This is a genomic window from Ornithinibacillus contaminans (genome assembly GCF_001038425.2).
Lineage (GTDB): Bacteria > Bacillota > Bacilli > Bacillales > Amphibacillaceae > Ornithinibacillus > Ornithinibacillus contaminans.
In genome coordinates, this window is the sequence record NZ_LDPV02000038.1 from 1 (window position 1) to 56,870 (window position 56,870).

A 56,870-nucleotide genomic window follows, 5' to 3' on the forward strand; every position below is an offset into this window, starting at 1 on the left:
CGAGGACTTAACTAACATCTCTTGATTCGTTGTTTTGCTTATTTAGTTTTCAGGGTATAAGTTTTAAAAAACCCTTGCATTTCAGAGAAGAAATGCATATAATATATCTTGTCTCGATTTTACGAGATTGTCTGGTAGCGATGGCGAGAAGGTCACACCTGTTCCCATACCGAACACAGAAGTTAAGCTTCTCAGCGCCGATGGTAGTTGGGGCATTGCCCCTGTGAGAGTAGGACGCCGCCAGGCGAAAATTAAAAGTCAAGTTGCGAAAAATCGCATCTTGGCTTTTTTTGTGGTCTAGGGAAAAACTGTATAAAGACATGAACTAATCTCTCATTGAATAACCATAAAAAATAATCCAATACTCATATTTACATCCAAAAATACTAAACTGATAATAGAGTAAAAGAAGGAGGTTTTTTGAATGGCTGCATTTATGGAAAATTTTATTGGTGAAAACTTTCTTCTAATTGTTGTCCGCGTGTTGATTGCGCTAGTTTTATCTGGGCTAATTGGATTTGAACGTGAATTGAAAAATCACTCAGCAGGATTCCGTACTCATATCTTAGTTGGTGTGGGATCGTGCTTAATGATGGTGCTATCCTTATTTGGTTTTGAAGCATTTATAGCTGCCTATGATAATGTTCAATTTGATCCCGCTCGAATTCCTTCATATGTAATTAGTGGGATTGGTTTCTTGGGTGCGGGGACGATTATGGTATATGGTGGAACCATTAGAGGATTAACAACGGCAGCATCGATATGGACAGTTGCTGGACTTGGTTTAGTGGTAGGTGCTGGAATGTATGCTGTTGCGGTTTTTACAACGTTCGTTATTCTTTTAAGTCTAGTCTTCTTGAATAACTTTGAAAAACTTTTTCAAAAAGGAAAACGTTCTATTGTGATTGAAATTGTTGCACATGCACAGGTTGCGATAGCAGAGGTTGTTTCCGTTATTGAAGCAGAACAGTTGAAAATTAAGCAAGTAGAAGTAATCAAGGTGGAAAATGGCTTGCGAAGTATTTTTATTAAGTTTGAGCCAAATAAAGAACTGAATCGAATAAAGCTAATGGAAAAGCTATCCCATATTGATACCATTAAAGGGGTATCAGAACGATAGGAAAATTACCAAAAAACCGCACTTCAGTAACGTGCGGTTTTTTGTTTGCTCGAGGGTTCGAAGGTTTTGATTCCAAGTATTTTGTCTAAAATAGAAAGGGTAAGATAGTTGCATCTGTTAAAAATTGAAGTATAATAAAAATATAGTCAAAGATAGTCAAAGTCAAAAGGATGAATAGCATGAATTGGATCGCTCTTGAACAAGGGGAGGTTATCATATGAGCAATATTTCAGACATCATTGAACAATATTTGAAAACAGTGCTACAGACAAAGGGACAGGATGCGATTGAAATTAAACGCAGTGAGATTGCTGATCGGTTTCAATGTGTTCCATCACAGATTAATTATGTGATTAATACGCGGTTTACGATGGAAAAGGGTTATATTGTGGAAAGTAAACGTGGTGGTGGCGGCTATATTCGGATTATTCGTATTCAGCATCAGGATAAATCAGAGTTATTGGATGATATTATCCGTCTTATTAACCCGACTGTCACACAGCAGGCTGCGATTGATGTGCTAGAAAGATTGGTTGAGGAAGAGATTATTACCGAAAGAGAAGCAAAGATTATGGCGAGTGGAATCGGGCGTAATACATTAGCCTTTCAATTGCCATTACGTGATGAGGTTAGAGCACGAATTCTAACAGCCATGCTGACAACATTAAAGTATTTATAAGAAATTTTTTGGTTTTAGTATGGAAATAAGGGGGAACAACAATGGAGTGTCAAGAATGTCATCAACGGCCAGCGACCCTGCATTATACCCAAGTTATTAATGGCCATAAAACAGAAATACAGCTTTGTGAAGTGTGTGCAAAGGAAAAGGGATATTTAACATATCCTGAAGAGGGCTATTCGCTCCATAATTTATTAACTGGCTTATTTAATTTTGATTCGAATCAAATGACGAATCAGCATGGAACACAGGCTAAAACGGAAAAAGAGCTTAGATGTGCGAAATGTGGATTAACTTTTTCCGAGTTTAAGCGAATTGGAAAGTTTGGTTGTGGAGAGTGTTACCATACCTTCTCTTCTAGCTTAAATCCAATTTTTCGGAGGGTTCATAGTGGAAATACGGAGCATCTTGGCAAGATTCCGAAGCGAAAAGGTGGATCCTTGCATTTGAAAAAGCAGCTTGGATCATATAAGGCTGATTTACTGGAATTAATTGCGAACGAGGAGTTTGAACAAGCTGCTATTGTCAGGGATAAAATTAAGGAGCTAGAGAATACAATTAATCGTACAAAAGCAGGTGATGAGGGATGACACTGCAGAATTTCATGAATGAGGCAATCAGCCCGTGGATGCGTGAAGACGGTCCAGATAATGATATTGTCCTTAGCAGTCGAATTCGCTTAGCGCGAAATTTTGCGGATATGCCATTTCCTATTATTGCTGACGGTTCAGATTTAGAACAAATCCGAAAATTTTTCGAGAAGGAATATGAGCATCGTTCATTTCAGGATTATAAAAATTTTGAATTTGTTTCCATCCGAGATTTGTCACCGATTGAGAAAAGTGTTTTAGTCGAAAAGCATTTAATCAGTCCGCTATTAGCGAAGAAAGAGGATGCTGCTGCGGCGATGATTTCTTCGAATGAACAGGTGTCTGTCATGATAAACGAAGAGGATCATATACGGATTCAGTTGTATTTTCCTGGCCTGCAGTTGACAAGAGCGTTAAACAAGGCGTTAGAGTTTGATGATTGGTTAGAGGAAAAGGTTAATTATGCATTTGATGAAACGAGAGGTTTTTTAACGAGTTGTCCGACCAATGTTGGAACTGGTATGCGCGCCTCGGTAATGATGCATCTGCCGGCATTAGCGATGACCAAGCAAATTAACCGGATGATGCCTGCGATCAATCAATTAGGACTTGTTGTACGGGGGATTTATGGAGAAGGCAGTGAAGCATTAGGAAATCTATTTCAAATTTCCAATCAAATCACCCTTGGCAAGACAGAAGAGCATATCATTGAGGATTTGGAGAGTGTGGTCCAACAGCTAATTGAACACGAGCGAAAAGCAAGAACACGCATTCAGGAGCAAAAGGGCATTGAACTAGAGGATCGGATTTTTCGTTCCTTAGGTGTACTCGAAAATAGTAGAATCATCGAGACAAAGGAAGCAGCAAGATGCATATCGAATGTCCGGTTAGGGATTGATTTAGGAATCATTAAAAATGTATCTCGTAATATACTTAATGAACTAATGGTTTTAACACAGCCCGGCTTTTTACAGCATTACGCAAAAAAGACGCTATCAGCGGGTGAACGGGACGTCCTAAGAGCGTCCTTAATCCGAGAACGATTACAATTTCAGGAATAGGTAGGAGGAAATGCCACATGATGTTTGGACGGTTTACTGAGAGAGCACAAAAGGTATTAGCGTTATCCCAAGAGGAAGCTGTGCGTCTTGGCCATAATAATATTGGAACGGAGCATATACTACTTGGATTAGTCCGAGAAGGGGAAGGAATCGCTGCAAAAGCATTAGAATCACTTGGGCTTGAAGTGGCGAAGATTCAAGATGAAGTGGAGAAGCTAATTGGTACTGGAAAACAACCAATGCAAACGATCCACTATACACCACGAGCGAAGAAGGTTGTCGAACTTTCCCAGGATGAGGCGAGAAAATTAGGCCATTCGTATGTCGGAACAGAGCATATTTTATTGGGTCTCATTCGAGAAGGGGAAGGTGTTGCGGCACGAGTATTAAACAACCTCGGTGTGAGTTTAAATAAAGCGAGACAGCAGGTTTTACAGCTATTAGGAAGCAATGAGTCACAAGCTGGCAGACAAGGCCGTGGTCAGGCTTCTAGTGCCAATACACCAACATTGGATTCATTGGCGCGTGATTTAACAGCGAGTGCAAAGGAAGGCAATATTGACCCGGTTATTGGTAGAAGTAAGGAAATTGAGCGTGTGATTCAAGTGCTTAGTCGCCGCACGAAAAATAACCCTGTATTAATCGGAGAACCTGGTGTCGGGAAAACGGCAGTAGCTGAAGGACTAGCACAACAAATTATACAAAACGAGGTTCCAGAAACATTACGTGACAAGCGTGTCATGACACTGGATATGGGAACTGTTGTTGCGGGTACGAAATATCGCGGAGAATTCGAAGACCGTCTGAAGAAAGTAATGGAAGAAATTCGCCAAGCGGGTAATATCATCTTATTTATTGATGAATTGCATACGTTAATTGGTGCAGGTGGTGCGGAAGGCGCGATAGATGCATCGAATATTTTAAAACCATCGTTAGCACGTGGCGAGCTGCAATGTATTGGTGCAACGACCTTAGAGGAGTATCGGAAATATATTGAAAAGGATGCAGCGCTAGAGCGACGCTTCCAGCCGATTCAAGTTGATGAGCCGACATTAGACGAAACGATTCAAATTTTAAAAGGGCTACGTGATCGTTATGAAGCACATCACCGTGTGACAATCACTGATGAAGCGATTGAAGCGGCTGCCAAATTATCAGATCGTTATATAACCGATCGATTTTTACCAGATAAAGCCATTGATTTAATAGATGAGGCGGGTTCGAAGGTTCGCTTACGCTCGTATACGGTTCCACCAAATCTTAAAGATTTAGAGCAGAAATTAGAAGAAGTTCGGAAGGAAAAGGATGCTGCTGTGCAGAGCCAGGAATTCGAAAAGGCTGCTTCCTTACGTGATACCGAACAACGCTTGCGTGAACAGCTCGAAACCACGAAGGATGAGTGGAAGGAAAAGCAAGGCCAAGAGGATTCACAAGTAACCGTAGAGGATATCGCAAGTATTGTCTCTACTTGGACTGGTGTTCCAGTTTCGAAATTGACAAAGGATGAGAGTGATCGCCTGCTAAATCTAGAAGAAGTCCTACACAGTCGCGTTATTGGCCAAGAAGAAGCTGTAAAAGCTATTGCCAAAGCAATTCGCCGGGCACGTGCTGGTTTAAAAGATCCGAAGCGTCCGATTGGTTCGTTTATTTTCTTAGGACCTACAGGTGTTGGTAAAACGGAACTTGCACGTGCGCTTGCAGAGGCGATGTTCGCGGATGAGGATGCAATGATTCGTATAGATATGTCAGAGTATATGGAGAAGCACTCGACCTCTCGTTTAGTTGGATCGCCTCCAGGGTATGTAGGCTATGAAGAAGGCGGTCAATTAACAGAGAAGGTGCGTCGTAAACCATATTCGGTAGTTCTACTAGATGAAGTAGAGAAAGCCCATCCAGAAGTATTCAATATTTTATTACAAGTATTAGAAGACGGGCGCCTAACCGATTCCAAAGGTCGCGTTGTTGATTTTCGAAATACTGTGCTCATCATGACTTCAAATGTTGGTGCAAGCGAGTTGAAGCGTAATAAATTCGTTGGCTTCAATTTAGAAGAGGAAAACAAAGATTATAACGATATGAAATCGAAAGTAATGGATGAATTGAAAAAAGCATTCCGTCCTGAGTTTTTAAATCGTATCGATGAAACGATTGTCTTCCACTCATTAGAGAAGAAACATATGAAGAGCATCGTAACCTTAATGATTAAAGATGTTCAGAAACGTTTACTAGAGCAGAACATTGATTTCACACTTACGGATAAAGCGGTTGAAAAGATTGCGAACGAGGGATTTGATCCAGAATATGGTGCCCGTCCATTACGTCGATCGATTCAAAAAAATATAGAAGATCTATTATCCGAGGAATTATTAAAAGGCACCATCAATATTGGGCAAAAAGTTAAAATCGGCTTAAACAACAAAGGTGAATTTATCATTTTGCCATAACTAAAAACCAATTATAGTCTATTAAAACTAGAAGGAAATCCTCCTTCTAGTTTTTTTAACATAAACAAAACTATGATACGATGCTACAATGAAAGAGAACTATAAATGTGGCAAAACAAAGGGATATTATCATCAAATTGATAGATATCTGTAACCTTTAATAACCATGAACCGTATATAATAGAAGTAAGCGAAAGGGTTGAAGTAAGCGTGGCGAAACGAAAGACAAAATTCGTCTGTGGCGATTGTGGCTATGAATCAGCAAAATGGATGGGAAAATGTCCTGGCTGTAATAAATGGAATACATTAGTAGAAGAATTAGAAATCGTAGGGAAACCAAACAGACATACGACATTTAGTGGTGTTGCTAAAACAGGTAGTAAGCCTGAAAAGATAACTGCGATTCAATCCCAGCAAGAACCACGAATCACGACGAAATTAACAGAGTTAAACCGTGTGTTAGGTGGCGGGATAGTAGCTGGATCACTCGTGTTAATCGGTGGGGATCCTGGTATTGGGAAATCAACCCTACTACTACAAGTATCTGCGCAACTAGCAGAAAAGGAACTACCAGTTTTGTATATCTCCGGTGAGGAATCGACGAGACAAACAAAGCTCAGAGCTGATCGTCTCGGAATTAATTCGGAATTACTTTATGTTCTATCCGAAACGAATCTGTTGGACATTGCCAACCATATTGAACAAGTATCTCCTTCGCTTGTGGTAATTGATTCGATACAAACGATCTACCGAGAAGAGGTTACAAGCGCACCAGGGAGTGTCTCGCAAGTGCGAGAATGTACGAGTGAATTAATGCGGATTGCCAAAACAACCGGTATTCCAATATTCATTGTTGGCCACGTGACAAAAGAAGGCGCCATCGCTGGACCTAGGCTACTCGAGCATATGGTAGATGCCGTCCTGTATTTTGAAGGAGAGCGACATCATACATACCGGATTTTACGAGGTGTGAAAAACCGGTTTGGAAGTACGAATGAAATGGGTATATTTGAAATGAAGGAAGAAGGCCTGCGTGAGGTACTGAACCCTTCCGAAATATTTTTAGAGGAACGCTCTCAAGGGACAGCTGGATCTACAGTAGTTGCTTCCATGGAAGGAACAAGACCAGTACTCGTGGAAATTCAAGCGCTTATTTCTCCGTCGAGCTTTGGAAACCCACGAAGAATGGCAACTGGTATTGACCATAACCGTGTCCCATTATTGATGGCTGTATTGGAAAAACGAGTAGGGTTAATGTTGCAAAACCAAGATGCCTATATTAAGGTAGCTGGCGGTGTAAAGCTGGACGAGCCAGCAATTGATTTAGCGATTGCTGTTAGTATCACTTCTAGTTTTCGAGATATTCCAACGAGGCCAGATGATATTTTCATTGGAGAGGTTGGTTTAACGGGTGAAATTAGACGTGTCTCACGGATTGAGCAGCGGGTGCAGGAAGCGGCTAAACTAGGCTTCAAACGGGTAATCTGTCCACAAAACAATCTGGATGGCTGGACGGTTCCAAAAGATATTCAAGTGATTGGGGTCAAAACAGTTCAAGAAGCACTACAACTAAGTGTGACGAGATAGTAGAAACGAAAAAATGATAGAAATTTGTCGAAATTTGATTGACATTGAAATTTCTCTATGATAAAATTTAATATTTTACCAATTTGATTGTTTGGTGAAGCTATGCTATGATGGTGGGGTACTATCCTTATTTTGCAGACGATTCTGCATTAGGTCATTACATGTGTTCACCCGTCATATTGGGGAACAATAGATTTCAAAATAAAATGGTTATTTTTTCAAGTTAATAGGCAATAATAATGGGTAGGAGGTGACGGTGGTGCTGAAAAAGATAGTACATTTATTTTTTATCATTTCAGGTGGAACCATTGGGTATTTATATATACCATACATTATTAGGCTTTTAGATTTTACGGATATTGCTTGGGTAGATTCACCATTTTTAGGAGCAGCATTAGGTGCAATTATATTTTTTGTTCTTTCCTATTGGGTTGCTGGTTATATTGTTGATTTCTTAAGATGGATTGAAGAAGGACTTGTTAAAATTCCGATTGGTGATTTACTGTTCGGTAGCTTGGGATTAATTATTGGTCTTGTATTAGCTTATTTAATGAATATCCCACTACAGGAAATCAATATTGAATTCGTCTCAAAAGTAATCCCGTTATTTGTCACTATTTTACTAGGATATTTTGGTTTTCAGGTTGGTTTCAGAAGACGTGATGAGTTATTAAACCTTTTCACGATCAATCGTAAGGATAAAAAACGTGGACCAGCGGATGCTGAGAACCTAGAGACAAATCAACCAAGAGCTAAGATACTAGATACTAGTGTTATTATTGATGGTCGAGTGGCAGATATTTGTCAAACCAACTTCTTAGAGGGCACAATTATTATCCCGCAATTCGTGTTAGGTGAGCTGCAGCATATTGCTGATTCCTCTGATGTGTTAAAACGTAATCGTGGCCGCAGAGGTCTGGATGTTTTGAATCGCATCCAAAAGGAATTGCCTATTAAAGTAGAAATCTATGAAGGTGACTTCGAGGATATTCAAGAAGTAGATAGCAAATTGATTAAATTGGCAAAAGTAATTGATGGTATCGTGGTAACGAACGATTTTAATTTAAATAAAGTATGTGATTTACAAGGTGTGCGGGTCTTAAATATAAATGACCTTGCTAATGCCGTGAAGCCAGTTGTGTTACCTGGTGAAGAATTAATGGTGCAAGTAATCAAGGATGGTAAAGAGCAAAATCAAGGAATCGCCTATCTTGATGATGGTACGATGATTGTTGTGGAAGAAGGCAGAAATTATATCGGTAAAACAATTGAAGTGCTTATCACAAGTGTCTTACAAACATCCGCAGGCCGCATGATTTTCGCCAAACCAAAATTACTTGAAAAAGCACTGTAAAAAGAGTATAACTTAAAGTGGTATATAAAAAGTGATAACATATGATGTTATCACTTTTTATTAGCAGAAGAAACAGTAATTGTTTCACCTGATTTAAAAACATAATATGGTATTGAATGAAGGATAGACTAGGCAGGACATAACGAAGACAAATAACTAAAAGTAATTAAAGCGCTGATTCAGCGTAGGAAATATACGTAGACTCCTGCGGGAGGAGGCTCACCAGCCCCCCCGCGGAAAGCGAAGTATATTTCCGGAGCGGGTTAAGTGCACTAATTGTATATTTAGGATAATTCGTTTTTTAGCCAAAATGTTCCAGCTATATTAAGTTCAATACGATACATAAATTACACGAGAGTTTGTACGAAAGGAAGAGGTCAGATTATGACAAACGAAGTACGAGTACGTTATGCACCAAGCCCAACAGGACACCTGCACATCGGGAATGCACGTACAGCTTTATTTAACTATTTATATGCAAAACACTTTGATGGAAAGTTCATCATTCGTATTGAAGATACAGATGATAAACGAAATGTTGAAGGTGGCGAAGAAAGCCAGCTTAAATTCCTAAAATGGCTAGGCGTAGAATGGGATGAGGGTGCTGATGTTGGTGGCAACTATGGCCCGTATCGTCAAATGGAGCGCTTAGATATTTACAACAAATACGTAAATGAGTTGCTTGAAAAGGGACTAGCTTACAAATGTTATATGACAGAAGAAGAATTAGAACAAGAACGCGAAGAGCAAATCGCCAACAATCAAGCACCTAAATACGGTGGGAAGCATCGTGACCTTACACCGGAGCAGATGGCTGCATTTGAAGCGGAAGGACGTAAGCCAAGTATCCGTTTCCGTGTGCCAGACAATGTGACCTATACATTTACTGACATCGTACGTGATGAAATTAAATTTGAATCCAGTGATATTGGTGACTGGGTAATGGTGAAGAAGAATGGTGTTCCAACCTATAACTTTGCCGTAGCAATTGATGATCATTTAATGCGTATTACGCATGTGCTACGCGGGGAAGAGCATATTTCCAACACACCGAAGCAGCTAATGGTATACCAAGCGTTCGGATGGGAAGCTCCAGCATTTGGTCATATGACGTTAATTTTAAACGAGAATCGTAAAAAGCTAAGTAAACGTGACCAGCATATCCTGCAATTTATTGAGCAATATCATGACCTTGGGTATTTACCAGAAGCATTATTTAACTTTATTGCCTTGCTTGGATGGTCTCCAGTTGGCGAGGAAGAGATCTTTGATCAAGAGACACTCATTAAGATCTTTGACCCAGCGCGTTTGTCTACGTCGGCGGCAATATTTGATGTGCAAAAGCTTAAGTGGATGAACAATGAATACATTAAAGCATCTAGCTTAGAGAAGGTTATTGAGCTTGCAATGCCACATTTAATTGAAGCGGGACGTCTACCGGCGGATATGGATGCTGCAACAAGAGCATGGGCAGAAAGAGTTATTGGGCTATACCATGAGCAGTTACGATATGGCCAAGAAATTGTTGAGGTTTCTGAAATGTTCTTCCAAAAGGAAGTCAATTATGATGAAGCAGCGAATGAAGTATTAGCGGAAGAACAAGTACCAGAAGTGTTACAAGTATTTACCGATAAATTAATTCATTTAGATGACTTTACGCAAGATGCGATTAAAGATCAAATCAAAGCAACCCAAAAAGAAACGGGACATCGCGGTAAGAAGTTATTCATGCCAATTCGTGTAGCGACTACTGGTCAAACACACGGTCCAGAGCTTCCATTATCGATTGAGCTACTTGGGAAAGAAGTAATTTTGGCTCGCTTAGATGACTTATTAAGAAAACTCGGTGCATAAAGTTTGTGTAAAAGCTAATCTAGTTCACATTTGAACGGAAATATAATATAGTATTAGTACAGTAAATAAAGAACGTTGAAAAGGGAAAGTAGTAGTCTCGTTGGTTACACAGAGAAAATCACCTTGGCTGGGAGTGATTTTAATCATGGACTATGAAGTGCCCCTTGGAGTCCGTTATGGAAACCTTAGTACATAACGGCGGCACTCTGCCGTTATTAGAGCATAAGTTGGGGTATGATGATGAAAATCATCATGCTCAAACAGAGTGGAACCGCGCAAGAAGCGTCTCTGTGTATCATGCACAGGGGCGTTTTTTATTATGGTGGAAACATGGGAGTGCATCTTTTTTTAGAATGGGGGATGTTTATGGGGCTATTTAAGCGAATGAAGGAAGATATGGATGTGGTGTTTGAGCAGGATCCAGCCGCTAGAACCTATCTGGAAGTATTTTTAACCTATTCTGGCTTACATGCATTGTGGTCACATCGGGTAGCACATGCTTTATATAAACGAAAGTTATTTTTCATTGCACGTTGCATTTCACAAATCAGTCGGTTCTTCACGGGCATCGAGATTCATCCTGGTGCAACCATCGGTAGACGATTATTCATTGACCATGGCATGGGAGTAGTCATTGGCGAGACATGTGAAATTGGTAATAATGTTACCATCTTCCAAGGTGTTACGCTAGGTGGTACAGGAAAAGAAAAAGGAAAGCGCCATCCGACAGTAAAGGATAATGCTTTAATTGCTTCTGGTGCCAAAGTGCTTGGCTCAATTACGATTGGAGAAGGTGCTAAGATTGGTGCGGGCTCAGTTGTCTTAAAGGATGTGCCAGACTGTTCTACAGTGGTAGGTATCCCGGGAAGAGTTGTGGTACAAAATGGTGAAAAGGTACACAAGGATTTAGATCATCATAAACTGCCAGATCCAGTAGCAGACCGTTGTGCTGAATTACAGGCGGAGATTGATCGGTTAGCAGCAGAAATCGTTAAGTTGAAGGAAGGGATGTAGCAAATGGCCATCACAATTTATAATACACTGACTAGGGATAAACAAGAATTTACACCAATAGAAGCTGGAAAGGTTCGTATGTATGTATGTGGACCAACCGTTTATAACTATATTCATATTGGTAATGCCAGACCAGCTATCGTGTTTGATACGGTGCGCAGGTACCTCGAATATAAGGGATATCAGGTCGATTACGTGCTAAACTTTACCGATGTGGATGACAAGATTATTAAGACGGCCAATGAGCTAGGGGAAGATGTCTTTGCGGTATCCAATCGGTTTATCGATGCTTATTTAGAAGACGTAAAGACACTTGGTGTAAAAAAGGCAACCTATAATCCAAGGGTTACGGACACGATGGAGGATATTATTGCCTTTATAGAAAGCTTAGTCGAAAAAGACTACGCCTACGCAGCAGATGGCGATGTTTATTTTAAACCGAGAGCTTTTGCAGAATATGGCAAGTTGTCCCATCAGTCAATCGACGAATTGCGCTCTGGAGCCCGTATCCAAATTGGTGAGAAAAAAGATGATCCGTTAGATTTTGCTTTGTGGAAAGGTGCTAAAGAAGGAGAGATTGCATGGGATTCTCCGTGGGGCAAGGGACGCCCAGGCTGGCATATTGAGTGCTCAGCCATGGCGAAGAAGTACCTTGGCGAGACAATTGATATTCATGCGGGAGGACAGGATCTAACCTTCCCACATCACGAAAACGAAATAGCCCAATCAGAAGCAAATAATGGCAAGACATTTGCAAACTATTGGATGCATAATGGGTATATTAATATTAATAATGAAAAAATGTCAAAATCACTTGGTAATTTTGTGTTAACGCGGGATTTGCTAAAGGAACATGACCCCAATATCATTCGTTTCTTCATGCTGAGTGTGCATTATCGTCATCCGATTAATTTTTCCGAGGCATTATTGGAAGCGGCTAAAAATGGCTTCGAGCGTGTTAAAACAGCGTATCAGAATCTTGAGCATCGTAAGGCATCTAGTACAAACCTGGCGCAAAATACGGACGAATGGCTGAAAAAAGTGGCAGCCTTTAACGCGAGTTTTGAAGCGGAAATGGATGATGATTTTAATACAGCAAACGCTATTTCCGTTTTATTTGATGTAACAAAGGAAGCGAATGTGTACTTGAATTCGAATCAAACGTCGGCAGTGGTTATTCAAGCCTTCCAAGAAATGATTGCAACGTTTTTAGATGTGCTTGGTATTACGCTTCTTACCGAAGAAACCTTACTAGATGAAGAGATCGAAGCGCTGATTGCAGAGCGAAATGAAGCACGCAAGAATCGGGACTTCAGCCGAGCAGATGAGATTCGTGATCTTTTAAAAGAAAAACAGATTATATTAGAGGATACACCACAAGGAGTACGTTGGAAGAGGGGCTAGTTGATGGAGACAGATATGAAACAAATGAAGAGTCTAGCCCTCGCCTATATGGGCGATGCGATTTATGAGGTTTATGTCCGGGAGCATTTGCTTCAAACAGGGGCCGTGAAGCCGAATCAATTACATAATGAGGCGATTACCTTTGTTTCGGCAAAAGCGCAAGCGACAGTATTGTTGAAGTGGTTAGAGGACGGTTATTTGTCAGCGGAGGAAGAGCGTATAGTTGCCCGCGGGAGGAATGCCAAGTCTGGTTCCGTCCCGAAGAATACAAGTGTACAAACCTATCGCTATAGTACGGCATTAGAAGCGTTAATTGGCTACCATTATTTGTCCAAAAATGAAGCGCGATTACAGCAATTATTAAAAGCGGCTATCCAATTTTTAGAAGGGAGGAAGCAATGAAAATGGATCAAGAATTAATTATTGGAAAAAATCCCGTCATGGAAGCGTTGCGCTCAGGACGGTCTGTCAATAAGGTATTTGTTTCCGAGCAATTAAATGGAACAGTACAAGCAAAAATCATGCAGCTTGGAAAAGCGGCCGGTACGATTGTGCAAAAGGTCCCGAAGACAAAGCTAGATCATTTAACAGATGGTAACCATCAGGGAGTTGTTGCCTATGTTGCCTCTTATCAATATGCGGAGTTGGATGATTTATTTGCACGGGCAAGAGAAAGAGATGAGGACCCATTTTTTATAATATTAGACGAGCTGGAGGATCCGCATAATTTAGGCTCCATTTTACGAACAGCTGACGCTACGGGTGCCCATGGGGTTATCATTCCGAAGCGACGCTCAGTTGGGCTAACAGCAACAGTGGCAAAAACAGCCGCGGGTGCATTGGAGCATATTCCGGTCGTCCGTGTGACCAATATTGCGGCAACCATTGATGAACTAAAACAGCGAAATGTATGGGTAGTCGGGACAGAAGCAGAAGCAACGGAGGATTACCGAAAACTAGACGGAACACTACCGATAGCGGTCGTCATTGGTAATGAAGGGAAAGGCATGAGCCGCCTAGTCCGAGACAAATGTGATTGGACTGTAAGCCTTCCGATGAAGGGGGAAGTCTCCTCCTTAAATGCCTCTGTAGCTTGTAGCTTATTGCTGTATGAGGTATTTCGAAAAAGGTATCCAATTGGTGAATAACGTATGATTGTTGTAGTAGTAGATGGCTATAATATTATCGGTGATTGGGAAGAACTAAAGCAGCTCAAGAAACGCGATATGGGACAGGCGCGTGACCGGTTGATTGAATTGATGGCAGAATACCAAGCGTATTCTGGCTATCGCGTCATCATCGTATTCGACGCCTATTATGTACGGGGAATCGAAAACAAGCTGAAGCAATATAAAGTGGAGATCATTTACACAAAAGAAAAAGAAACTGCTGATGAGTGTATTGAACGGCTTATTAAAAAGTTGAAGAACGTCCAAACACAAGTCTATGTTGCCACGTCAGACTACGAAGAGCAACGAATTATTTTTGGCCAAGGTGCACTACGAAAATCCGCCAGAGAACTAGCGATTGAACTAGAGAATCTCCAGCGAGAAATTGAACACCGGGTTATAGAACACGAAATAGCAAAACCGAAATCCAAAATTCCACTGGATAAAGATGTACTCGAAACGTTTGAAAAATGGAGAAGAGGGGATATATAGTCTATCAAATATATTCCACCTTCTCTTTTTGTTGCAAAGGAAAATACAAACTCCAACATCAAGGTTGAGGTGACATATAATGAATATGCTAACGAACCAAATCAGCGAAGTCTATTCCCGAAGCGGATAAGATAATCATTACGAGTATTTTGTATAGAATTTTTACGCTATTGAGTTATCGAAGCGCTTACTGTATAATGTTTTTAATATTGACTATAAATGTCAAGGGGGCTTTCCGGGTGGACATCAAGCAATTAATCGAAAACAAAGACAAATTACTGACGCTTGATGATGACGAAATAATACGACTGATCCATCAAGAAGATGGCCAAGCATTGGATTACCTTATCCACAAATATAAGAATTTTGTCCGTGCAAAAGCTAGAACCTATTTTCTAATCGGTGCTGACAAAGAGGATATTATTCAAGAAGGAATGATTGGCCTATATAAAGCAATCCGAGATTATGATGGTGAGAAGCAAACATCCTTTAAGGCATTTGCTGAACTATGTATTACTAGGCAAATTATCACAGCGATAAAAACCGCCACAAGGCAAAAGCATATTCCGTTAAATTCTTATGTATCATTGGACAAGCCTATCTATGACGAAGAATCAGACCGAACTTTACTAGATGTCATTGCAGGATCAAAAGCAATTGATCCGCAGGAATTGCTTGTAAACCAGGAAAAATTCGGGGACATGGAAGTAAAATTATCGGAATTATTAAGTGAGTTTGAAAAAGGTGTCCTTCATTTGTACTTAGAAGGAAGGACGTATCAAGAGATTTCAGTAGACCTAGGAAGACATGTGAAATCGGTTGATAATGCACTACAGCGTGTAAAACGTAAATTGGAACAATTGATGGAAACGAATGAAGTGAATTTGTAGGTACGTTGACACAGTTGGACAAGCGTGCTACATTATTAAGAGAATTACCCTAAAAATAGGTGGAAAAATGACGAAAAAAATTACATTAGCGTGTGCAATTTGTTCTAGTAGAAATTATACCACTAGTAAAAATGTATCCACACAAACGGAGCGCATGGAAGTGCGTAAATACTGCAAGACATGTGGTCAGCATACATTGCATCGCGAAACAAAATAAATCTATACGCGTGGAATACGCATCTTCAGTTGAGTTTGGGGAGGGTACAAGCATGTTCAAGTTTCTAAAAAATGTATCTCGAGAAATGAAAAAAGTTAGCTGGCCAAAAGGTAAAGAATTGACAAGCTATACAGTGGTCGTTATTTCAACGGTTGTGTTTATGGCTGTGTTCTTTGGACTCATTGATTTTGGATTATCAGAAGTCTTAAATTTATTTTTTTGAATAAATTTCCTGTAAGTATGCTATAATGAAAATGAATAGAGACATGTTTTAAAAACCCGCCAATTTTACGGGTTTTTTTAATACGATTTTTTTAGCGATAGGAAAGAATACTATCTTTTCTCGGCAGGTTTGAGAAAAACAACGCAAATTCTTTAGAACTAGCAAATGTGAGTTTTTCTAAGCTTGTTCACAAATGAAATTACCGACAAAGGGAGGGAAGGGCAGCGTTATTGTCCTGTAGAAATGGAGAAAAATTGGTTTGTTGTTCATACGTATTCTGGGTATGAAAATAAAGTAAAAGCAAATTTAGAAAAGCGTGTAGAAACAATGGGAATGGAAGATAAAATCTTTCGTGTCATTGTTCCAGAGGAAGAAGAAACAGAAATTAAGAACGGTAAAAAGAAAGTCTTAAAGAAAAAGGTATTCCCGGGCTACGTATTAGCTGAAATGATTATGACAGATGATTCTTGGTATGTGGTGCGAAACACACCAGGTGTTACAGGATTTATCGGATCAAGTGGTGGTGGAACGAAACCAACACCATTATTACCAGACGAAGTGGATACAATCTTAAAACGTATGGGAATGGCAGAGACTGTTATTCAAATAGATTTCGAACTAAAAGAAAATGTTCGCGTTACCGATGGACCGTTCTCAAACTTTACTGGATCAATCGAGCATATTGATATCGATAAACAGAAGGTAAAAGTACATGTAAATATGTTCGGAAGAGAAACACCAGTAGAATTAGATTTCTCGCAGATTCAAAAATTATAAGAATTTTTCAGCGTAAAATCAGATATGCCCCTTGCATTTTTTGTTAATACATGCTAAAATTCTTTTGTTATTCATGCCCTCAAGTAGGGTAATGAGGAAATATGAGTGGGAGGGGAACATGAGACCCCAATTACCACATCACGGACTTTAAGGAGGTGTGTCTCGTGGCTAAAAAAGTAATCAAATTAGTAAAATTGCAAATTCCAGCTGGTAAAGCTAACCCAGCACCACCAGTAGGACCAGCACTTGGTCAAGCAGGTGTTAATATCATGGGATTCTGTAAAGAATTTAATGCTCGTACGCAAGATCAAGCTGGTTTAATTATTCCGGTTGAAATCACTGTATTTGAAGACCGTTCATTTACATTTATTACGAAAACTCCGCCTGCGGCTGTATTACTTAAGAAAGCAGCTGGCTTAGAATCAGGTTCTGGAGAGCCTAATAAAACCAAAGTTGCGACTTTGAAGCGTGATAAAGTAAGAGAAATTGCAGAAACTAAAATGCCAGATTTAAACGCCGCTGACGTAGAAGCAGCGATGCGCATGGTTGAAGGAACTGCACGTAGCATGGGAATCGTTATTGAAGACTAATAACCTTTCTAAATGTTACTAAAATATAAGGTTGCGGTGATGGTCTTCCGTTTCGCGCAACCTTTTTCATGGCAGAGAAGTAAGTGTTCGCTTTCTTCATTTGCATGTGGGTAATGAAGGCGTCGTTTACGTAACGAAGCCTTTATTACCTTCACTAATTTGCTGGGTTGGCAAATTAGTATCGCAAGCTTTATAAAAGCCAAGTGTGCTTTTATAAGTGGGAGGTACTACCGTTATTACCACAATAGAGGAGGAAATTTATAATGGCTAAAAGAGGTAAAAGATATCAAGAAGCAGCTAAGCTTGTTGATCGTTCTAAAACTTATGAAATAAATGAAGCTGTAGCTTTATTAAAAGAAACAGCAAAAGCTAAGTTCGACGAAACTGTTGAAGTTGCTTTCCGTTTAGGAGTTGACCCTAAGAAAGCTGACCAACAAATCCGTGGTGCTTTTGTATTACCACATGGTACTGGTAAAACACAACGTGTTCTAGTATTTGCTAAAGGTGAAAAAGTAAAAGAAGCTGAAGCTGCTGGAGCAGATTATGTTGGCGATCAAGATTTAATCAACAAGATCAACCAAGGTTGGTTCGAGTTTGATGTAATCGTAGCGACTCCTGACATGATGGCTGAAGTTGGTAAACTAGGACGTGTTCTAGGACCTAAAGGCTTAATGCCAAACCCTAAAACAGGTACAGTAACATTTGAAGTAGAAAAAGCAATTAAAGAAATTAAAGCTGGTAAGGTTGAATATCGTGTCGATAAACAATCTAACATCCATGTTCCAATTGGTAAGATCTCATTTGATAACCAAAAACTTGCGGAAAACTTTGTAGCGCTTGTTGAAACAATCGTGAAAGCCAAACCACAAGCAGCAAAAGGGATCTACATGCGTAACGTGGCGCTTACTTCCACAATGGGACCTGGCATTAGAATCGACGTTTCAAACTACCGTTAATTGGTAATTGACTTTTCCTGGCCGATTCGATATACTGAATTGTGCCTGACTTAAAGTCATGGCTTCATAAAATGAATTAAATACGTTGTACCGTAGACAGTGGGTGCTGATAAAGCTTAATATCCCGCCGAGGTGTCCTATAAAACAAATCATTTAAATTTGTTATATGAGCCTCCATGTCACATGGGGGCTTTCTTAATGACTAAAGCCTTAAGCGGTATAATGGACGATACTAACGGGAGGTGGAACAATGTCAAAAGTAATGGAAAAGAAACAACAACTAGTACAAGAAATCGCTGATAAATTCCGCGAAAGCCAATCAACAGTTTTAGTTGACTACCGTGGTCTTGATGTAGCTGAAGTTACAGATCTTCGTAAACAACTTCGCGATGCAGGTGTTGAATTCAAAGTGTACAAAAACACAATGTCACGCCGTGCTGCTGAAGATGCTAACCTAGCTGAACTTAGCGCATCATTAGTTGGTCCTACTGCTATTGCATTCAGTAAAGAGGATGTAATCGCTCCGGCTAAAATCCTTAGCAAATTTGCTAAAGAGCACGAAGCATTAGAAATTAAAGGTGGCGTACTAGAAGGTAAAATCGTTAGCCTTGATCAAATCAAGGAACTTGCAGATCTACCAAGCTACGAAGGTATGCTTTCTATGCTACTCAGCGTACTACAAGCACCAATTCGCAACTTTGCTTATGTTACAAAAGCAGTTGCAGAACAAAAAGAAGAACAAGGCGCATAAGTTGATACTGAATCAACTAGCGGTCACATTATAAAAAACTATTAGGAGGAAATAAAAATGACTAAAGAGCAAATTATCGATGCTATCAAAGAAATGTCTGTACTAGATTTAAACGATCTTGTTAAAGCTATTGAAGAAGAATTTGGAGTAACTGCTGCAGCACCTGTTGCTGTTGCTGGTGGGGCTGCTGGTGGAGACGCTGGTGCTGAGAAAACTGAATTTGATGTTATCCTTGCTGATGCAGGTGCTTCTAAGATTAAAGTTGTTAAAGCGGTTCGCGAAATCACTGGTCTTGGCTTAAAAGATGCTAAAGACTTAGTAGATAACGCTCCTAAAGCAATCAAAGAAGGCGTTGCTAAAGAAGAAGCTGAAGAAATCAAAGGTAAGCTTGAAGAAGCTGGCGCATCTGTAGAAGTAAAATAATTAATGGATTAATTCTATTAAAACTTAGGGCTCGTCGTGTTTATCGGCGGGCTCTACATTTAGCTTCGGTTAAGTATAGCTTAGCTTACTGGTAGATGACTGGTTAGAACAGTACTATCCGCCAGAAAAATCTTCTCATTACATAATAATGCAAAGTAGGTGCCCAAATGTCTGAGCATTACTTTTCACAAAAACCCCAATCAAAAAGCTTACCCAAAACATGGAATTATGAACTACGCGGAAAGAATTTTGCGTTTACGAGTGATGTTGGTGTATTTTCCAAAAACGAAGTAGATTTTGGAACGAGATTATTAATTGAATCATTTAACCCACCGGAGATTCCAGGAGATATCTTGGATTTAGGGTGTGGTTATGGACCGATTGGTATGGCGATCGCGAATCTGTTGCCCGACCGTCAAGTGGTGATGGTAGATGTTAATGAACGTGCTTTAGCCTTAGCGGAATCGAACGCAGCGCATAATCATATACAGAATGTTGAATTGATCCAGAGTGATCAATTTACCAATCTAGCTAATCGAAAATTCGCTGCAATCCTAACCAATCCACCAATACGGGCTGGGAAAAAGGTTGTTCATGGAATGTTTGAGGGTAGTAAAAGCAGCTTGCATCAGGGTGGGGAACTTTGGGTTGTGATTCAAAAGAAACAAGGTGCTCCGTCGGCAATCGAAAAATTGGAAGCATTATTTGGGAATTGTGAGACCGTAACAAAAAGCAAAGGTTATTATATATTACGCGCCAAAAGTATTTGACTTCTATAGTTAGAGTGTGATAATATAATAAAATGCTAATATGGGACTTCCTTGTCAAGAGGAATATTTATGAAATAAAGAAAAGTGTATAATTCAGTGGGTTTAGGAAACAATGATAGAATCGAACTTGTGGGCGTTCTATCTATTTTTCTCATTTATTTGAAGTGGTTTCACATGAGTGGATGAGAGGGGATTGTTGCTTTTCTATTCTAAAATGATACCCCATTATTTTAGGTATGGCAAGTAATTATTTAATCAGCAATTTGATATGACGTGCAAAAACGTTGTTCTGATTGGTGATTCTTTGCTTGGATAAACCTATTAGTATTTTGGTTTAAGAAAACACTAGTTTCTATGAATGAATGTTTTACTTAGAAACGGTTGTTTTTCTTACAATATAGTTTAGTTATTTTCAAATGCAAGCCTATGCTTGCAAATAAAATATGCATGATTTGAGAGGTGAAGCAGTTGACAGGTCAACTAGTTCAGTATGGACGGCACCGCCAACGCAGAAGTTATGCGCGCATCAGTGAAGTATTAGAATTGCCGAATCTTATCGAAATCCAAACCGCTTCATACGAATGGTTTATGGAAGAAGGTTTGCGAGAAATGTTCCAGGACATTTCTCCAATCGAGGATTTTACGGGTAATCTGTCACTTGAGTTTGTTGATTACAGCTTAGGTGAGCCAAAGTATCCTGTAGATGAATCAAAAGAAAGAGACGTTACGTACAACGCTCCACTTCGTGTAAAGGTTCGTTTAATTAACAACGAAACTGGCGAAGTGAAGGAGCAAGAAGTCTTTATGGGAGACTTCCCTCTCATGACAGACACTGGGACATTTGTTATTAACGGGGCTGAACGTGTTATCGTATCACAGCTCGTTCGTTCACCGAGTGTCTATTTCAATGAAAAAATTGATAAAAACGGAAAACGAGGAGTTGCTGCAACTGTTATTCCGAACCGAGGAGCTTGGTTGGAATTTGAAACAGATGCGAAAGACGTCGCGTATGTCCGTATTGATCGTACACGTAAATTGCCAATAACAGTGCTGTTACGTGCACTTGGTTTTGGTTCTAATCAAGAAATTATTGATTTGATTGGTGAGAATGAATACCTAATCAATACGCTTGAAAAGGACAATACCGAAACCACTGAAAAAGCGCTACTGGAAATCTATGAGCGTTTGCGTCCAGGTGAACCACCTACTGTAGAAAATGCGAAAAGCTTATTGATTTCACGTTTCTTTGATCCGAAGCGTTATGACCTAGCACATGTTGGTCGTTATAAAATCAACAAAAAACTTCATCTCAAAAATCGCTTGTTTAACCAAGTGCTAGCTGAGCCAATTGTAGACTCGGAAACTGGTGAAGTTTTAGCCCAAAAGGGAGATAAAGTAGAACGTAGACTATTAGATAAAATCATCCCGTATCTTGAGCAAAATGATGACATGCTTGGAGAAAGCATTCTAGAACCCCATGATGGTGTTTTAGAGGATCCAATTCGTATCCAATCAATTAAGATTGTTGACCCGACAGATCCAAGTGGTGAGAAGGTACTTAATGTTTTGGGGAATGCAAACATTGATACTTCTGTTAAACATATTACACCAGCTGATATCCTAGCATCGATTAGTTACTTCTTTAACCTACTTCATCAGGTTGGAGATACAGATGATATTGATCATCTAGGTAACCGTAGACTTCGTTCTGTTGGTGAATTATTACAAAATCAATTCCGTATTGGATTATCTCGTATGGAGCGTGTTGTTCGTGAGCGTATGTCTATTCAAGACACATCAAGCGTGACACCACAGCAATTGATTAATATTCGCCCGGTTATCGCATCTATTAAAGAGTTCTTTGGTAGCTCGCAATTATCGCAGTTCATGGATCAAACGAATCCATTAGCTGAATTAACACATAAGCGTCGTCTATCCGCATTAGGACCTGGTGGTTTAACGCGTGAACGTGCTGGTTTCGAAGTGCGTGACGTTCACTATTCTCACTATGGTCGTATGTGTCCGATTGAAACGCCAGAGGGACCGAATATCGGGTTGATTAACTCGTTGTCTTCTTACGCAAAAGTAAATAAATTTGGCTTTATTGAAACACCGTACCGTCGTGTTGATCCAGACACAGGTCGTGTAACAGCGCAAATTGATTATCTAACTGCTGATGAGGAAGATAACTATGTGGTTGCACAGGCAAATGCCCGTTTAAACGATGACGGAACATTTGTCGATGCGGAAGTTATTTCTCGTTTCCGCGGGGAAAACACAGTCGTTGCTCGTGAAAAGATTGATTACATGGACGTATCACCGAAGCAGGTTGTTTCGGCTGCGACTGCATGTATCCCGTTCTTAGAAAACGATGACTCCAACCGTGCGTTGATGGGTGCAAACATGCAACGTCAAGCAGTTCCGTTGTTAAACCCAGAAGCACCGATTGTTGGTACTGGTATGGAATATGTATCTGGTAAAGATTCCGGTGCAGCAATCATTTGTAAATATGATGGTATTGTAGAACGCGTAGAAGCAAAAGAAGTATTAGTTCGTCGCGTTTCAGAAGTGGACGGAAAAGAAGTAAAAGGTGATTTAGATCGCTATAAGCTTCAGAAGTTCATCCGTTCGAACCAAGGTACATGCTACAACCAACGCCCAATCGTGAGCGAAGGTGATCGTGTAACGAAGGGTGAGGTACTTGCAGATGGTCCTTCTATGGAAAAAGGTGAACTTGCCTTAGGACGTAACGTATTAGTTGCGTTCATGACATGGGAAGGTTACAACTACGAGGATGCCATCATCATGAGTGAGCGACTAGTGAAGGACGATGTGTATACATCTATTCACATTGAAGAATATGAATCAGAAGCACGTGATACGAAGCTTGGACCAGAAGAAATCACAAGAGACATTCCAAACGTTGGGGAAGAAGCGTTGAAGAACCTGAACGAACAAGGAATCATTCGTATTGGTGCAGAAGTAACAGATGGCGACATCTTAGTTGGTAAGGTAACACCTAAAGGAGTAACAGAGCTTTCAGCAGAGGAACGTTTATTACATGCGATCTTCGGTGAAAAAGCGCGTGAAGTTCGTGATACATCCCTACGTGTACCGCATGGTGCTGGCGGAATTGTACTTGATGTTAAAGTATTCAACCGTGAAGATGGCGATGAATTACCACCAGGTGTTAACGAGCTAGTTCGTGTATACATCGTTCAAAAACGTAAGATACACGAAGGAGATAAAATGGCTGGTCGTCACGGTAACAAAGGTGTAATCTCCAGAATTTTACCGGAAGAAGATATGCCTTACTTACCAGACGGAACGCCAGTTGATATCATGCTTAACCCACTAGGGGTACCATCTCGTATGAACATCGGACAGGTGTTTGAATTACACCTAGGTATGGCTGCTAGACAGCTAGGTATCCACGTTGCGACGCCAGTATTTGATGGAGCAAACGAACAAGATGTATGGGATACATTAGAAGAAGCAGGAATGCCAAGAGATGCGAAAACGATTTTATATGATGGAAGAACCGGTGTACCGTTTGATAACCGAGTGTCAGTTGGGGTCATGTACATGATCAAACTTGCGCACATGGTTGATGATAAGCTGCACGCACGTTCAACTGGACCATATTCACTAGTTACGCAGCAACCACTTGGTGGTAAAGCACAATTTGGTGGACAGCGTTTCGGTGAGATGGAGGTTTGGGCATTAGAAGCTTACGGTGCTGCATATACACTTCAAGAAATCTTGACAGTGAAGTCAGATGACGTTGTAGGACGTGTGAAGACGTACGAAGCAATCGTAAAAGGTGATAATGTACCAGAACCAGGTGTACCAGAATCATTCAAGGTACTAATCAAAGAATTACAAAGTCTTGGTTTAGATGTAAAAATTCTAGCTGGTGACGAATCCGAAATTGAAATGCGCGACTTAGAGGAAGAAGAAACCCAAGCCGCAAGCAAATTAAACCTAGAAGTCGAAGAAAATTAATAACACAGGACTGGGACACAACTGAAAACCTTCTGTGAAGAAGGACGATGCTGAATGAAGTTTCAAATCGTAAGTTTTAGTTTGTCCCTTCCTTCAATATCTAATCCAATCGGTATCCATAGAAAACGGACATTATAAAGGGAGGTATACCCTTGTTAGATGTAAATAACTTTGAATTTATGAAAATTGGTTTGGCTTCACCCGAAAAGATCCGTTCTTGGTCATACGGCGAAGTAAAAAAACCAGAAACAATTAACTATCGTACACTTAAACCAGAAAAAGACGGCTTATTCTGTGAACGTATATTTGGTCCGCAGAAAGACTGGGAATGTCATTGTGGAAAATATAAACGTGTGCGCTATAAAGGTGTCGTTTGTGACCGATGTGGCGTTGAAGTAACAAAATCGAAGGTACGTCGTGAGCGCATGGGTCATATTGAATTAGCAGCTCCTGTATCTCATATTTGGTACTTCAAAGGAATTCCAAGCCGTATGGGACTTGTGTTAGACATGTCTCCACGTGCCTTGGAAGAAGTAATCTATTTTGCGGCATATATCGTAACAGAGCCAGGTAGTACACCACTTGAAAAGAAACAATTACTTTCTGAAAAAGAATACCGTGCTTATTACGAAAAATATGGCAATACGTTTAAAGCGCAAATGGGTGCAGAAGCAATCCGTAAGCTTTTACAAGATATCGATCTTGATAAAGAAGTAGATGCGCTAAAAGAAGAATTAAAAACCGCTCAAGGTCAACGTCGAACAAGAGCAATTAAACGTCTAGAAGTGTTAGAAGCATTCCGTAACTCTGGAAATGAAACATCTTGGATGATCTTAGATGTTCTTCCGGTTATTCCGCCAGAAATTCGTCCAATGGTTCAGTTGGATGGTGGCCGATTTGCTACTTCTGACCTTAATGATCTATATCGTCGTGTTATTAACCGTAATAACCGTCTGAAAAGATTATTAGATCTTGGTGCGCCTAGCATTATCGTGCAAAATGAAAAACGTATGCTACAAGAAGCGGTCGATGCATTAATTGATAATGGTCGTCGTGGTCGTCCAGTAACTGGACCAGGTAACCGTCCATTGAAATCTCTTTCTCATATGTTGAAAGGGAAGCAAGGTCGTTTCCGTCAAAACCTATTAGGTAAACGTGTTGACTATTCTGGTCGTTCCGTTATCGTAGTAGGACCAAACTTAAAAATGTATCAATGTGGACTACCGAAAGAAATGGCACTTGAATTATTCAAGCCGTTTATTATGAAAGAACTAGTAGAACGTGGTATTGCACACAATATTAAGTCTGCTAAACGCAAAATCGAACGTGTTCATTCTGATGTATGGGACGTATTAGAAGACGTTATTAAGGAGCATCCGGTATTACTTAACCGTGCCCCTACGCTTCACAGATTAGGTATCCAAGCATTTGAACCAACATTAGTAGAAGGTCGTGCGATTCGTCTGCATCCATTAGTGTGTACAGCATATAACGCTGACTTTGATGGAGACCAAATGGCGGTTCACGTTCCATTGTCTGCAGAAGCACAAGCAGAAGCACGTCTATTAATGCTTGCAGCACAAAACATTTTAAATCCAAAAGATGGTAAGCCAGTTGTTACACCATCACAGGATATGGTATTAGGTAACTACTACCTAACCTTAGAACGTGCAGATGCTGTTGGGGAAGGTACTGTCTTCACTAATGTGGATGAAGCGAGAATTGCATATCAAAACGGTTATGTACATTTGCATACACGTATTGCCGTGCAAGCATCTAGCTTGAAAAATAAAACCTTCACAGCAGAACAAAATGATCAATTACTACTAACTACTGTTGGTAAGTTGATTTTCAACGAAATCTTACCAGATTCGTTCCCTTATATTAATGAGCCTACTAGGAGCAATCTTGAGGAACGTACGCCAGTACATTATTTCGTGGAAAAGGGTACGGATATTAAAGAAACCATCAAGGGTCGCGAAATCATTAAACCGTTTAAGAAAGGCTTCTTAGGTGACATTATCGCTGAGGTCTTCAAACGCTTTAAGATTACCGAGACTTCTAAAATGCTTGACCGCATGAAGGATCTAGGTTTCACGATGTCAACCACTGCAGGTATGACGGTTGGTATTTCCGATATCGTTGTATTACCGGAGAAACAAGAAATCCTGAACGAGGGTCAAACAAAAGTTGACAACGTTATGAAGCAATTCCGTCGTGGTTTAATCACGGAAGAAGAGCGTTATGACAGAGTTATTGCGATTTGGACTCAAGTTAAAGATACGATTCAAGATAAGCTGATGCAGTCATTAGATAATCGTAACCCGATCTTCATGATGAGTGACTCTGGAGCGCGTGGTAACGCATCTAACTTCACACAGCTTGCCGGTATGCGTGGTCTAATGGCCAACCCGGCTGGTCGTATCATCGAATTACCGATTAAATCAAGCTTCCGTGAAGGTTTAACGGTATTAGAGTACTTCATTTCTACCCACGGTGCTCGTAAAGGTCTAGCCGATACCGCACTTAAGACTGCTGACTCTGGTTACTTAACACGTCGTTTGGTTGATGTAGCCCAAGACGTTATCGTTCGTGAAACGGATTGTGGAACAGACCGCGGTTTACCAGTAGCAGCGTTAATGGATGGTAATGAAATAATTGAACCATTATTTGACCGTCTTGTTGGACGTACGGCATTTGAAACAGTTGTACACCCTGAGACAAAAGAAGTAATTGTGGATTACGATACAGTGATTTCCGAAGATCAGGCGAAACAAATTGTGGAAGCTGGTATTGAAAAAGTAACCATCCGTACTGTATTCACATGTAATACAAAACACGGTGTATGTAAGAAATGTTATGGACGTAACCTTGCAACTGGTTCAGAAGTTGAGGTTGGTGAAGCAGTTGGTATTATCGCTGCACAATCAATTGGTGAGCCAGGAACACAGTTAACGATGCGTACATTCCATACAGGTGGGGTTGCTGGAGACGATATCACACAAGGTTTACCTCGTATCCAAGAATTATTCGAAGCGCGTAACCCGAAAGGTCAAGCGATCATCAGTGAAGTTCATGGTACTGTACTAGAAATTCATGAAGTGAAGGATAAACAAGAAATTGTAATCCAAGGTGACGTGGAACAACGCGCATATGCGGTTCCTTATAACGCAAGACTTAAGGTTTCTGTTGGAGACGAAGTAATCGCTGGTCAAGAGCTTACAGAAGGTTCCGTTGATCCAAAAGCATTAATCCGTGTTCAAGGTGTTCAAGGTGTTCAAGATTACCTATTGCGCGAAGTACAACGCGTATATCGTATGCAAGGGGTAGAAATCGGCGACAAACACGTGGAAGTAATGGTAAGACAAATGCTTCGCAAAGTGCGTGTACTAGATGCTGGTGATACAGAAGTACTACCAGGTTCATTGCTTGAAATACACCAGTTTAGAGAAGCAAACCGCAAAGTCCTACTAGAAGGTAACCAACCAGCAGTAGGAAGACCGGTATTATTAGGTATTACCAAAGCATCTCTTGAAACAGATTCATTCTTATCTGCAGCATCATTCCAAGAAACTACAAGAGTTCTTACAGATGCAGCAATCAAAGGCAAGCGCGATGAATTACTAGGATTGAAAGAGAATGTTATCATCGGTAAACTTGTCCCTGCTGGAACAGGAATGCAACGCTATCGCAAAATCCAACTACCAGCAGTAGAACAAGAAGAAGTAGTGGAAGAAGAAGTAGAACAACCAGTTCAATAATGTTTTTGATTAAAAAAGAGGGCAGTAAATAGATAGACAATCGAGCGATAGACTGATTCAGCGCTGGGAATATACGTAGACTCCTGCGGGAAGAAGGGCAACGGTGAGACCCCGCAGTGAGGGAACTACTTGAATAACCTTCTTCGCTCCCTTGCGCTGAGGAACCTAACTGCGTAGCGTTACTAGAAGACGCAGGCGCACAAGTTTTTCAGCACGAGGAGGCTCACCAGCCCCCCGCGGAAAGCGAAGTATAATCCCGGAGTGGGGATCGTGCAGCAACGTTCGAATTTCCATCTAATCAAATACTGCTCCCTTAAATAAATTTCACATGTTATTCATGCGATAACTTGTATGATAAACAAGGAAATAACTCGGAAGCACTAAAAAATATTAGAAATTCTAGTTGACATTAAAAAACGAGAATGATACTATATTCAAGGTGCTTCCGATTTATACTTGTTGCTTTGGAGGATGTTATTCGATGTCTTATGAAAAAGTAACTCATGTAAAATCGCAAACAATAATTGGTTTGAAGCAAACACTTAAGGCAATGAAAAATGGCCAGATAAGTGAAGTGTATATTGCTGAAGATGCTGATCGGCATATGACACAAAGAATTGAAGAATTAGCTAAAACGCTAGACATCCCATGTCAGCGTGTTGATTCCAAGAAAAAGCTAGGCGCTGCATGTGGTATTGATGTTGGCGCATCAACTGTAGCAATCAAGAAATGATGGTTTTGGCGGGTATAATCTCGCGAAAGCTTTGTTTTTTGCTTCAAGATGAACCACCTGGATGTGTGGGATTACAATCCGGTGATTGCTAGCTATATTCTTAAGAATTAAAATGAGGAAGGGAGGACAATATAATGCCTACAATTAACCAACTAGTACGCAAAGGTCGCGTAAACAAACCGAAGAAATCTGACTCACCAGCACTTAACAGAGGGTACAACAGTTTCAAAAAGTCATTGACTAATGAAAACTCACCGCAAAAGCGTGGTGTATGTACACGTGTTGGTACACTAACTCCTAAAAAACCGAACTCGGCGTTACGTAAATATGCGCGTGTTCGTTTATCAAACAACATGGAGGTAACTGCATACATTCCTGGTATTGGACATAACCTACAGGAGCACAGTGTAGTTCTAATCCGTGGTGGACGTGTAAAAGACTTACCGGGGGTACGTTACCACATCGTTCGTGGTGCACTTGATACTGCTGGAGTAGACGGTCGTATGCAAGGTCGCTCTAAGTACGGTACAAAACGCCCTAAAGAGAAAAAGTAATATAGTACGACAACACAGAAAATAGGAAAGGAGGGGGACATATGCCACGTAAAGGACCAGTACCTAAGCGCGATGTCTTGCCAGATCCACTTTATAACTCAAAACTAGTAACTCGTTTAATCAACCAAATCATGATTGACGGAAAACGAGGCATTGCACAAAAGATTCTTTATAATGCGTTCGAACTTGTTGAACAACGCAGCGGACAAAATCCGATGGAAGTTTTTGAGCAAGCTATGAAAAACGTAATGCCTGTACTAGAAGTACGCGCACGCCGTGTTGGTGGTTCAAACTACCAAGTACCGGTTGAAGTTCGCCCAGAACGTCGCCAAACACTAGGACTACGTTATATCGTAAGTTATGCACGTTTGCGCGGGGAAAAAACAATGGAAGAACGTTTAGCTAATGAAATTCTAGATGCTTCTAACAATACAGGAGCTTCCGTTAAGAAACGCGAAGATATGCACAAAATGGCTGAAGCGAATAAAGCATTCGCTCACTACCGTTGGTAAGCTAAATAAAAATAAAGCTTTTTATAGGAAGGAGAAGAATACATGGCAAGAGAGTTCTCCTTGGAAAAGACGCGCAATATTGGTATTATGGCACACATTGATGCAGGTAAAACCACTACAACTGAGCGTATTCTTTTCTATACAGGACGCATTCATAAGATTGGTGAAACGCACGAAGGTGCTTCACAAATGGACTGGATGGAGCAAGAGCAAGAGCGCGGAATTACCATTACTTCTGCTGCTACAACAGCTCAATGGAAAGGTCACCGTATCAACATCATCGATACACCGGGACACGTAGACTTCACAGTAGAAGTTGAACGTTCATTACGTGTACTTGATGGTGCGGTTACAGTACTAGATGCACAATCAGGTGTTGAACCTCAAACTGAAACAGTTTGGCGTCAAGCAACAACTTATGGTGTTCCACGTATTGTATTTATCAACAAAATGGATAAAACAGGTGCTGACTTCCTATACTCTGTTGGTACATTGAAGGAACGTCTGGGAGCTAACGCTCATCCAGTACAATTCCCAATCGGTGCAGAAGATGAATTTAGCGGAATTATCGACCTAATCGACATGGTAGCTTATTTCTATGAAGATGATTTAGGTACACGTGCAGAAGCAGTTGAAATTCCAGCTGAATACAAAGAAAAAGCAGAAGAATTACGAACTAGCCTACTTGAATCAGTTTCTGAACTAGATGAAGAACTGATGATGAAGTATCTTGAAGGAGAAGAAATCTCCAACGAAGAACTTAAAAAAGCAATTCGTAACGCTACAATAGCTGTTGAATTCTATCCAGTATTTTGTGGATCTGCTTTCAAAAACAAAGGTGTTCAATTAATGCTTGATGGTGTTATTGATTACCTACCGGCTCCAACTGATGTACCTGCAATCGAAGGTACATTACCAGATTCGGATGAAAAAGTTACAAGAGAATCTTCAGATGAAGCACCATTCTCTGCACTAGCATTTAAGGTTATGACTGACCCGTTTGTTGGTAAATTAACTTTCTTCCGCGTTTACTCTGGAAAACTTGATTCTGGTTCTTATGTACGTAACTCTGTTAAAGATAAGCGTGAACGTGTAGGACGTATTCTACAAATGCATGCAAACTCTCGTGAAGAAATTCCGACAGTATATGCTGGTGAGATTGCAGCGGCAGTAGGATTGAAAGACACGTCAACTGGTGATACTTTATGTGATGAAAAGAATCTAGTAATTCTTGAATCTATGGAGTTCCCAGAACCAGTTATCTCGGTTGCTATTGAGCCAAAAACTAAAGGTGACCAAGATAAAATGAGTATCGCCTTAGGTAAACTGGCTGAAGAAGATCCGACATTCAGAACGGAAACGAATCCTGAAACAGGTCAAACCATCATCTCTGGTATGGGTGAGCTTCACCTAGATATCATTGTTGATCGTATGAGACGTGAATTCAAAGTGGAAGCTAACGTTGGTGCTCCACAGGTTGCATACCGTGAAACATTCCGTGCTGCAGCTGAAGTTGAAGGTAAATTCGTACGTCAGTCTGGTGGTCGTGGACAATTCGGTCACGTTTGGATCAAGTTTGAGCCAAACGAAGAAGGCGCTGGATTTGAATTCGAAAACAAAATCGTTGGTGGTGTAGTACCACGTGAATACATTCCTGCCGTTGAACAAGGTATTAAAGAAGCAATGGAAAATGGTGTATTAGCTGGCTACCCTGTAATTGACATTAAGGCTTCTTTATTTGATGGAAGCTACCATGATGTTGACTCTAACGAAATGGCGTTTAAGATCGCTGCATCAATGGCACTTAAAGCAGCTAAGAACAAGTGTAATCCAGTTCTACTTGAACCAATGATGAGAGTAGAAGTTGTTATCCCAGAAGAATACATGGGAGACATCATTGGAGATATCACTTCTCGTCGTGGTCGCATGGAAGGTATGGAAGCGCGTGGACAACAACAAGTTGTTAAATCATTCGTACCACTTGCTGAAATGTTTGGATATGCTACTGCATTACGTTCAAACACACAAGGTCGTGGAACATACACTATGCACTTTGATCACTATGAAGAAGTACCGAAAAGTGTTTCTGAAGAAATAATTAAGAAAAATGCTGGACAATAATTGCATTTTTAGTTATTCTCAAGTATAACTTTTATTGTAGGCTAAGAAATAACACAAGCTGTTATTTCTTGGCACAAAATACTTAAAAAATATCTTTGATTTATTTAAAGGAGGAACTATAAATGGCTAAAGAAAAATTTGATCGCTCGAAAAGTCACGTTAACATTGGAACAATCGGACACGTTGACCATGGTAAAACTACATTAACTGCTGCTATTACAACTGTAATGGCTAAAAGAAGTGGTAAAGGTGTCGCTATGGCATACGACCAAATCGATGGTGCTCCAGAAGAAAAAGAACGTGGAATCACAATCTCTACTTCTCACGTTGAGTACGAAACTGACACTCGTCACTATGCACACGTAGACTGCCCAGGACACGCTGACTATGTTAAAAACATGATCACTGGTGCTGCACAAATGGACGGAGCTATCCTAGTAGTATCTGCTGCTGATGGTCCAATGCCACAAACTCGTGAGCACATCCTATTATCTAAAAACGTAGGTGTACCTACAATCGTAGTATTCCTAAACAAAGTAGATATGGTTGATGACGAAGAATTACTAGAACTAGTTGAAATGGAAGTACGTGATCTATTATCTGAATATGACTTCCCTGGTGACGATGTACCAGTAATCAGTGGTTCTGCTCTTAGAGCGCTTGAAGGAGACGAAAAATACGAGCAAGCGATCATTGATCTAATGAACGCTGTTGATGAGTATGTACCAACTCCAGAACGTCAAACTGACAAACCATTCATGATGCCAGTTGAGGATGTATTCTCAATCACTGGTCGTGGTACTGTTGCTACTGGTCGTGTAGAACGCGGTCAAGTTAAAGTCGGTGACGAAATCGAAATCATTGGTTTAACTGAAGAATCAGCTAAATCAACTGTAACAGGTGTTGAAATGTTCCGTAAGCTTCTTGATTATGCAGAAGCTGGTGATAACATTGGTGCACTTCTACGTGGTGTTGCACGTGAAGACATCAACCGTGGTCAAGTACTTGCTAAGCCAGGTACAATCACTCCACACACTAACTTCAAAGCTGAAGTTTATGTATTGTCAAAAGAAGAAGGTGGACGTCACACTCCATTCTTCACTAACTACCGCCCACAGTTCTACTTCCGTACAACTGACGTAACTGGTGTTGTTTCTTTACCAGACGGAGTAGAAATGGTAATGCCTGGAGACAACATCGAAATGAATGTTGAACTAATCTCTCCAATCGCGATCGAAGACGGAACTCGTTTCTCAATCCGCGAAGGTGGACGTACTGTAGGATCAGGCGTTGTAACTTCAATCTCTAAATAAGTAATAATTCAAAAACAGGTAACGCATTCGCGCTACCTGTTTTTTTGTGTATCCTGGTGCAGTATAATAAGAGGGGTTTCAAGTTAAATCCTACGATAAAAGAATTAAGGTGACCAATGCACTGACTAGCGTAGGTAATAGACGAAGACTCCTTGAAAAAGGATAACGCTTTTTCTGCGTGCGATGAATCGCTGCCGAAGCATTCCTTGTCCTGCGGGAGGAAGGGCAGCGGTGAGACCCCGGAAGAGCATAGCTCTGAGGAGGCTCACCCGCCCCCTGCGGAAAGCGAAGTCTATTACCGAAGCGGGTCATAAGTACTACCCCAAATTTCTAACAAAATTTACGTCTTAAACACTCCAAACTTTCCCAACCCAAAAAAATCCCTTGAACCCTTGCAATCACTGAAAATAGTACGTATAATACATAGATGTGCAACAAACTAGATTTTCTTAAAAAAAGGTTGCATTGACCGCATAATTTCTATATAATGAGAATGTTGGTCGTTTCAGGCGATGATGTGGAAGGTTGTTGGCACACCCGGCCCCTTTGCCATGGGCGGTGGCCAAGAAAATTTTCACGGAGTATGTCTATAATAATATGGGCGAAAAGGAGGGAAAATAATGGCAAAAGAAAAGATTAGAATCCGTTTAAAAGCATATGATCACCGTATTTTAGATCAATCTGCTGAGAAAATCGTAGATACTGCGAAGCGTTCTGGTGCGAAAGTTTCTGGACCGATTCCACTACCTACAGAAAAAGCTGTTTACACAATTTTACGTGCGGTTCATAAATACAAGGACTCACGTGAACAATTCGAAATGCGTACACATAAACGCCTTATCGATATTGTGAACCCAACACCACAAACAGTTGATTCGTTAATGCGTCTTGACTTACCATCAGGTGTTGACATTGAAATTAAACTATAAAATTTGTTTTTAAAATAGGAGGTGTAACGGATGACGAAAGGAATCTTAGGTCGTAAAATCGGCATGACACAATTGTTTAATGAAAACGGCGAGTTAATCCCTGTAACAGTTGTTCAAGCTGAGCCTAACGTTGTATTACAAAAAAGAACTGTTGAAAACGATGGGTATGAAGCAATTCAAATCGGTTTTCAAGATTTAAAGGAATCACGTTCAAACAAAGCGAAAAAAGGTCATGCTGAAAAAGCAAACACAACCCCTAAGCGCTACGTTCGTGAAATCCGTGACGCTAATCTTGGCGAGTATGAAGTAGGTCAAGCGATTAGTGTTGAAATTTTCCAAGCTGGCGAAATGGTTGATGTAACCGGAACTTCTAAAGGTAAAGGATTCCAAGGCTCTATTAAACGCCATGGACAATCACGCGGACCAATGTCTCACGGTTCTCACTACCACAGAGCTCCAGGTTCAATGGGAGCTATCGACGCAATGCGCGTATTCCCGGGTAAAAACCTACCAGGTCATATGGGTTCTGAACAAGTAACAATCCAAAACCTTGAAGTAGTAAGTGTTGACGTTGAGCGTAACCTATTACTAATCAAAGGTAATGTACCAGGTGCAAAAAAATCATTCGTAAAAATCACGAGTGCAATCAAGGCTAACTAATCATATATACGAAGGGAGGATATGTCATGCCTAAAGTAGCACTATTTAAACAAGACGGTTCAAAAGCTGGAGAAATCGAATTAAACGATTCCGTTTTCGGTATTGAGCCAAATACACATGTATTACACGAAGCGGTAGTTATGCAACGTGCGTCAATGCGTCAAGGTACACATGCGGTTAAAAACCGTTCTGATGTGCGCGGCGGAGGTCGTAAACCATGGCGTCAAAAAGGAACTGGACGTGCGCGTCAAGGTTCTATTCGCTCACCACAATGGGTTGGCGGTGGAGTAGTTTTCGGACCAACACCACGCAGCTACAGCTACAAATTACCAAAGAAAGTACGTCGTTTAGCACTTAAATCTGCATTATCTTCTAAAGTACAAGAAGAGAACTTAGTAGTTTTAGAAAACATCGCAATAGATGCACCTAAAACAAAAGAAGTTATCAACATGCTTAGTGCATTAAACGTAAATAAAAAAGCGCTAATTGTTACTGCTGATACTGATGAAAATGTAATTCGTTCTGCGAATAACATCCAAGGAGTAAAAGTACTAACAGTTACTGAAGTTAACGTTCTAGATTTGTTAACGCATGACAAGCTAATCTTAACTAAAGCTGCAGCTGAAAAAGCAGGGGAGGTGCTTGCATAATGACTGAAGCACGTGATATTATAAAGCGCCCTGTCATCACAGAACATTCTGCTGATCAAATGGCTGACAAGAAATATACGTTCGAAGTTAGTGTCAAAGCTAACAAAACACAAATCAAAGATGCTGTTGAAGAAATCTTTGGTGTAAAAGTTGAAAAAGTTAACACATTGAACCTTAAAGGTAAATTCAAGCGAATGGGTCGTTACGGTGGTTTCCGCCCAAATCGTAAAAAAGCAGTAGTACAGCTTTCACAAGACAGTAAAGATCTAGATTTCTTTGAAGGCTAAGAGAAAATAAGTGAAGGAGGGAAAACAAGATGGCGATTAAAAAATTCAAACCTACCTCAAATGGTAGACGTAATATGTCTGTATCTGATTTCGCTGAAATCACAACAGACAAACCGGAAAAATCCCTATTAGCACCATTATCAAAACGTGGTGGACGTAACAACCAAGGGAAATTAACGGTTCGTCATCAAGGTGGCGGTCACAAGCGTCAATATCGTATCATCGACTTCAAACGCGACAAAGATGGTATACCAGGTCACGTTGCTACAGTTGAGTACGATCCAAACCGTACCGCTAACATTGCATTAATTAACTACGCTGACGGTGAGAAGCGTTATATCCTTGCTCCAAAAGGCTTACAAGTAGGGCAAGTAATCGAATCTGGAGAAAGCGCAGATATCAAAGTAGGTAACGCACTTCCATTAGCAAATATTCCAGTTGGTACAATTATTCATAATATCGAACTTAAGCCAGGAAATGGTGGACAACTAGCTCGTTCTGCTGGTGCAGAAGCTCAAATCCTTGGTCGTGAAGATAAATATACATTAGTACGTTTAGCTTCTGGTGAAGTTCGCTTGGTATTATCAACTTGCCGCGCTACAGTAGGTCAAGTAGGTAACATCGAACATGAATTAATTCGTATCGGTAAAGCGGGTCGTTCACGTTGGAAAGGTATTCGCCCAACTGTACGTGGATCTGTAATGAACCCGAATGATCACCCACACGGTGGTGGTGAAGGACGCGCACCAATCGGTCGTAAATCACCAATGTCACCATGGGGCAAACCAACACTTGGTTACAAAACACGTAAACGTAACAAAGCATCAGATAAGTTTATTGTACGTAAACGTAAAAAATAATCGTAACACGGAGTGGGAACAAACACCCATCTCTGAACTTCGAAAGGAGGTTTATCCATGGGTCGTAGCTTAAAAAAAGGACCTTTTGCAGATGACCATCTATTGAAAAAGATTGATCAATTGAATGAATCTGACAAGAAGCAAGTAGTTAAAACTTGGTCACGTCGTTCTACTATATTCCCAACATTTATCGGTCATACGATTGCTGTATACGATGGACGTAAACATGTTCCTGTATTCGTTACAGAAGACATGGTTGGACATAAATTAGGTGAATTTGCTCCAACACGTACGTATAAAGGGCACGCAGCCGATGATAAGAAAACAAAACGCTAATGAGAGGAGGCGCTTAAGGTATGCAAGCTAAAGCCGTAGCAAAATCAGTTCGTATTGCTCCTCGTAAAGTGCGATTAGTCGTTGATTTAATTCGAGGAAAAAAAGTTGGCGATGCCATTGCTATTCTACGCCACACACAACGCGGAGCTTCTCCAGTAGTAGAAAAAGTGCTTAAATCTGCTATCGCAAATGCAGAGCACAACTATGAAATGGATACAGATAATCTAATTATCTCAGAAGCATTCGTAAACGAAGGTGTAACATTGAAACGTTTCCGTCCACGCGCTCAAGGACGCGCAAGCAAGATTAACAAGCGCACTAGCCACATTACAGTGGTTGTAACAGAAAAGAAGGAGGGGTAGTTAGTGGGTCAAAAAGTGAATCCAACAGGTCTTCGCGTCGGTATTATTAAAGACTGGGAGTCTAAATGGTATGCTGGCAAAGACTATGCAGACTTACTACACGAAGATATTAAAATCAGAGAATATCTTGAAAACCGCTTAAAAACTGCTGCTGTTTCCCATATTGAAATCGAACGCGCAGCAAATCGTGTAAACATTACGATCCATACTGGTAAACCAGGAATGGTTATCGGTAAGGGCGGTTCTGAAGTAGAAGCTCTACGTAACGCATTAAATAGTTTAACTGGCAAACGTGTTCACATTAACATCGTGGAAATCAAGAAAGTTGATGTCAATGCGAAGTTAGTTGCTGAAAATATTGCTCGTCAATTAGAAAATCGTATTTCATTCCGTCGTGCACAAAAGCAAGCAATCCAACGTGCGATGCGTGCTGGTGCAAAAGGAATTAAAACACAGGTATCTGGTCGTCTTGGTGGCGCAGATATTGCTCGTGCTGAACATTACAGTGAAGGAACAGTTCCACTACACACATTACGTGCTGATATCGATTATGCAACAGCAGAAGCTGATACTACATTCGGTAAACTTGGTGTTAAAGTGTGGATCTATCGTGGCGAAGTCCTTCCAACTAAAACAAAGAAATAAGGAAGGGGGCTTACTATTATGTTAATGCCTAAACGTGTTAAATATCGTAGACAACATCGTGGTAAAATGAGAGGCCAAGCAAAAGGTGGCACTCAAGTTACTTTTGGTGAATATGGAATACAAGCTCTTGAGGCTTCTTGGATTACAAGTCGCCAAATCGAGGCTGCTCGTATCGCTATGACTCGTTACATGAAACGTGGCGGTAAAGTTTGGATTAAAATTTTCCCAGATAAGCCTTATACAGCTAAGCCTCTAGAAGTCCGAATGGGTTCTGGTAAAGGTGCTCCTGAGGGCTGGGTAGCTGTAGTAAAACCAGGCAAAGTTATGTTTGAAATCGCTGGAGTATCTGAAGAAGTGGCACGCGAAGCATTGCGTCTTGCATCTCATAAGCTTCCGATTAAAACTAAATTTGTAAAACGTGAAGAAATTGGTGGTGAAATCAATGAAGGCTAATGATATCAGAGAACTAACCACTGCCGAAATTGAACAAAAGTTAAAAGCTTTAAAAGAAGAATTATTTAATTTGCGCTTTCAATTAGCAACAGGTCAACTTGAAAACACTGCACGTATCCGTGAAGTAAGAAAGACCATTGCTCGTATGAAAACTGTTGTACGTCAACGTGAACTTAGCGTAAATAACTGATAATGAGAGGAGGTTAGCCTCAAAATGACTGAACGTAATGATCGTAAGGTATATACAGGCCGTGTTGTTTCAGACAAAATGGATAAAACTATCACTGTTTTAGTTGAAACATACAAAACCCATAAATTATATGGTAAACGAGTAAAATACTCTAAAAAATTCAAAGCCCATGATGAAAACAACCAAGCTAAAACAGGTGATGTTGTTCGTATTATGGAAACTCGTCCGCTATCAGCAACTAAGCGTTTCCGTCTAGTTGAAGTAGTAGAAGAAGCGGTAATTATATAATTAAAGTTCGCTCGGAAGGTAATCCGAAGGGAGGTCGCAAGCGTTGATCCAATCAGAAACTAGATTAAAAGTTGCAGATAACTCTGGTGCACGTGAGTTACTGACCATTAAAGTACTTGGTGGTTCAGGACGTAAGACTGCTAATATTGGTGATGTTATTGTTTGTTCCGTAAAACAAGCAACACCAGGAGGCGTTGTCAAAAAAGGTGACGTAGTTAGAGCAGTAATCGTACGTACGAAGTCTGGTGTACGCCGTAAAGATGGCTCGTATATTCGTTTTGATGAAAATGCTGCCGTAATCATCCGTGACGACAAAAGTCCAAGAGGTACTCGTATCTTCGGACCAGTTGCACGTGAATTACGTGATGCACAATTCATGAAAATCGTATCTCTAGCTCCAGAAGTTCTATAAGAAAGAGAATTACCTTGTCAAGGAGGTGCGTCAAGCATGCATGTAAAAAAAGGTGATAAAGTTATCGTAATATCCGGTAAAGACCGTGGTAAGACAGGCACAATTTTAGAAGCATATCCGAAAAAGGATCGTGTTCTTGTTGAGGGTGTTAACATGATTAAAAAACACGCGAAGCCATCACAAGAAAATCCTCAAGGCGGAATTCTTAACCAAGAAGCTCCGATTCATGTTTCTAACGTGATGCCAGTAGATCCAAAATCCGGCAAACCAACTCGTGTTGGTCACGAAGTACGCGACGGCAAAAAGGTCCGCATCGCTAAAAGTTCCGGTGAAGCATTAGATAAATAGTATGTGCTGTGAAAGGAGGGCAACATGGTGAATCAATTAAGACAAAAATACCAAGATGAAATAGTACCATCTTTAATGAATAAATTTAATTACAAGTCTGTAATGGAAGTGCCTAAATTAGAGAAAATCGTAATCAACATGGGTGTTGGTGACGCGGTTCAAAACTCTAAAGCACTAGATGCAGCTGTTGAAGAACTAGGATTAATTTCTGGTCAAAAGCCATTGGTTACACGTGCTAAAAAATCAATCGCAGGTTTCCGTCTACGTGAAGGAATGCCAATTGGTGCGAAAGTTACATTACGCGGTGAGCGTATGTATGAATTCTTACACAAACTAGTTGCTGTTTCTTTACCACGTGTACGTGACTTCCGCGGTATCTCTAAGAAAGCATTTGATGGCCGTGGGAACTACACATTAGGTGTTAAAGAACAATTAATTTTCCCAGAAATTAATTTCGATAAAGTAAACAAAGTGCGTGGTATGGATATTGTTATCGTAACAACTTCTAATACTGATGAAGAAGCACGTGAACTTTTAGCTCAGCTTGGCATGCCTTTCCAAAAATAGACATGAGCTAATACAAGGAGGGAAAATTGTGGCTAAAAAATCAATGATTGCGAAGCAAAAACGTCCACAAAAGTATCAAGTACAAGAGTATACTCGTTGTGAACGTTGCGGACGTCCGCATTCTGTAATTCGTAAATTTAAACTTTGCCGTATTTGTTTCCGTGAACTTGCCTACAAAGGTCAAATTCCTGGTGTCAAAAAAGCAAGCTGGTAAACCCCGATTTGGGAAGGAGGTAATTATGTAATGGTTATGACAGATCCAATCGCAGATATGCTTACTCGTATTCGTAATGCTAACATGGTAAAACATGAGAAATTAGAGCTTCCTGCTTCTAAAATTAAAACTGATATTGCTGATATCCTAAAACGAGAAGGCTTTGTACGTGATTATGAAGTTATTGAAGATAACAAGCAAGGCGTTCTGCGTATATTCCTTAAGTACGGTGTAAATGAGGAACGAGTTATTACAGGAATTAAGCGTATTAGTAAGCCAGGACTACGTGTTTATGCAAAAGCTGACGAAGTACCACGTGTACTTAATGGTTTAGGTATTGCTATCGTATCAACATCTAAAGGTGTTCTTTCTGATAAAGAAGCACGCGCACAAGCTGTTGGTGGCGAAGTTCTTGCATATGTTTGGTAATTAACTTTTTTTGATGAGGAGGTGCATGGAATGTCTCGTATAGGACTAAAACCAATTGAGATTCCGAGTGGTGTAGAAGTAAAACTTAACGGTAATACAATTACTGTAAAAGGCCCTAAGGGTGAACTAACTAGAGATTTTCATAGTGATATGAAAGTAGTTGTAACGGATAACGTGCTTACAGTTGAACGTCCAAGTGAACAGAAACAACATCGTTCATTACACGGAACAACTCGTAGCATCATCGCTAACATGGTTGAAGGTGTATCGAAAGGATTCGAAAAACAACTTCAAATCATCGGTGTAGGTTATCGTGCAACAAAACAAGGTAATAAAATCGTCGTTAATGCTGGGTACTCACATCCAGTTGAAATAGATCCAATCGATGGTATCGAAATCGACGTACCATCTAACACATCATTAATCGTAAAAGGTATTGATAAGGAAAAAGTTGGAGCAATTGCTGCCAACATTAGAGCTATCAGACCACCTGAGCCATATAAAGGTAAAGGTATTCGCTACGTTGATGAGTATGTACGTCGTAAAGAAGGTAAAACTGCTAAGTAAGGTTAGTTAGGCGAGAAAGGAGTGACCCAAATGATCACAAAACCTGACAAAAATGTTTCACGTAAAAGAAGACATAATCGTGTTCGCAAAAACTTATTTGGAACAGCTGAACGTCCTCGTTTAAACGTGTATCGTTCAAATAAACACATTTATGCACAGTTAATTGATGACACAACTGGTGTTACATTAGCTAGCGCATCTACAGTTGATAAAGAATTAAGCGTAGATTCTTCAAGCAGTGTTGCTGCTGCAACACAGGTTGGTGAATTAATCGCAAAACGTGCCCAAGATAAAGGTCATAAATCAGTTGTATTTGATCGTGGAGGCTACCTTTATCATGGTCGTGTAAAAGCTTTGGCAGATGCTGCTCGTGAGGCAGGTCTTGAATTTTAATCGTTAAAGGAGGGACACAGATGAAAACAGTAATCGATCCTAATAAATTAGATCTTGAAGAACGCGTTGTTGCGGTAAACCGCGTTGCGAAAGTTGTTAAAGGTGGACGTCGTTTCCGTTTTGCTGCACTAGTAGTAGTTGGAGACAAAAACGGTAACGTTGGATTTGGTACTGGTAAAGCACAAGAAGTACCAGACGCTATTAAAAAAGCAGTTGATGATGCGAAGAAAAATCTAATTGCTGTACCAATCGTTGGTACAACAATTCCACACGAAATTCACGGTGTATTCGGTTCTGGTAATGTATTAATGAAACCAGCTTCTGAAGGTACTGGAGTTATCTCTGGTGGTCCAGTTCGTGCGGTACTTGAACTTGCAGGTGTAGGTGACATTTTAACGAAATCACTTGGATCTAACACGCCAATTAATATGATTCGTGCGACAATGAACGGGTTAAGCAACCTGAAGCGCGCAGAAGATGTAGCAAAACTACGAGGAAAGTCTGTAGAAGAACTGTTAGGATAAGGAGGGAAACATTATGTCTAAAAAATTAGAAATCACCCTCACACGCAGTGTTATAGGTGCGAAAGATAAGCAAATTAAGACTGTTGAAGCACTAGGTTTAAGAAAGATTCGTCAAACCGTGGTTCTTGAGGATACGCCGGCTATTCGCGGAATGGTTAACAAAGTATCTCATCTTGTAACGGTTAAAGAAGGTTAATAAAACATAAGCGTAAAGAGGAGGTGCTCGTATGAAACTTCATGAATTGAAGCCAGCAGAAGGTACACGTAAAGAGAGAAACCGTGTCGGACGCGGAACATCATCTGGTAACGGAAAAACTTCCGGTAGAGGACACAAAGGACAAAAGGCGCGTTCAGGCGGTGGTGTACGTCCAGGATTTGAAGGTGGACAAATGCCTTTATTCCAACGTTTACCAAAACGTGGATTTACAAACATAAACCGTAAAGAATATGCTATAGTGAACTTAGACGTTTTAAATCGATTTGAAGACGGCACAGAAATCACTCCTGAGCTACTACTTGAAACAGGTGTCGTATCGAGCCTTAAATCAGGTATAAAAGTACTTGGTAACGGTTCTGTCGAAAACAAATATACCGTTAAAGCTCACAAGTTCTCTGCTTCAGCAAAAGCAGCAATCGAAGGAGCAGGCGGTAAAGTAGAGGTGATCTGATGTTCCGTACATTCTCCAATTTTATGCGCGTGGCTGACATTAGACGGAAAATAATTTTTACATTACTTATGTTAATTGTATTCCGTCTAGGCACATTTATTCCAGTGCCATTCACAGATAAAACTGCAATTGATTTTATGAATTCACAAAATGTATTTGGATTTCTGAATACATTTGGTGGAGGGGCATTACAAAACTTCTCCATTTTTGCAATGGGGATTATGCCTTACATTACGGCATCAATCATAATGCAATTACTGCAAATGGATGTTGTACCGAAGTTTACAGAATGGAAAAAGCAAGGGGAAATGGGTCGTAAGAAATTAGCCCAAATTACTCGCTACGGAACAGTGGTGCTTGCATTTGTTCAAGCAATCGCGATGTCCATTGGCTTCAATGCTATGGCAAGTGGTGGTTTAATTGCAAATCCTGGTCCGATGAAATTCCTTATTATCGCTCTTGTATTAACGGCAGGAACAACATTCTTAATGTGGTTAGGTGAACAGATCACTGCAAATGGAGTTGGGAATGGAATCTCGATTATCATTTTTGCGGGTATCGTTGCCGCAATACCAAACGGAGTACAACAATTATATGTCCAGTATTTCAATAATGCTGGTGATGAATTGTTTGTCAATGTAATTATTGTAGCGATTATTGCTTTAGCTGCAATTGCGATCATTGTTGGAGTTATTTTCGTAAACCAAGCATTACGTAAAATTCCAATTCAATATGCGAAAAAGCTTGTTAATCGCTCACCAGTTGGTGGTCATTCTGCTCATTTACCGATTAAAGTAAATGCATCAGGAGTTATCCCTGTAATTTTTGCGGTTGCCTTTATTATGGCACCAAGAACAGTTGCGGGCTTCTTTGATGGGAATGTTGCTACTACGATTCAAAACATCTTTGATTATACAACGCCAGCAGGTATGGTAATTTATGTTGTGCTAATTATTGCTTTCACATATTTCTACACATTTGTTCAGGTTAACCCAGAGCAAATGGCGGAAAACTTACAAAAGCAAGGTGGATATATTCCAGGTATACGCCCAGGTAAGAACACCGAAACTTATCTTAATCGTGTGTTGAACCGATTAACATTTGTAGGGGCATTATTCTTAGCTGCAGTTGCTGTATTACCTATATTATTCGGTCAATTAGCGAACTTACCGAGTGCGGTTCAAATCGGCGGCACAAGCTTACTAATCGTTGTAGGAGTAGCGATACAAACCATGAAGCAATTAGAAGGTCAGCTAGTGAAGCGACACTACAAAGGTTTTATTAAGTAAGAAAGCCAATGAAGCGAGGGGAAATTTTTGAATTTACTTTTAATGGGTCTACCTGGTGCTGGTAAAGGTACTCAGGCAGAGAAAATAAGCGAAAAATATAACATCCCTCATATTTCAACAGGAGATATGTTCCGCTACGCAATGAAAGAAGGAACAGAACTTGGGAAACAAGCGAAGAGCTTTATGGACCAAGGTGCACTTGTACCGGATGAAGTAACAATCGGTATTGTTAAAGATCGATTAAGTAAAGCAGATTGTGCCAATGGCTTCTTGCTAGATGGTTTTCCAAGAACTATTGCACAGGCAGATGCTTTGCAATCACTTTTATCCGATATGAATCAAGAAATTGATTACGTATTGCATGTAAATGTACCAGAAGAGAAATTAGTGGAGCGTTTATCCGGTCGTAGAATTTGTCCAACATGTGGTAGAGCATATCATGTCATGTATAATCCTCCTAAACATGAGGGAATCTGTGACAAAGATGGTCAGGCATTAATTCAACGTGATGATGATAAACCCGAAACGGTTAAAAATCGCTTGGCGGTTAACATCGAGCAATCGAAACCGTTACTAGATTTTTATGATCGTAAGGGATATCTTGTTACGGTTAATGGTGATCAAGATATTGAACTAGTTTTTCAAGATATTCAATCAATAATTGAAAAATAAGCTATGACTGTAGGCTTGCACGAATAGACATTTCTATTTGTACGATAATTAATATGAATCGTGTAGTTTAATGCTTTATGAATGGATGCTGAACACAATCGTGTTTAACAATTACCCTGGCTTTAGCGAAACTGATTCGATTCCACGAATAGGTCTTGTTTGTTGTAGTAGCAAGGGCACAAATTAAGGCATGAAACGATTGTCATCTTCGTGATTGATGATCGAAATGTCTTGGTGCAGATGGGGAATAACATAAACTTTTGATCGACCAAAGAGAAAGAATACACATCATATTGATTTATGGATTATATGTCTCCAGAAGTCCAAAACAGCCTTCTAGAAACTGGTCGTGTCACAAATGAAAATATAAGATTTGCACATTTTTATATAGCAAAATTGTGACTGATTTAAAGAAGGGAGTAAGGCGCAATGGCGAAAGATGATGTAATTGAAGTCGAAGGAACCGTAACGGAAACATTGCCAAATGCAATGTTCAAAGTAGAGCTTGAGAACGGCCATACGGTCTTGGCACATGTATCTGGTAAAATTCGTATGCACTTCATCCGTATATTACCAGGTGATAAAGTAACGGTAGAACTCTCTCCGTATGATTTGACCAGAGGACGAATTACGTACCGTTATAAATAAGCGAGCTCCGATATAAAAGGAGGTAAAGATGATGAAAGTAAGAGCATCTGTTAAGCCAATTTGTGAAAAATGCAAAGTCATTAAACGAAAAGGCAAAGTAATGGTGATTTGTGAAAATCCGAAACACAAGCAAAAACAAGGATAATTGAAGGAGGTGCGCATAACTTATGGCACGTATTGCAGGTATAGATATTCCACGTGAAAAGCGTGTAGTCATTTCTTTAACATACATTTATGGTATTGGTAAGAAAACTGCACAGGATATCCTTAAAGAAGCAGGCGTTTCTGAAGAGACTCGTGTTCGTGATCTAACAGAGGATGAGTTAGGTAGAATTCGTCAAGCTGTAGATGCATATACAATCGAAGGTGATCTTCGCCGTGAGGTTTCTCTTAACATTAAACGTCTGATTGAAATTGGTTCATACCGTGGCTTAAGACATCGTCGTGGTTTACCAGTTCGCGGACAAAATACGAAGAACAACTCTCGTACTCGTAAAGGTCCACGTCGTACAATCGCTAACAAGAAAAAATAATGTAAGGAGGTAAACAATTAGATGGCTCGTAAAACAAATACACGTAAACGTCGTGTGAAAAAGAATGTTGAGACTGGTGTAGCACATATCCGTTCTACTTTTAACAACACTATTGTAACAATCACTGATGTTCAAGGTAATGTTATAGGTTGGAGCTCTGCTGGTGCACTTGGTTTCAAAGGTTCTCGTAAATCAACTCCATTCGCTGCACAAATGGCTGCTGAAACAGCTGCTAAAACTGCAGTAGATAATGGTATGAAAACATTAGAAGTATCAGTTAAAGGTCCTGGAGCTGGTCGTGAAGCTGCTATTCGTTCCTTGCAAGCAGCAGGCCTTGAAGTTACAGCTATTAAAGATGTAACACCAGTACCTCATAATGGTTGCCGTCCGCCAAAACGTCGTCGTGTATAATTTTAACGTATATTATTTGTCACCCTGTCTATAATGGGTTATGATGACTAAAAGTATATGGTGAATAAACGATTACACAAATGGTATGAAAAAATCACCAAGGTTTGAAGGGAGAAAAGAAAGCTAATCGCCATCTGACGAGTAGCTTGCATTTTCTTTTTGTCAACCTTGCTATACAGCATCGCCTAGACAAAAATTACGAAGAAGTATACGGGTTGCGCAGAAACGCCAACTGCGGTCCCGAGGAATTTCGGTTAGATCTACATCTAACCGGGGTTTCGACGTTTTAAAGGAGGGTATTGTGGAATGATTGAAATAGAAAAGCCAAAGATTGAAACGGTTGAGATTAGTGATGATGCTACATTTGGAAAATTTGTGGTAGAGCCGCTCGAACGTGGTTATGGTACAACTCTAGGAAACTCCTTGCGTCGTATCCTACTATCCTCACTTCCAGGTGCCGCTGTTACATCAGTTCAAATTGATGGTGCATTACATGAGTTTTCAACTATTGATGGTGTAGTTGAAGATGTTACAACAATCATTTTGAATTTGAAAAAGCTTGCCCTAAAAATCTATTCAGATGAACCAAAAACATTAGAAATTGATGTGCAAGGTGAAGGTGTTGTTACAGCTGCAGATCTTACGTATGATAGTGATGTAGAAGTATTAAACCCTGAGCTACCAATTGCTACACTAAATGCAAAAGGTAACTTGCGCATGAAAATTACTGCTGAGCGTGGTCGCGGTTATGTTCCAGCTGATGCAAATAAACATGAAGATCAACCAATTGGTGTCATTCCAGTTGATTCCATTTTCACACCGGTATCACGTGTTACTTACCAAGTAGAAAATACTCGTGTAGGGCAAAGTGCAAACTACGATAAATTAACTTTAGATGTATGGACAGATGGTAGCATTCGTCCAGAGGAAGCAATTTCTCTAGGTGCTAAAATCCTTTCCGAGCATTTAAATATTTTCGTTGGTTTAACTGATGAAGCACAAAATGTCGAGATTATGGTTGAAAAAGAGGAAGACCAAAAAGAAAAAGTAATGGAAATGACGATTGAAGAGCTAGACTTATCAGTTCGCTCGTACAATTGTCTAAAACGTGCTGGCATTAATACAGTTCAAGAGCTTTCAAATAAATCTGAAGAAGATATGATGAAAGTACGTAACCTAGGTCGTAAATCATTAGAAGAAGTAAAAGTAAAACTTACCGATTTAGGACTAAGCTTACGTAAAGACGACTAACTAATATCAGACATCTTTAGAGTTTCGAGAAAGGGAGGGATAGTCCATGGCTAGAAAATTAGGACGTACTACAGACGCTCGTATGGCACTACTTCGTAACCTTGCATCTGATTTAATTATTCATGAACGGATTGAAACAACAGAAGCAAAGGCAAAAGAGCTTAAATCTATCGTAGACAAAATGATTACGTTAGGTAAACGTGGTGATCTTCACGCACGTCGTCAAGCTGCAGCGTTCTTATACAACAAAGAAGCAAATGAAGAAGATTCAGTACTTCAAAAGCTTTTCAATGATGTAGCTGCACGCTATGAAGACAGACAAGGTGGATACACACGCGTTCTTAAATTAGGCGAACGCCAAGGTGATGGAGCGAAAATGGCAATTATTGAGCTAGTTTAATCAATCCATACGCGTTAAGGGCAGGACTGAATCTCTTCCACGAGGTGAAATCCAAGCCCTTTTTTTGTATGGTGAGGTGATAATTAGGGCGGTAGCTACATATCAGTCGTTCTGGTCTAGGTACAGTCATGCTGTCCAAACATCAGTCACCCCCCAACCATTCAATCAACATCATTTAACATCACACCAGATAAGTAGTAAAATACATACATAACACAGCTAAACCCAGGCAAGTGTAGCTAGAGGAGGATTTACCATGCGAGAGAAGTTTATAGAGTTTAGAAATGTATCGTTTCGATACGGAGATGAGCAGCCTTGGGTATTAAAAAATGTTTCATTTGAAATTTATAAAGATGAGTGGGTTGCAATTATTGGTCATAATGGTTCAGGGAAGTCGACGATTGCGAAGCTCATGAATGGATTGCTTTTTCCACAAGAAGGAGAAATTACGATTAACGGGGTTCTCGTAAATGAGGAGACGGTTTGGGATATACGCAAACAAGTTGGAATGGTATTTCAAAATCCAGATAATCAATTCGTAGGCACAACCGTTCAAGATGATATTGCTTTTGGAATGGAGAATCGAGGAGTACCACGTGAGGTAATGGTAGAGCGCATTGCTGACGTGTTACAGGCGGTACGGATGGAGGATTACCGGTTAACCGAGCCACATCGTCTGTCTGGTGGTCAAAAACAACGTGTGGCCATTGCAAGTGTTCTTGCGATACATCCAGAGGTGCTTATTTTGGACGAGGCAACCGCGATGTTAGACCCGAGAGGTCGTAAAGAGATCATGAAGACTGTGTCAGATATCCAGGAGAAGAATGAAATTTCCCTGATTACGATAACACATGATCTGCAGGAAGTAGTCCAAGCAGAACGCGTCATCGTGATGAATAACGGGAACGTATGGGATGAGGCAACACCAAGAGAAGTTTTTGCGAAAAAGGATGCATTACGTCAGATAGGGTTAGATGTGCCATTTATTGCTATTTTGGCAGAGGAACTGAAGAACAACGCCGTTCAAATTTCCAATGAACCGTTGAACCATGAAGAATTATTGGAGGAACTATGGACATTACATTCAAAGATGTGAGTTACATCTATCAAGCAAACTCACCTTTTTCCCATAAAGCATTAGACAACGTCTCATTTCATATTCCCTCTGGTTCGTTTGTTGCGATTATTGGTCATACTGGTTCCGGAAAATCGACCTTGATTCAACATTTGAATGGTTTGGTGACGCCCACTTTCGGTGAAGTGCAAATCGGGGATTACCACATAAATGCAACCAAAAAACCCGAAAAACTGAAGGACTTACGCAGCCGTGTTGGCGTTGTATTTCAATATCCAGAGCATCAATTATTTGAAGAAACGGTTGCGAAGGATATTGCCTTTGGACCAGAAAATTTTGGTGTCTCTTCAACAGAAATCCAACGCCGAATTAAGGAAATCATTCCGGCGGTTGGGTTAGAGGAAAGCCTGCTTGAGCGCTCACCGTTTGAATTAAGTGGTGGACAAATGCGACGAGTGGCAATTGCTGGTGTGTTAGCAATCAAACCGGAGATCCTTGTATTGGATGAACCAACGGCTGGACTTGATCCAAGAGGTCAGCAGGAAATTATGGATATGTTTTATGACTTACATCAACAACAGAACCTCACAACCGTATTAGTTACGCACAGTATGGAGGATGCGGTGAAGTATGCCGACCATGTGATCATCATGAATAAAGGGACAAAGTACATGGAAGGCAAGCCAGAAGAGGTTTTTTCACAGCGAGAAGCCTTGAATCAGGTCCAACTGGATGTTCCAGAGATGATTCAATTTTTGGATGCATTTAATGCAAAGTTCGATGTTTCGATTCCGTTTACACGACAAACTGTACAGGAGCTATCAGATGCTGTTCAAGCAGTGGTAAAGGGGGATGGATCCGATGAATAATTCGATGATTATCGGTCAATATGTCCCAGGAAATTCGCTTGTTCATCGCTTAGACCCTCGCACGAAAATTACGATTATCTTTTTCTTCGTAATTGTCGTGTTTTTTGCGAACAATGTCGTCACATACAGTCTATTAACTGCGTTTTCCGTTTTGGCAACAGGCATTACTAGAATTCCGATACGGTTTATTTTAAAGGGGCTAACCCCTGTTTGGTTTTTAATAATCTTTACGTTTGTCTTGCATTTGATCGTTACCAAGGAAGGCTCTGTTCTAGTCGATTTATTCGGATTTAAGCTTTATTCTGGTGCGGTTATTCAAGGGTTTGCGATTTCGTTACGATTTTTCTTACTCATTTTGATCACGTCACTATTAACATTAACGACGACACCTATTGAACTGACCGACGCAATCGAGGATATGCTACACCCGTTGAAAAAAATCAAATTTCCAGTACACGAATTGGCCCTTATGATGTCAATATCACTACGGTTTATTCCAACCCTTTTACAGGAGACTGATAAAATTTCCAAGGCACAAGCTTCCCGTGGGGTGGATTTTCGTACTGGCCCAATCAAAGAACGGTTAAAGGCGATAGTCCCATTATTAGTTCCATTGTTTGTTAGTGCCTTTAAACGGGCAGAAGAATTAGCGATGGCAATGGAAGCGAGGGGTTACCGCGGTGGTGAGGGCAGAACCAAGCTACGACAGCTACAAATTAGAGGTATTGATTGGCTTGTGTATGTCGTGTTTGCCTTGGTAGTTGCTGGATTGTTGCTGTTAAGAAATTACTAGTTATAGGTGGATAAGGACATGCCAAAAATAAAATGTATAATCGCCTATGACGGCTCAACCTTCCATGGCTTTCAGGTTCAACCCGGAAAACGAACCGTGCAAGGTGAGGTAGAAAAGGCGTTAGAACAGATTCATAAAGGAGAAAAAGTCCGTATTCAAGCCTCTGGAAGAACAGATGCGGGCGTCCATGGGAAGGGGCAGACCATCCATTTTGAAACAGGTCTTTATATCCCGGGAAATAGCTGGAAGAGGGCATTAAATACTTTATTACCAGCAGATATATTTGTTATAGAAACAGAAGCAGTCTCAGATGATTTTCATGCGCGCTATCACGTCATTGAAAAAGAATATCGTTATTACGTGTTAAACACCGTCGATCCAGATATTTTTAATCGCAATTATAGCTATCATTTTCCTTATCGACTTGATATCGATGCCATTCAAGAGGCTTGTCGTTATCTAGAGGGTACCCATGATTTTACAACCTTTTCTTCGGCCAAAGCGACGGTGAAGGGCGATCGAGTTAGAACATTAATTGAAGTGTCCTGTAAGAAGGATGGTGACCGATTAGAATTTATTTTTCGCGGCAAAGGGTTTCTCTATAATATGGTTCGAATTTTAGTTGGAACATTATTGGATATTGGCCAAGGACGGATTGCACCGACCGCTATTCCGATGATGTTTGAACAGAAGGATCGTCAACTTGCGAGCAAAACGGCGCCAGCACAGGGGTTATACTTGTGGCGGGTACGCTATCCGGAGGACTAAAGTGTTCGACAAATCGATACATTTCCTGGGAAATATCGACGGGAAATACTAGGGTGCAATATAAGATTAACAGACTAGTGATTCCGCTAGAAGAAATAGTTTGCGAAATTCAAGAATTTATATAGAAGAGCCCTTGACATTTACCCCCTTTTTGAGATATTATGGTCTATGGCAATTTATTTCTAAGACCGCGATTAGCCCCGGAACTAATTGTGTTGAAAATATAGGAATAATGAATGAACAAACTCAAAATTAATGAATGAAAATATGGAGGGAACACAATCATGCGCACAACTTTCATGGCAAATGAAAATAATATTGAACGCAAATGGCTTGTTGTGGATGCTGAAGGCCAACGTCTTGGTCGTCTAGCAAGTGAAGTTGCTGCAATCCTTCGCGGAAAGCATAAACCAACTTACACACCACACGCTGACACTGGTGATTATGTAATTATCATTAACGCTAACAAAATCGAACTTACTGGTAAGAAACTAAGTGACAAGATGTACTACCGTCACTCTGGACATCCAGGTGGTTTAAAAGAACGTACTGCTGATGAAATGCGTACAAAGTATCCTGAGCAAATGCTTGAGATTGCTATCAAAGGCATGCTTCCAAAAGGATCTTTAGGACGTAAAATGGGCAAGAAATTGCATGTATACAGAGGTGCTGAGCACAATCATGCAGCACAAAAACCAGAAGTTTATGAACTTCGCGGATAATAAAAGGAGGTAAATCAATTGGCACAAGTACAATACTATGGCACAGGTCGTCGTAAAAGCTCAACTGCACGTGTACGTTTAGTACCGGGTACTGGAAATGTAACAATTAATGGTCGTGAAGCAAAAGACTATTTCCCATATGAAACACAACTTTTAATTCTTAACCAACCACTACAAGCTACTGAAACTGAAGGAACTTATGATGTTTTAGTTAATGTTCATGGTGGTGGATTTACTGGTCAAGCTGGTGCTATCCGTCACGGAATCGCACGTGCTTTACTAGAAGCAGATCCAGGTTACCGCGCGTCACTTAAGAGTGCAGGGTTCTTAACTCGTGACCCTCGTATGAAAGAACGTAAGAAATACGGTCTTAAAGGCGCTCGACGTGCACCTCAGTTCTCAAAACGTTAATAGTACGTTTCAAAGGCTCTTTTCACTTCGGTGGAAAGGGTCTTTTTTTATCACGAAGAAGAAAATTCCCAATAAAAAATAGCCTGTGACATAAGTAAAATGAAAAGATAAAATTACGAACCATAACGAATTCAGCGGAATATATTCCCGCAGCGTGTAATACGCGCAATTTCGGATTTTATCTTGTCAAAAGTACTTATGTCTCAGACTTTTTCAATTATCTATTTCACTAACTTCTCCAAAATATCATCTATAATTTGACCATTGGCAATAGCACCAGTATATAGCCAGCTATTGTCTTTCGGTAATTCATAGACATTACCGGATTTCACGGCAGGGATGCTATTCCAAAGGGTACTGCTTAATGGACTTGAATCAGAAGATCCATCGTCATTAATTAAGAAAAGATGTTCCGCATCTAGCTCTGCAAGTTTTTCTAGAGAAATTTCACTCCAGTTTCCAGTTGCGCTCGCTGAGATTTCCTTTACAACGGCAGGGACGGTTAGACCAAGATCACCATACATGACAGCGCCACTTGAAAGATTTTCACTTACCATAAAGAACTTCCCGCCAGTTAACCAAATAGCAGCTATAGAAGTATCTCCAACGTTTTCTTCTAACGTTGCTTTTGCCTCTTGTGCTTTTGTCTCATAATCTGCAAGAACTTGCTTCGCTTCGTCCTCTTTTCCAAGAACCTCTCCTACACGAAGTAGTTCATCGCGCCAGTCGTTATTGACTTCTGTACCAATGACATAGGTTGGGGCGATTTGATTGTACTGCTCATATTTTCCACCTTCAACCATACTGGCTGAGTCCATGATAATCAGATCAGGATTCATTTCCTGAACAGCTTCAAACGGAAGGTCATGTGGAACCGTTGGAATCCCTTCCAAATCACCTTGTAAATAATCCTGGATGCTTTGGCCATCATTTACACTCCATTGTGCAACTGGTTTAACACCAAGTGCCACTAAATTATCTTCTAAATAGGTAGCTATTACGCGCTGTGGATTAGCTGGGATGTTTACTTCATTTCCCATCGCATCTGTAACGGTATTTGTTGTCGTATCACTAGATCCTTCTGTTGAATCTGTTGTGTCCTCATTACTTCCACAAGCAGCTAAAAGTAACACTAGCAAACTAATGCCAAGTATATGTAATATTTTTTGTCTTTTCATCTTGTTTCCTCCTCTATTTGTGTTAAAATTAAAATTACCTAATTGATAATGATTATCACTATCGATTAAAATACATAATTCATAAATTGTCAATCTTTATGTTACACTATTTTTAACTTAGAAGAAGGAAAGTAGTCACTATGAAAATAAAAGAGCAAGAGAATCGTAGGTTTTTCAGTATTATCATCCTTGTCGTTGGGGTTATCACATTATTTTTTTCTATTATCATTTCTGTTCGTTTCGGTGCTTCCGATTTAACGTATCGGGATGTGCTAGAAGCAATCATTCATTATGACCATGATAATTCCAAGCATGTCATTGTAAGAGAGTTGAGATTACCAAGATCGATTGCCGCGATATGTGTCGGGGCTGCTTTAGCGATTTCGGGGGCTATTATGCAAGGGATGACTCGAAATCCGTTAGCGTCACCCTCGATTATGGGCGTTACCTCCGGCGCTTCCTTTACCATTGCCATCGCACTTGCGCTGGTGCCGGGCATCTCATACTTGGGCATGATGATTTTTTCATTTGTAGGAGCGGGGCTTGGGGTAGTCATGGTATTTACCATTACCTCTTTCTCAAAAGGGGGAATTACGCCGGTTAAGCTTGCCTTGGCAGGGACGGCAATCACGTCGTTGCTGACTTCTTTGTCAACGGCAATTGGAATCAAATTCGATATTGCAAAAGATATTAATTTTTGGTTTTCTGGTGGTGTTTCTAGTGTGCAGCCACAGCACGTCTATTTTTCCGTACCTTTTATGATAGTCGGACTTTTATTAGCACTTTTCCTCTCGCGTTCCATCTCTATCTTAAGTTTAGGTGAGGACGTGGCGAAGGGGTTAGGTCAAAATACCGGGTTAGTCAAATTTATTGGGACGATTGTCGTATTGTTATTAACTGGAGCTGCCGTGTCCATTGCAGGAATGATTGGTTTTGTTGGTTTGGTAGTTCCTCATATCACACGCTTTTTAGTAGGAACAGATTATCGTTGGATTATCCCGTGCTCGGCTGTTTTGGGTGGGATTTTATTACTGGTGGCTGATATCTTCGGGCGGATGGTTAATGATCCGTTTGAAACACCAGTTGGCGCGATAACCGCAATTATCGGTGTTCCCTTTTTCCTCTACTTAGCTCGTAAAGAAGGGAGAGGGTTCTGATGAGAAAAGCAAAGCGATATAAGAAATTACTTATTGGGACAGTCTTGCTAATATTGATTATGATTGTGGTTAGTATCAATGCTGGGCAAATAAAAATACCAGTTCCTGACGTATTGGAGACCTTGATCGGAGCGGGTACCGAACAAAACCAATTAACGATTTTCCAATTTCGTCTCCCTCGAATCGTCATGGCCATTTTAGTTGGAGTAGGTATTTCAATTTCTGGGGCTATTTTACAAGCATTATCGAAAAATCCATTGGCAGACCCGGGGATACTCGGGATTAATTCTGGTGCGGGCTTTGCTGTTGTGCTGTATATGTTCTTTTTTCAAGAAACTACCTTTTTAACCGGCTGGCTAGCAACATTTATTATGCCAATAGCGGCACTTGCCGGGGCTTTCTTGGCTGCGTTGTTAATTTATCTCATCTCCTGGAAAAAAGGGCAAGTGACACCTGTTCGATTGTTGTTAGTAGGGATCGGGATTAATGCTGCCTTTGGTGCCGGGTTAATTATTTTTCAAATGAAGATGGAACCGATTGATTTTATGAAGGCGATTGTCTGGCTTTCCGGAACAATTTGGGGCACGAATTGGACTTTTGTGTTGGCGATTTTGCCTTGGTTACTGCTTCTTATTCCAATTGCCTTTTATAAATCGAGGGTGTTAGACGTCATGACGCTTGGTGATCCCATTGCGATTGGTGTTGGTGTGCCATTAGAGAGGGAGCGGCGATTATTATTGTTAATTTCGGTTGGGTTAGCAGGTGTCTGCGTAGCTGTAGGTGGTGGGATCACCTTCTTAGGACTTATTGCACCACATATTGCCAGACGGCTGGTCGGGGCCAAACATGCACTTGTTTTACCATTAACGGCTGCATTAGGCGGGCTTTTATTACTGTCAGCTGATACGTTAGGCCGCGTCATCATGGCGCCAATGGAATTGCCGGTTGGAATTGTCGTGTCTATTTTAGGAGCCCCTTATTTTATTTATTTACTAATGAAGAATGTATAGTGTTATGGTGAAGTCAACTCAATAATACATAACAGCGAATTAATGGGGAAACCCTACTAGTGAGGAGGAGTTCATATGGCTAAACAGAATGTGATGGAAGGAAGTCGCGTAGTCGTTCCGGAAAATCCAGTCTCGTTTTTCTTGTTCAACAGTACTCGTTCTGCCTGGATTTGGTTAATTATCAGACTCTATGTCGGCTATACTTGGTTAACGAGTGGCTGGGGAAAGCTTCACAATCCTGCTTGGACAGGTGAAGAATCTGGGGCAGCACTCACAGGATTCTTGCAAGGTGCTTTAGGAAAGGCGGAGGCGGGTGAAGTATCGTCTTGGTATGCGTCCTTTTTAGAAAATATCGTATTACCACATGCGTCGGTATTTTCCTATATGGTTGCCTACGGAGAGGTACTAGTGGGACTCGGATTAATTCTTGGACTATTGACAGGTATTGCTGCATTTTTTGGTTCCATCATGAATGTTAGTTTTTTATTTGCAGGAACAATTAGCTCTAATCCTATAATGTTTATTTTAGCAACTTGG

The 56,870-nt window shown here is 40.4% G+C and carries 68 protein-coding genes, 1 rRNA gene and 2 other annotated features (1 of these 71 running past the window's edge); of the genes, 68 read left to right on the plus strand and 1 reads right to left on the minus strand.

Annotated elements, in window-relative coordinates; genetic code table 11:
• The first annotated feature begins 130 nt into the window (after positions 1–130).
• The 65 genes from rrf (at position 131) to rpsI (ending at position 52,988) form a co-directional block, all read left to right on the plus strand.
• A 5S ribosomal RNA gene (gene rrf / locus JF53_RS09995) occupies positions 131–246 on the plus strand.
• Between the two features lie 178 nt (positions 247–424).
• Positions 425–1,120: an MgtC/SapB family protein gene (locus JF53_RS10000; protein WP_047981990.1), complete on the plus strand. Its 696-nt coding sequence runs from the start codon at positions 425–427 to the stop codon at positions 1,118–1,120.
• Positions 1,121–1,337: 217 nt separating this feature from the next.
• A complete protein-coding gene (locus tag JF53_RS10005) occupies positions 1,338–1,799 on the plus strand; it encodes a CtsR family transcriptional regulator (RefSeq protein WP_047981989.1) in 462 nt (153 codons plus the stop codon).
• A 41-nt stretch (positions 1,800–1,840) separates the two neighbouring features.
• On the plus strand, positions 1,841–2,389 hold the full coding sequence (locus tag JF53_RS10010; protein ID WP_047981988.1) for a UvrB/UvrC motif-containing protein: 549 nt from the start codon (positions 1,841–1,843) through the stop codon (positions 2,387–2,389).
• A complete protein-coding gene (locus tag JF53_RS10015; RefSeq protein WP_047981987.1) occupies positions 2,386–3,450 on the plus strand; it encodes a protein arginine kinase in 1,065 nt (354 codons plus the stop codon). The genes JF53_RS10010 and JF53_RS10015 overlap by 4 nt, the downstream gene beginning before the upstream one ends.
• Positions 3,451–3,467: 17 nt before the next feature.
• Positions 3,468–5,894 (plus strand): ATP-dependent protease ATP-binding subunit ClpC, encoded by a 2,427-nt coding sequence (clpC, locus tag JF53_RS10020; RefSeq protein ID WP_047981986.1) that lies wholly within the window; start codon positions 3,468–3,470, stop codon positions 5,892–5,894.
• A gap of 210 nt (positions 5,895–6,104) precedes the next feature.
• Positions 6,105–7,481, plus strand: coding sequence for a DNA repair protein RadA (radA, locus tag JF53_RS10025; protein WP_047981985.1), 1,377 nt, complete (start codon positions 6,105–6,107; stop codon positions 7,479–7,481).
• Positions 7,482–7,740: 259 nt separating this feature from the next.
• The gene (locus tag JF53_RS10030) at positions 7,741–8,835 is read left to right on the plus strand and encodes a PIN/TRAM domain-containing protein (RefSeq protein WP_047981984.1); all 1,095 of its coding nucleotides are present in this window, start codon (positions 7,741–7,743) and stop codon (positions 8,833–8,835) included.
• A 384-nt stretch (positions 8,836–9,219) separates the two neighbouring features.
• Positions 9,220–10,689: a glutamate--tRNA ligase gene (gltX, locus tag JF53_RS10035; RefSeq protein WP_047981983.1), complete on the plus strand. Its 1,470-nt coding sequence runs from the start codon at positions 9,220–9,222 to the stop codon at positions 10,687–10,689.
• Between the two features lie 66 nt (positions 10,690–10,755).
• Positions 10,756–10,982 (plus strand) — a binding site (T-box leader).
• Positions 10,983–11,055: 73 nt separating this feature from the next.
• Complete coding sequence (cysE, locus tag JF53_RS10045; RefSeq protein WP_047981981.1) at positions 11,056–11,703, plus strand: serine O-acetyltransferase; 648 nt, start codon at positions 11,056–11,058, stop codon at positions 11,701–11,703.
• 3 nt (positions 11,704–11,706) lie between these two features.
• On the plus strand, positions 11,707–13,107 hold the full coding sequence (gene cysS / locus JF53_RS10050) for a cysteine--tRNA ligase (RefSeq protein ID WP_047981980.1): 1,401 nt from the start codon (positions 11,707–11,709) through the stop codon (positions 13,105–13,107).
• A 3-nt stretch (positions 13,108–13,110) separates the two neighbouring features.
• Complete coding sequence (locus JF53_RS10055; protein ID WP_047981992.1) at positions 13,111–13,509, plus strand: Mini-ribonuclease 3; 399 nt, start codon at positions 13,111–13,113, stop codon at positions 13,507–13,509.
• A gap of 2 nt (positions 13,510–13,511) precedes the next feature.
• Positions 13,512–14,255, plus strand: a complete 744-nt coding sequence (gene rlmB / locus JF53_RS10060) for a 23S rRNA (guanosine(2251)-2'-O)-methyltransferase RlmB (protein WP_047981991.1) — start codon at positions 13,512–13,514, stop codon at positions 14,253–14,255.
• Positions 14,256–14,258: 3 nt separating this feature from the next.
• On the plus strand, positions 14,259–14,768 hold the full coding sequence (locus JF53_RS10065; RefSeq protein ID WP_047981979.1) for an NYN domain-containing protein: 510 nt from the start codon (positions 14,259–14,261) through the stop codon (positions 14,766–14,768).
• A 239-nt stretch (positions 14,769–15,007) separates the two neighbouring features.
• Entirely contained in the window at positions 15,008–15,658 is a 651-nt protein-coding gene (gene sigH / locus JF53_RS10070; RefSeq protein ID WP_047981978.1) for an RNA polymerase sporulation sigma factor SigH, read from the plus strand.
• A gap of 67 nt (positions 15,659–15,725) precedes the next feature.
• Positions 15,726–15,875, plus strand: a complete 150-nt coding sequence (gene rpmG / locus JF53_RS17260; protein WP_083443603.1) for a 50S ribosomal protein L33 — start codon at positions 15,726–15,728, stop codon at positions 15,873–15,875.
• A gap of 52 nt (positions 15,876–15,927) precedes the next feature.
• Positions 15,928–16,098 carry a preprotein translocase subunit SecE gene (gene secE / locus JF53_RS10075; protein WP_047981977.1) on the plus strand — a complete coding sequence of 57 codons (171 nt, stop codon included), beginning with the start codon at positions 15,928–15,930 and terminating at the stop codon, positions 16,096–16,098.
• A gap of 243 nt (positions 16,099–16,341) precedes the next feature.
• Positions 16,342–16,875, plus strand: a complete 534-nt coding sequence (gene nusG / locus JF53_RS10080; RefSeq protein ID WP_047981976.1) for a transcription termination/antitermination protein NusG — start codon at positions 16,342–16,344, stop codon at positions 16,873–16,875.
• A gap of 164 nt (positions 16,876–17,039) precedes the next feature.
• Entirely contained in the window at positions 17,040–17,465 is a 426-nt protein-coding gene (gene rplK / locus JF53_RS10085; RefSeq protein ID WP_010095790.1) for a 50S ribosomal protein L11, read from the plus strand.
• 263 nt (positions 17,466–17,728) lie between these two features.
• Complete coding sequence (rplA, locus tag JF53_RS10090; RefSeq protein WP_047981975.1) at positions 17,729–18,421, plus strand: 50S ribosomal protein L1; 693 nt, start codon at positions 17,729–17,731, stop codon at positions 18,419–18,421.
• Positions 18,422–18,493: 72 nt separating this feature from the next.
• Positions 18,494–18,627: a sequence feature (ribosomal protein L10 leader region), on the plus strand.
• A 44-nt stretch (positions 18,628–18,671) separates the two neighbouring features.
• A complete protein-coding gene (rplJ, locus tag JF53_RS10095; RefSeq protein WP_047981974.1) occupies positions 18,672–19,172 on the plus strand; it encodes a 50S ribosomal protein L10 in 501 nt (166 codons plus the stop codon).
• 57 nt (positions 19,173–19,229) lie between these two features.
• Positions 19,230–19,595, plus strand: coding sequence for a 50S ribosomal protein L7/L12 (gene rplL, locus JF53_RS10100; protein ID WP_047981973.1), 366 nt, complete (start codon positions 19,230–19,232; stop codon positions 19,593–19,595).
• 167 nt (positions 19,596–19,762) lie between these two features.
• Positions 19,763–20,365 carry a class I SAM-dependent methyltransferase gene (locus JF53_RS10105; RefSeq protein WP_047981972.1) on the plus strand — a complete coding sequence of 201 codons (603 nt, stop codon included), beginning with the start codon at positions 19,763–19,765 and terminating at the stop codon, positions 20,363–20,365.
• Positions 20,366–20,833: 468 nt separating this feature from the next.
• The gene (gene rpoB, locus JF53_RS10110; RefSeq protein WP_047981971.1) at positions 20,834–24,370 is read left to right on the plus strand and encodes a DNA-directed RNA polymerase subunit beta; all 3,537 of its coding nucleotides are present in this window, start codon (positions 20,834–20,836) and stop codon (positions 24,368–24,370) included.
• A gap of 152 nt (positions 24,371–24,522) precedes the next feature.
• Positions 24,523–28,131, plus strand: a complete 3,609-nt coding sequence (gene rpoC, locus JF53_RS10115) for a DNA-directed RNA polymerase subunit beta' (RefSeq protein WP_047981970.1) — start codon at positions 24,523–24,525, stop codon at positions 28,129–28,131.
• A 481-nt stretch (positions 28,132–28,612) separates the two neighbouring features.
• Positions 28,613–28,864, plus strand: coding sequence for a ribosomal L7Ae/L30e/S12e/Gadd45 family protein (locus JF53_RS10120; RefSeq protein WP_047981969.1), 252 nt, complete (start codon positions 28,613–28,615; stop codon positions 28,862–28,864).
• A gap of 134 nt (positions 28,865–28,998) precedes the next feature.
• A complete protein-coding gene (rpsL, locus tag JF53_RS10125) occupies positions 28,999–29,418 on the plus strand; it encodes a 30S ribosomal protein S12 (RefSeq protein ID WP_047981968.1) in 420 nt (139 codons plus the stop codon).
• 41 nt (positions 29,419–29,459) lie between these two features.
• Positions 29,460–29,930 (plus strand): 30S ribosomal protein S7, encoded by a 471-nt coding sequence (gene rpsG, locus JF53_RS10130; protein WP_047981967.1) that lies wholly within the window; start codon positions 29,460–29,462, stop codon positions 29,928–29,930.
• Positions 29,931–29,972: 42 nt separating this feature from the next.
• Positions 29,973–32,051 (plus strand): elongation factor G, encoded by a 2,079-nt coding sequence (gene fusA / locus JF53_RS10135; RefSeq protein ID WP_047981966.1) that lies wholly within the window; start codon positions 29,973–29,975, stop codon positions 32,049–32,051.
• Between the two features lie 122 nt (positions 32,052–32,173).
• Entirely contained in the window at positions 32,174–33,364 is a 1,191-nt protein-coding gene (gene tuf / locus JF53_RS10140; RefSeq protein WP_047981965.1) for an elongation factor Tu, read from the plus strand.
• Positions 33,365–33,984: 620 nt separating this feature from the next.
• Positions 33,985–34,293 carry a 30S ribosomal protein S10 gene (gene rpsJ / locus JF53_RS10145; protein WP_010095771.1) on the plus strand — a complete coding sequence of 103 codons (309 nt, stop codon included), beginning with the start codon at positions 33,985–33,987 and terminating at the stop codon, positions 34,291–34,293.
• A gap of 30 nt (positions 34,294–34,323) precedes the next feature.
• Positions 34,324–34,953, plus strand: a complete 630-nt coding sequence (gene rplC / locus JF53_RS10150) for a 50S ribosomal protein L3 (protein WP_047981964.1) — start codon at positions 34,324–34,326, stop codon at positions 34,951–34,953.
• 26 nt (positions 34,954–34,979) lie between these two features.
• A complete protein-coding gene (gene rplD, locus JF53_RS10155; RefSeq protein WP_047981963.1) occupies positions 34,980–35,603 on the plus strand; it encodes a 50S ribosomal protein L4 in 624 nt (207 codons plus the stop codon).
• A complete protein-coding gene (rplW, locus tag JF53_RS10160) occupies positions 35,603–35,890 on the plus strand; it encodes a 50S ribosomal protein L23 (protein WP_047981962.1) in 288 nt (95 codons plus the stop codon). The genes rplD and rplW overlap by 1 nt, the downstream gene beginning before the upstream one ends.
• Before the next feature lie 29 nt (positions 35,891–35,919).
• A complete protein-coding gene (gene rplB / locus JF53_RS10165; protein WP_047981961.1) occupies positions 35,920–36,750 on the plus strand; it encodes a 50S ribosomal protein L2 in 831 nt (276 codons plus the stop codon).
• A 57-nt stretch (positions 36,751–36,807) separates the two neighbouring features.
• Positions 36,808–37,086 carry a 30S ribosomal protein S19 gene (gene rpsS / locus JF53_RS10170; protein ID WP_047981960.1) on the plus strand — a complete coding sequence of 93 codons (279 nt, stop codon included), beginning with the start codon at positions 36,808–36,810 and terminating at the stop codon, positions 37,084–37,086.
• A 20-nt stretch (positions 37,087–37,106) separates the two neighbouring features.
• The gene (gene rplV / locus JF53_RS10175) at positions 37,107–37,448 is read left to right on the plus strand and encodes a 50S ribosomal protein L22 (RefSeq protein ID WP_047981959.1); all 342 of its coding nucleotides are present in this window, start codon (positions 37,107–37,109) and stop codon (positions 37,446–37,448) included.
• Positions 37,449–37,451: 3 nt separating this feature from the next.
• Positions 37,452–38,093, plus strand: a complete 642-nt coding sequence (rpsC, locus tag JF53_RS10180) for a 30S ribosomal protein S3 (protein ID WP_047981958.1) — start codon at positions 37,452–37,454, stop codon at positions 38,091–38,093.
• Positions 38,094–38,111: 18 nt separating this feature from the next.
• Positions 38,112–38,546, plus strand: coding sequence for a 50S ribosomal protein L16 (gene rplP, locus JF53_RS10185; protein WP_010095762.1), 435 nt, complete (start codon positions 38,112–38,114; stop codon positions 38,544–38,546).
• Positions 38,536–38,736, plus strand: a complete 201-nt coding sequence (rpmC, locus tag JF53_RS10190; protein WP_047981957.1) for a 50S ribosomal protein L29 — start codon at positions 38,536–38,538, stop codon at positions 38,734–38,736. Before rplP ends, rpmC begins: the two co-directional genes overlap by 11 nt.
• A 24-nt stretch (positions 38,737–38,760) precedes the next feature.
• Entirely contained in the window at positions 38,761–39,024 is a 264-nt protein-coding gene (rpsQ, locus tag JF53_RS10195; RefSeq protein WP_047981956.1) for a 30S ribosomal protein S17, read from the plus strand.
• Positions 39,025–39,067: 43 nt separating this feature from the next.
• Complete coding sequence (rplN, locus tag JF53_RS10200) at positions 39,068–39,436, plus strand: 50S ribosomal protein L14 (protein ID WP_047981955.1); 369 nt, start codon at positions 39,068–39,070, stop codon at positions 39,434–39,436.
• 36 nt (positions 39,437–39,472) lie between these two features.
• The gene (gene rplX / locus JF53_RS10205; RefSeq protein WP_047981954.1) at positions 39,473–39,784 is read left to right on the plus strand and encodes a 50S ribosomal protein L24; all 312 of its coding nucleotides are present in this window, start codon (positions 39,473–39,475) and stop codon (positions 39,782–39,784) included.
• 27 nt (positions 39,785–39,811) lie between these two features.
• Complete coding sequence (rplE, locus tag JF53_RS10210) at positions 39,812–40,351, plus strand: 50S ribosomal protein L5 (protein ID WP_083443605.1); 540 nt, start codon at positions 39,812–39,814, stop codon at positions 40,349–40,351.
• A 28-nt stretch (positions 40,352–40,379) separates the two neighbouring features.
• The gene (locus tag JF53_RS10215) at positions 40,380–40,565 is read left to right on the plus strand and encodes a type Z 30S ribosomal protein S14 (RefSeq protein WP_047981952.1); all 186 of its coding nucleotides are present in this window, start codon (positions 40,380–40,382) and stop codon (positions 40,563–40,565) included.
• A gap of 30 nt (positions 40,566–40,595) precedes the next feature.
• Complete coding sequence (gene rpsH / locus JF53_RS10220; protein ID WP_047981951.1) at positions 40,596–40,994, plus strand: 30S ribosomal protein S8; 399 nt, start codon at positions 40,596–40,598, stop codon at positions 40,992–40,994.
• A gap of 30 nt (positions 40,995–41,024) precedes the next feature.
• Positions 41,025–41,561, plus strand: coding sequence for a 50S ribosomal protein L6 (gene rplF / locus JF53_RS10225; protein WP_047981950.1), 537 nt, complete (start codon positions 41,025–41,027; stop codon positions 41,559–41,561).
• Positions 41,562–41,591: 30 nt separating this feature from the next.
• Entirely contained in the window at positions 41,592–41,954 is a 363-nt protein-coding gene (gene rplR, locus JF53_RS10230) for a 50S ribosomal protein L18 (protein ID WP_047981949.1), read from the plus strand.
• A gap of 20 nt (positions 41,955–41,974) precedes the next feature.
• Positions 41,975–42,478, plus strand: coding sequence for a 30S ribosomal protein S5 (gene rpsE / locus JF53_RS10235; RefSeq protein WP_047981948.1), 504 nt, complete (start codon positions 41,975–41,977; stop codon positions 42,476–42,478).
• 13 nt (positions 42,479–42,491) lie between these two features.
• Complete coding sequence (rpmD, locus tag JF53_RS10240) at positions 42,492–42,674, plus strand: 50S ribosomal protein L30 (RefSeq protein ID WP_047981947.1); 183 nt, start codon at positions 42,492–42,494, stop codon at positions 42,672–42,674.
• 31 nt (positions 42,675–42,705) lie between these two features.
• A complete protein-coding gene (rplO, locus tag JF53_RS10245) occupies positions 42,706–43,146 on the plus strand; it encodes a 50S ribosomal protein L15 (RefSeq protein WP_047981946.1) in 441 nt (146 codons plus the stop codon).
• Complete coding sequence (gene secY / locus JF53_RS10250) at positions 43,146–44,435, plus strand: preprotein translocase subunit SecY (protein WP_047981945.1); 1,290 nt, start codon at positions 43,146–43,148, stop codon at positions 44,433–44,435. The genes rplO and secY overlap by 1 nt, the downstream gene beginning before the upstream one ends.
• Before the next feature lie 27 nt (positions 44,436–44,462).
• Positions 44,463–45,107: an adenylate kinase gene (locus JF53_RS10255; protein ID WP_047981944.1), complete on the plus strand. Its 645-nt coding sequence runs from the start codon at positions 44,463–44,465 to the stop codon at positions 45,105–45,107.
• 429 nt (positions 45,108–45,536) lie between these two features.
• The gene (gene infA / locus JF53_RS10260) at positions 45,537–45,755 is read left to right on the plus strand and encodes a translation initiation factor IF-1 (protein ID WP_003354757.1); all 219 of its coding nucleotides are present in this window, start codon (positions 45,537–45,539) and stop codon (positions 45,753–45,755) included.
• Between the two features lie 31 nt (positions 45,756–45,786).
• Positions 45,787–45,900, plus strand: a complete 114-nt coding sequence (gene rpmJ, locus JF53_RS10265) for a 50S ribosomal protein L36 (protein ID WP_010095733.1) — start codon at positions 45,787–45,789, stop codon at positions 45,898–45,900.
• A 22-nt stretch (positions 45,901–45,922) separates the two neighbouring features.
• Positions 45,923–46,288 carry a 30S ribosomal protein S13 gene (gene rpsM, locus JF53_RS10270; protein ID WP_047981943.1) on the plus strand — a complete coding sequence of 122 codons (366 nt, stop codon included), beginning with the start codon at positions 45,923–45,925 and terminating at the stop codon, positions 46,286–46,288.
• Positions 46,289–46,309: 21 nt separating this feature from the next.
• On the plus strand, positions 46,310–46,699 hold the full coding sequence (gene rpsK, locus JF53_RS10275) for a 30S ribosomal protein S11 (RefSeq protein ID WP_047981942.1): 390 nt from the start codon (positions 46,310–46,312) through the stop codon (positions 46,697–46,699).
• A 306-nt stretch (positions 46,700–47,005) separates the two neighbouring features.
• Positions 47,006–47,950 carry a DNA-directed RNA polymerase subunit alpha gene (locus tag JF53_RS10280; RefSeq protein WP_047981941.1) on the plus strand — a complete coding sequence of 315 codons (945 nt, stop codon included), beginning with the start codon at positions 47,006–47,008 and terminating at the stop codon, positions 47,948–47,950.
• Positions 47,951–47,996: 46 nt separating this feature from the next.
• The gene (gene rplQ / locus JF53_RS10285) at positions 47,997–48,350 is read left to right on the plus strand and encodes a 50S ribosomal protein L17 (protein ID WP_047981940.1); all 354 of its coding nucleotides are present in this window, start codon (positions 47,997–47,999) and stop codon (positions 48,348–48,350) included.
• A gap of 256 nt (positions 48,351–48,606) precedes the next feature.
• The gene (locus tag JF53_RS10290) at positions 48,607–49,446 is read left to right on the plus strand and encodes an energy-coupling factor ABC transporter ATP-binding protein (RefSeq protein ID WP_047981939.1); all 840 of its coding nucleotides are present in this window, start codon (positions 48,607–48,609) and stop codon (positions 49,444–49,446) included.
• A complete protein-coding gene (locus tag JF53_RS10295) occupies positions 49,422–50,294 on the plus strand; it encodes an energy-coupling factor ABC transporter ATP-binding protein (RefSeq protein WP_047981938.1) in 873 nt (290 codons plus the stop codon). Before JF53_RS10290 ends, JF53_RS10295 begins: the two co-directional genes overlap by 25 nt.
• Positions 50,287–51,087, plus strand: coding sequence for an energy-coupling factor transporter transmembrane component T family protein (locus JF53_RS10300; RefSeq protein ID WP_047981937.1), 801 nt, complete (start codon positions 50,287–50,289; stop codon positions 51,085–51,087). Before JF53_RS10295 ends, JF53_RS10300 begins: the two co-directional genes overlap by 8 nt.
• An 18-nt stretch (positions 51,088–51,105) precedes the next feature.
• Positions 51,106–51,855: a tRNA pseudouridine(38-40) synthase TruA gene (gene truA / locus JF53_RS10305; protein WP_047981936.1), complete on the plus strand. Its 750-nt coding sequence runs from the start codon at positions 51,106–51,108 to the stop codon at positions 51,853–51,855.
• Between the two features lie 284 nt (positions 51,856–52,139).
• Entirely contained in the window at positions 52,140–52,577 is a 438-nt protein-coding gene (rplM, locus tag JF53_RS10310) for a 50S ribosomal protein L13 (protein WP_047981935.1), read from the plus strand.
• 18 nt (positions 52,578–52,595) lie between these two features.
• The gene (rpsI, locus tag JF53_RS10315; protein ID WP_047981934.1) at positions 52,596–52,988 is read left to right on the plus strand and encodes a 30S ribosomal protein S9; all 393 of its coding nucleotides are present in this window, start codon (positions 52,596–52,598) and stop codon (positions 52,986–52,988) included.
• 221 nt (positions 52,989–53,209) lie between these two features.
• Here the strand turns inward: rpsI and JF53_RS10320 are convergent, their stop codons facing one another.
• A complete protein-coding gene (locus JF53_RS10320) occupies positions 53,210–54,166 on the minus strand; it encodes an ABC transporter substrate-binding protein (RefSeq protein WP_047981933.1) in 957 nt (318 codons plus the stop codon).
• A gap of 140 nt (positions 54,167–54,306) precedes the next feature.
• On the opposite strand from JF53_RS10320, the gene JF53_RS10325 reads away from it, so the two are divergent.
• From JF53_RS10325 to JF53_RS10335, 3 genes are all read left to right on the plus strand, one after another.
• Positions 54,307–55,323, plus strand: coding sequence for a FecCD family ABC transporter permease (locus JF53_RS10325; protein ID WP_047981932.1), 1,017 nt, complete (start codon positions 54,307–54,309; stop codon positions 55,321–55,323).
• Entirely contained in the window at positions 55,323–56,333 is a 1,011-nt protein-coding gene (locus tag JF53_RS10330; RefSeq protein WP_047981931.1) for a FecCD family ABC transporter permease, read from the plus strand. Before JF53_RS10325 ends, JF53_RS10330 begins: the two co-directional genes overlap by 1 nt.
• A 75-nt stretch (positions 56,334–56,408) precedes the next feature.
• Positions 56,409–56,870: the 5' portion of a DoxX family membrane protein gene (locus JF53_RS10335; protein WP_047981930.1), read on the plus strand. Its footprint extends 87 nt past the window's final position; 462 of the gene's 549 nt are visible here — the first part of the coding sequence; its start codon is at positions 56,409–56,411; its stop codon lies off the right edge, out of view.

What these genes read in the sequence shown, in the direction of transcription:
- JF53_RS10290 (WP_047981939.1), top strand. Translation starts at nt 48,607, where the DNA reads ATGCGAGAGAAGTTTATAGAGTTTAGAAATGTATCGTTTCGATACGGA.
- rpsM (WP_047981943.1), top strand. Translation starts at nt 45,923, where the DNA reads ATGGCACGTATTGCAGGTATAGATATTCCACGTGAAAAGCGTGTAGTC.
- fusA (WP_047981966.1), top strand. Translation starts at nt 29,973, where the DNA reads ATGGCAAGAGAGTTCTCCTTGGAAAAGACGCGCAATATTGGTATTATG.
- cysS (WP_047981980.1), top strand. Translation starts at nt 11,707, where the DNA reads ATGGCCATCACAATTTATAATACACTGACTAGGGATAAACAAGAATTT.
- JF53_RS10295 (WP_047981938.1), top strand. Translation starts at nt 49,422, where the DNA reads ATGGACATTACATTCAAAGATGTGAGTTACATCTATCAAGCAAACTCA.
- rplB (WP_047981961.1), top strand. Translation starts at nt 35,920, where the DNA reads ATGGCGATTAAAAAATTCAAACCTACCTCAAATGGTAGACGTAATATG.
- JF53_RS10055 (WP_047981992.1), top strand. Translation starts at nt 13,111, where the DNA reads ATGGAGACAGATATGAAACAAATGAAGAGTCTAGCCCTCGCCTATATG.
- rplJ (WP_047981974.1), top strand. Translation starts at nt 18,672, where the DNA reads ATGTCAAAAGTAATGGAAAAGAAACAACAACTAGTACAAGAAATCGCT.
- rplL (WP_047981973.1), top strand. Translation starts at nt 19,230, where the DNA reads ATGACTAAAGAGCAAATTATCGATGCTATCAAAGAAATGTCTGTACTA.
- secE (WP_047981977.1), top strand. Translation starts at nt 15,928, where the DNA reads ATGTTCAAGTTTCTAAAAAATGTATCTCGAGAAATGAAAAAAGTTAGC.
- infA (WP_003354757.1), top strand. Translation starts at nt 45,537, where the DNA reads ATGGCGAAAGATGATGTAATTGAAGTCGAAGGAACCGTAACGGAAACA.
- rplM (WP_047981935.1), top strand. Translation starts at nt 52,140, where the DNA reads ATGCGCACAACTTTCATGGCAAATGAAAATAATATTGAACGCAAATGG.
- rplP (WP_010095762.1), top strand. Translation starts at nt 38,112, where the DNA reads ATGTTAATGCCTAAACGTGTTAAATATCGTAGACAACATCGTGGTAAA.
- rpsE (WP_047981948.1), top strand. Translation starts at nt 41,975, where the DNA reads ATGAAAACAGTAATCGATCCTAATAAATTAGATCTTGAAGAACGCGTT.
- rplV (WP_047981959.1), top strand. Translation starts at nt 37,107, where the DNA reads ATGCAAGCTAAAGCCGTAGCAAAATCAGTTCGTATTGCTCCTCGTAAA.
- JF53_RS10325 (WP_047981932.1), top strand. Translation starts at nt 54,307, where the DNA reads ATGAAAATAAAAGAGCAAGAGAATCGTAGGTTTTTCAGTATTATCATC.
- JF53_RS10300 (WP_047981937.1), top strand. Translation starts at nt 50,287, where the DNA reads ATGAATAATTCGATGATTATCGGTCAATATGTCCCAGGAAATTCGCTT.
- rplD (WP_047981963.1), top strand. Translation starts at nt 34,980, where the DNA reads ATGCCTAAAGTAGCACTATTTAAACAAGACGGTTCAAAAGCTGGAGAA.
- JF53_RS10000 (WP_047981990.1), top strand. Translation starts at nt 425, where the DNA reads ATGGCTGCATTTATGGAAAATTTTATTGGTGAAAACTTTCTTCTAATT.
- JF53_RS10015 (WP_047981987.1), top strand. Translation starts at nt 2,386, where the DNA reads ATGACACTGCAGAATTTCATGAATGAGGCAATCAGCCCGTGGATGCGT.
- rpmG (WP_083443603.1), top strand. Translation starts at nt 15,726, where the DNA reads ATGACGAAAAAAATTACATTAGCGTGTGCAATTTGTTCTAGTAGAAAT.
- rpsH (WP_047981951.1), top strand. Translation starts at nt 40,596, where the DNA reads ATGGTTATGACAGATCCAATCGCAGATATGCTTACTCGTATTCGTAAT.
- clpC (WP_047981986.1), top strand. Translation starts at nt 3,468, where the DNA reads ATGATGTTTGGACGGTTTACTGAGAGAGCACAAAAGGTATTAGCGTTA.
- rplC (WP_047981964.1), top strand. Translation starts at nt 34,324, where the DNA reads ATGACGAAAGGAATCTTAGGTCGTAAAATCGGCATGACACAATTGTTT.
- rplA (WP_047981975.1), top strand. Translation starts at nt 17,729, where the DNA reads ATGGCTAAAAGAGGTAAAAGATATCAAGAAGCAGCTAAGCTTGTTGAT.
- rplR (WP_047981949.1), top strand. Translation starts at nt 41,592, where the DNA reads ATGATCACAAAACCTGACAAAAATGTTTCACGTAAAAGAAGACATAAT.
- cysE (WP_047981981.1), top strand. Translation starts at nt 11,056, where the DNA reads ATGGGGCTATTTAAGCGAATGAAGGAAGATATGGATGTGGTGTTTGAG.
- rpsL (WP_047981968.1), top strand. Translation starts at nt 28,999, where the DNA reads ATGCCTACAATTAACCAACTAGTACGCAAAGGTCGCGTAAACAAACCG.
- rpmD (WP_047981947.1), top strand. Translation starts at nt 42,492, where the DNA reads ATGTCTAAAAAATTAGAAATCACCCTCACACGCAGTGTTATAGGTGCG.
- rpsQ (WP_047981956.1), top strand. Translation starts at nt 38,761, where the DNA reads ATGACTGAACGTAATGATCGTAAGGTATATACAGGCCGTGTTGTTTCA.
- JF53_RS10280 (WP_047981941.1), top strand. Translation starts at nt 47,006, where the DNA reads ATGATTGAAATAGAAAAGCCAAAGATTGAAACGGTTGAGATTAGTGAT.
- rplF (WP_047981950.1), top strand. Translation starts at nt 41,025, where the DNA reads ATGTCTCGTATAGGACTAAAACCAATTGAGATTCCGAGTGGTGTAGAA.
- rpmJ (WP_010095733.1), top strand. Translation starts at nt 45,787, where the DNA reads ATGAAAGTAAGAGCATCTGTTAAGCCAATTTGTGAAAAATGCAAAGTC.
- rpsK (WP_047981942.1), top strand. Translation starts at nt 46,310, where the DNA reads ATGGCTCGTAAAACAAATACACGTAAACGTCGTGTGAAAAAGAATGTT.
- JF53_RS10005 (WP_047981989.1), top strand. Translation starts at nt 1,338, where the DNA reads ATGAGCAATATTTCAGACATCATTGAACAATATTTGAAAACAGTGCTA.
- rpsS (WP_047981960.1), top strand. Translation starts at nt 36,808, where the DNA reads ATGGGTCGTAGCTTAAAAAAAGGACCTTTTGCAGATGACCATCTATTG.
- gltX (WP_047981983.1), top strand. Translation starts at nt 9,220, where the DNA reads ATGACAAACGAAGTACGAGTACGTTATGCACCAAGCCCAACAGGACAC.
- rlmB (WP_047981991.1), top strand. Translation starts at nt 13,512, where the DNA reads ATGGATCAAGAATTAATTATTGGAAAAAATCCCGTCATGGAAGCGTTG.
- JF53_RS10120 (WP_047981969.1), top strand. Translation starts at nt 28,613, where the DNA reads ATGTCTTATGAAAAAGTAACTCATGTAAAATCGCAAACAATAATTGGT.
- tuf (WP_047981965.1), top strand. Translation starts at nt 32,174, where the DNA reads ATGGCTAAAGAAAAATTTGATCGCTCGAAAAGTCACGTTAACATTGGA.
- rpsJ (WP_010095771.1), top strand. Translation starts at nt 33,985, where the DNA reads ATGGCAAAAGAAAAGATTAGAATCCGTTTAAAAGCATATGATCACCGT.
- secY (WP_047981945.1), top strand. Translation starts at nt 43,146, where the DNA reads ATGTTCCGTACATTCTCCAATTTTATGCGCGTGGCTGACATTAGACGG.
- JF53_RS10010 (WP_047981988.1), top strand. Translation starts at nt 1,841, where the DNA reads ATGGAGTGTCAAGAATGTCATCAACGGCCAGCGACCCTGCATTATACC.
- rplW (WP_047981962.1), top strand. Translation starts at nt 35,603, where the DNA reads ATGACTGAAGCACGTGATATTATAAAGCGCCCTGTCATCACAGAACAT.
- nusG (WP_047981976.1), top strand. Translation starts at nt 16,342, where the DNA reads ATGGAGAAAAATTGGTTTGTTGTTCATACGTATTCTGGGTATGAAAAT.
- rplX (WP_047981954.1), top strand. Translation starts at nt 39,473, where the DNA reads ATGCATGTAAAAAAAGGTGATAAAGTTATCGTAATATCCGGTAAAGAC.
- JF53_RS10105 (WP_047981972.1), top strand. Translation starts at nt 19,763, where the DNA reads ATGTCTGAGCATTACTTTTCACAAAAACCCCAATCAAAAAGCTTACCC.
- JF53_RS10065 (WP_047981979.1), top strand. Translation starts at nt 14,259, where the DNA reads ATGATTGTTGTAGTAGTAGATGGCTATAATATTATCGGTGATTGGGAA.
- JF53_RS10320 (WP_047981933.1), bottom strand. Translation starts at nt 54,166, where the DNA reads ATGAAAAGACAAAAAATATTACATATACTTGGCATTAGTTTGCTAGTG.
- JF53_RS10330 (WP_047981931.1), top strand. Translation starts at nt 55,323, where the DNA reads ATGAGAAAAGCAAAGCGATATAAGAAATTACTTATTGGGACAGTCTTG.
- rpsG (WP_047981967.1), top strand. Translation starts at nt 29,460, where the DNA reads ATGCCACGTAAAGGACCAGTACCTAAGCGCGATGTCTTGCCAGATCCA.
- rpmC (WP_047981957.1), top strand. Translation starts at nt 38,536, where the DNA reads ATGAAGGCTAATGATATCAGAGAACTAACCACTGCCGAAATTGAACAA.
- rplO (WP_047981946.1), top strand. Translation starts at nt 42,706, where the DNA reads ATGAAACTTCATGAATTGAAGCCAGCAGAAGGTACACGTAAAGAGAGA.
- rplQ (WP_047981940.1), top strand. Translation starts at nt 47,997, where the DNA reads ATGGCTAGAAAATTAGGACGTACTACAGACGCTCGTATGGCACTACTT.
- truA (WP_047981936.1), top strand. Translation starts at nt 51,106, where the DNA reads ATGCCAAAAATAAAATGTATAATCGCCTATGACGGCTCAACCTTCCAT.